At 67.3% G+C, this 40,722-nt stretch carries 29 protein-coding genes, 1 tRNA gene and 1 pseudogene; 14 read left to right on the top strand and 17 right to left on the bottom strand.

Annotated features, from left to right (window positions below; genetic code table 11):
- From KUTG_RS61760 to KUTG_RS28830, 9 genes and pseudogenes are all read right to left on the bottom strand, one after another.
- A pseudogene (locus KUTG_RS61760) lies at positions 1–209 on the bottom strand (hypothetical protein); the annotation flags it as partial.
- Positions 210–270: 61 nt separating this feature from the next.
- Positions 271–3,414: a S8 family peptidase gene (locus KUTG_RS28865; protein ID WP_052395533.1), complete on the bottom strand. Its 3,144-nt coding sequence runs from the start codon at positions 3,412–3,414 to the stop codon at positions 271–273.
- Between the two features lie 219 nt (positions 3,415–3,633).
- A complete protein-coding gene (locus KUTG_RS28860; protein ID WP_157494839.1) occupies positions 3,634–4,854 on the bottom strand; it encodes an MFS transporter in 1,221 nt (406 codons plus the stop codon).
- Between the two features lie 42 nt (positions 4,855–4,896).
- Positions 4,897–6,408: an LCP family protein gene (locus tag KUTG_RS28855; protein WP_052395532.1), complete on the bottom strand. Its 1,512-nt coding sequence runs from the start codon at positions 6,406–6,408 to the stop codon at positions 4,897–4,899.
- 164 nt (positions 6,409–6,572) lie between these two features.
- A complete protein-coding gene (locus KUTG_RS28850; RefSeq protein WP_043721197.1) occupies positions 6,573–7,487 on the bottom strand; it encodes a hypothetical protein in 915 nt (304 codons plus the stop codon).
- Positions 7,488–7,517: 30 nt separating this feature from the next.
- Positions 7,518–8,228 carry a polysaccharide deacetylase family protein gene (locus KUTG_RS28845; RefSeq protein ID WP_043721194.1) on the bottom strand — a complete coding sequence of 237 codons (711 nt, stop codon included), beginning with the start codon at positions 8,226–8,228 and terminating at the stop codon, positions 7,518–7,520.
- The gene (locus tag KUTG_RS64025; protein WP_063753576.1) at positions 8,225–9,913 is read right to left on the bottom strand and encodes an MGDG synthase family glycosyltransferase; all 1,689 of its coding nucleotides are present in this window, start codon (positions 9,911–9,913) and stop codon (positions 8,225–8,227) included. Before KUTG_RS64025 ends, KUTG_RS28845 begins: the two co-directional genes overlap by 4 nt.
- A 90-nt stretch (positions 9,914–10,003) precedes the next feature.
- Positions 10,004–10,858, bottom strand: coding sequence for an alpha/beta fold hydrolase (locus KUTG_RS28835; protein ID WP_043721193.1), 855 nt, complete (start codon positions 10,856–10,858; stop codon positions 10,004–10,006).
- Between the two features lie 59 nt (positions 10,859–10,917).
- Entirely contained in the window at positions 10,918–13,578 is a 2,661-nt protein-coding gene (locus KUTG_RS28830) for an ATP-binding protein (protein ID WP_043721192.1), read from the bottom strand.
- Between the two features lie 280 nt (positions 13,579–13,858).
- On the opposite strand from KUTG_RS28830, the gene KUTG_RS28825 reads away from it, so the two are divergent.
- Positions 13,859–13,931: transfer RNA gene (locus tag KUTG_RS28825), tRNA-Lys, on the top strand.
- Between the two features lie 219 nt (positions 13,932–14,150).
- Here the strand turns inward: KUTG_RS28825 and KUTG_RS28820 are convergent.
- Entirely contained in the window at positions 14,151–15,512 is a 1,362-nt protein-coding gene (locus KUTG_RS28820) for an IS4 family transposase (RefSeq protein ID WP_043719583.1), read from the bottom strand.
- Between the two features lie 928 nt (positions 15,513–16,440).
- On the opposite strand from KUTG_RS28820, the gene KUTG_RS28815 reads away from it, so the two are divergent.
- Genes KUTG_RS28815 through KUTG_RS28790 form a run of 5 tightly spaced genes read left to right on the top strand, consistent with a single transcriptional unit; the run spans position 16,441 to position 25,106 of the window.
- Positions 16,441–17,109, top strand: a complete 669-nt coding sequence (locus tag KUTG_RS28815; protein ID WP_043721190.1) for a hypothetical protein — start codon at positions 16,441–16,443, stop codon at positions 17,107–17,109.
- 24 nt (positions 17,110–17,133) lie between these two features.
- On the top strand, positions 17,134–19,170 hold the full coding sequence (locus KUTG_RS28810) for an N-6 DNA methylase (protein ID WP_043721189.1): 2,037 nt from the start codon (positions 17,134–17,136) through the stop codon (positions 19,168–19,170).
- A 10-nt stretch (positions 19,171–19,180) separates the two neighbouring features.
- Positions 19,181–20,788: a class I SAM-dependent DNA methyltransferase gene (locus KUTG_RS28805; protein ID WP_043721186.1), complete on the top strand. Its 1,608-nt coding sequence runs from the start codon at positions 19,181–19,183 to the stop codon at positions 20,786–20,788.
- The gene (locus KUTG_RS61755; RefSeq protein ID WP_084579907.1) at positions 20,781–21,953 is read left to right on the top strand and encodes a restriction endonuclease subunit S; all 1,173 of its coding nucleotides are present in this window, start codon (positions 20,781–20,783) and stop codon (positions 21,951–21,953) included. The genes KUTG_RS28805 and KUTG_RS61755 overlap by 8 nt, the downstream gene beginning before the upstream one ends.
- A gap of 12 nt (positions 21,954–21,965) precedes the next feature.
- Positions 21,966–25,106, top strand: coding sequence for a type I restriction endonuclease subunit R (locus KUTG_RS28790; RefSeq protein ID WP_198047344.1), 3,141 nt, complete (start codon positions 21,966–21,968; stop codon positions 25,104–25,106).
- 455 nt (positions 25,107–25,561) lie between these two features.
- Here KUTG_RS28790 and KUTG_RS56725 read toward each other — a convergent pair whose 3' ends face one another.
- Positions 25,562–26,674, bottom strand: coding sequence for a restriction system modified-DNA reader domain-containing protein (locus KUTG_RS56725; RefSeq protein ID WP_084579905.1), 1,113 nt, complete (start codon positions 26,672–26,674; stop codon positions 25,562–25,564).
- 402 nt (positions 26,675–27,076) lie between these two features.
- The gene (locus tag KUTG_RS56720) at positions 27,077–28,246 is read right to left on the bottom strand and encodes a HigA family addiction module antitoxin (RefSeq protein WP_084579903.1); all 1,170 of its coding nucleotides are present in this window, start codon (positions 28,244–28,246) and stop codon (positions 27,077–27,079) included.
- 190 nt (positions 28,247–28,436) lie between these two features.
- Here KUTG_RS56720 and KUTG_RS28780 point away from each other — a divergent pair, with 190 nt between their 5' ends.
- The 4 genes from KUTG_RS28780 to KUTG_RS28760 all read left to right on the top strand — a co-directional run bounded on the left by KUTG_RS28780 (position 28,437) and on the right by KUTG_RS28760 (position 31,375).
- Positions 28,437–28,670 carry a hypothetical protein gene (locus tag KUTG_RS28780; protein ID WP_043721174.1) on the top strand — a complete coding sequence of 78 codons (234 nt, stop codon included), beginning with the start codon at positions 28,437–28,439 and terminating at the stop codon, positions 28,668–28,670.
- Between the two features lie 408 nt (positions 28,671–29,078).
- Entirely contained in the window at positions 29,079–29,381 is a 303-nt protein-coding gene (locus tag KUTG_RS28770; protein WP_084579901.1) for a multiubiquitin domain-containing protein, read from the top strand.
- A gap of 15 nt (positions 29,382–29,396) precedes the next feature.
- A complete protein-coding gene (locus tag KUTG_RS28765) occupies positions 29,397–29,777 on the top strand; it encodes a hypothetical protein (protein WP_043721169.1) in 381 nt (126 codons plus the stop codon).
- A gap of 32 nt (positions 29,778–29,809) precedes the next feature.
- Positions 29,810–31,375 (top strand): ThiF family adenylyltransferase, encoded by a 1,566-nt coding sequence (locus tag KUTG_RS28760; protein ID WP_084581361.1) that lies wholly within the window; start codon positions 29,810–29,812, stop codon positions 31,373–31,375.
- 291 nt (positions 31,376–31,666) lie between these two features.
- On the opposite strand, the gene KUTG_RS28755 is transcribed toward KUTG_RS28760, so the two are convergent.
- From KUTG_RS28755 to KUTG_RS54005, 5 genes are all read right to left on the bottom strand, one after another.
- Positions 31,667–32,215, bottom strand: coding sequence for a hypothetical protein (locus KUTG_RS28755; RefSeq protein WP_043721167.1), 549 nt, complete (start codon positions 32,213–32,215; stop codon positions 31,667–31,669).
- A 78-nt stretch (positions 32,216–32,293) separates the two neighbouring features.
- Positions 32,294–33,745, bottom strand: coding sequence for a tyrosine-type recombinase/integrase (locus KUTG_RS28750; protein WP_043721165.1), 1,452 nt, complete (start codon positions 33,743–33,745; stop codon positions 32,294–32,296).
- A 6-nt stretch (positions 33,746–33,751) separates the two neighbouring features.
- Entirely contained in the window at positions 33,752–34,051 is a 300-nt protein-coding gene (locus KUTG_RS56715) for a hypothetical protein (RefSeq protein WP_198047343.1), read from the bottom strand.
- Positions 34,048–35,010: a TRM11 family SAM-dependent methyltransferase gene (locus tag KUTG_RS28745; protein ID WP_084579899.1), complete on the bottom strand. Its 963-nt coding sequence runs from the start codon at positions 35,008–35,010 to the stop codon at positions 34,048–34,050. The genes KUTG_RS56715 and KUTG_RS28745 overlap by 4 nt, the downstream gene beginning before the upstream one ends.
- Positions 35,007–35,768: a hypothetical protein gene (locus KUTG_RS54005; RefSeq protein ID WP_157494838.1), complete on the bottom strand. Its 762-nt coding sequence runs from the start codon at positions 35,766–35,768 to the stop codon at positions 35,007–35,009. Before KUTG_RS54005 ends, KUTG_RS28745 begins: the two co-directional genes overlap by 4 nt.
- Before the next feature lie 814 nt (positions 35,769–36,582).
- Here KUTG_RS54005 and KUTG_RS28735 point away from each other — a divergent pair.
- The 4 genes from KUTG_RS28735 to KUTG_RS61750 form a co-directional block, all read left to right on the top strand.
- A complete protein-coding gene (locus KUTG_RS28735) occupies positions 36,583–37,506 on the top strand; it encodes a hypothetical protein (RefSeq protein WP_063753575.1) in 924 nt (307 codons plus the stop codon).
- A gap of 191 nt (positions 37,507–37,697) precedes the next feature.
- A complete protein-coding gene (locus KUTG_RS28730; RefSeq protein WP_043721164.1) occupies positions 37,698–38,057 on the top strand; it encodes a pilin in 360 nt (119 codons plus the stop codon).
- A gap of 428 nt (positions 38,058–38,485) precedes the next feature.
- On the top strand, positions 38,486–40,306 hold the full coding sequence (locus KUTG_RS28725) for a hypothetical protein (protein WP_043721163.1): 1,821 nt from the start codon (positions 38,486–38,488) through the stop codon (positions 40,304–40,306).
- 3 nt (positions 40,307–40,309) lie between these two features.
- Positions 40,310–40,722, top strand: a 413-nt coding sequence (locus KUTG_RS61750; RefSeq protein WP_043730960.1) for a PrgI family protein, incomplete at its 3' end; no start/stop codon positions are given.

The raw sequence follows: 40,722 nt of genomic DNA, 5'->3' as shown, positions 1-40,722 counted from the left end.
TACGAGCGGTTGTACGTGGCCCCGGCCAACAGGATCTGCACCGTCGCCGAGGGCTTGTCCCCGGCCCAGCACAGGGAGCCGGCGACGGTCTGCCGGCCGGCCACCGGCATCGTCACGGGCACGGCCACATCCCGGCAGGTCTGGGGAGCCGGGACGGGGGCGAGGGTCGCCGCGGACAGGAGGGCCACCAGGGCGACGCCGTTGAGCACGGGCCGGAGTTTAGGGTCGCCGCCGCACCGGTTCGGCCGGTGCGGCGGCGACTTCACCCCATCAGCTGACGGTGTAGCCGTACGGGATGCCGATCAGCTCGGCCCCCTCGCCGACGAGCGGGTTGTAGGTGTCCACGTACACGGTGCCGTGCACGCTCGCGCCGGCCGCGGCGGTCGGCGTGATGGTGATCTTGATGGTGCGGGTCGCCCCAGCCGGCACGAACACCGGCTTGGCGGCGGGACCGCCGACCCCCTGCTGCCAGAAGTCACCGGTGTCCGACGAGAAGGCCGGGTCGAACGGCGCGGTGACGATGCTGGCCGTGATCGTGCCGGTGCCGGACGGCGCGCCGTTGGGGAACGGCCCCACGGCGTCGATGTCCGAGGCCCACTTGCCGGTCGCCACCTGGTCGGCCGACGCGCTGACCGAGACGGCGTGGTCGGGCCGGTTGGTGGCCAGGGCCAGCCGTTCCGGCGCGCCCTTGGTGTTGAACAGGTCGAGGTCCACCGGCTGCGAGGCGGTCGCCGACTGGGTCACCTTGGCCGTGTGCGGCGGGATGAGCCAGGTCGGCGGCTTGGAGCCGGTGGCGTTGTCCGGCAGCGCCACCACAGAGCCGCCGGCGACCGGCTTCAGGTCCGCAGTGGACTGACCGGCCAGCCGCGGGTCGAGGAAGAACCACTGGCCGGTCGACCCGGTGTTGGTCACGTCGACCGACGCCGTCACGCTCTGGCCGGCCTTGACCGTGGCGGGCAGGCCACTGGCCTTCGCGACAGCGGTGTCGAACCGAACCTTGCCGGTCACCTGCTCGCTGAACTCCTTGCCGCTGACCTGAAGGCTCAGGATCACCAGCAGCTGCCAGCGCCCGGCCTTCGGCTGGTTCACGGTCAGCGTGCCGCCGCCGGTGGCCTTGCTCGAACCGTCGTCGTTCCACACCGACTCGGCGGCGTTCTCGTCGCCGGACAGGATCTGGCCGTCCGGGCTGACCAGGTAGAACTCCATCGGCGTGCCGGGGTCCGGCGCGGCCAGGTCGACGCTCAGGCTCTGGTGGCCGCCCGGCACGTCGAGGTAGAAGCCCTTCTCGCCGCCGACGTCACGGCCGACGCCGCCGATCACGGTGACGTCGAACTTGTTGTCCTGCCCCGGATTCGCGGGGATCAGGGCGCGACGGTTGACCGGAACGCTCAGGTGCTGGCCGGCGGTGTCGAACTGGATGGACGACGGCACGTCACCGGCCTTGGCCGGCAACGGAACCGTGAAGTCGAACGTCGCCGAGCCGCCGGCCGGGACGACCTTGACCGGCGTGCCGGTGATGCCGGCCGAGGTGAACTTCTTGCCCACGAACTGAATGGAGGCGTTGCCCCGGAAGGAACCCGGCGTCAGCGGCGGCTCCTGGAGGTGCGAACGGCCGTTGCTCCACACCACGCTGGCGGTCCACTTGCCCGGCACCGGGTCGTGCACGCTGACGAACTGGTTGTCCGAGAAGCCGAAGTCGTAGGACTGCTGCACGAAGCGGCCTCTCGGGTCGCTCAGGATCACCGACAGCTGGCCGGAGTCCTGGGTGCCCGGCCAGACCATCGTCATGTCCAGCAACGGGGTTCCCGGCGGGACGGTGAAGGTGACCGGCGCGGCGGCCGCGGCGCCCTGCGGCGGCAGCTTGTCCGAAGAGGACGGTGCCGTGATGGCGATGCTTCGGGTGTCGTTGAACGTGGTGCCACCGACCGTCCGCGAGCTGTCGGTGACGACCTGCGGCCTGGAGCCGGTGTTGGTCAACGTGATCGACGTGTGCTGGCTGCTGCCGGCCTTGCCGGCCAGGTCGATCTGGTCCACCGACGGCACGAGACCGCCCTGCCCGAGCGCGGCCCTGACCGCGGCGTCGCTGTCGACCAGGCCCGCGCCCTGCTGGTCGGAAGGCACGTTGAGGTCGGTGGCGGTGCCGGTCAGGATGCGCTTGACCAGGTCGGGCGACGGCTTGGCGCCGTAGTGAGCCCGCTCGTAGGCCTGCATCACCAGCGCGGCCGAGCCGGCCACGAACGGGGCGGACTGGCTGGTGCCGCCGAAGGGCTCGGTGGCGCTGGTGCAGTCGTCCCAGCGCGGATCCACCGTGCACGCGGCCATGCCGCCGTCGCCGGGGGCGACGAGGTCGGGCACCTTGCCGTTGAAGGTGGGGCCGCCGGAGGAGAGACCGGCGATGTTGTTGCTGGTCCAGCCGGGGAAGCCGTAGGCCTGGGCGTTGAGCCGCTCGGCCGTGGTGCCGCCGACCGAGATGATCTGCGAGCCGCTGGACGGCGAGCCGACGGTGCCGGAGATGCCGGAGTCACCGCTGGAGGCCACCACGGTCACGCCCGCGGCCACGGCGGCGTCGTCGGCCAGCGTGATCGGGTCGGTGGTCGGGTCCGGGAACGGGTTGCCGCCGAAGGACTCGCTGAGGATGTCCACCTTGTCGTGGTTCACGGCGTAGTCGATGCCGCGCAGGATGGCCGAGGTCGAGGTGCCGTTCTCGCCGAACACCTTGATGCCGACCAGTTCCGCGTCCGGCGCGAAGCCCTTGATCCGGATGTCGCAGCCCTTGGGCAGGCTGGAGAACGGCAGCTCGGTCGACAGGTCGTAGGTGCGGGAGCCCTGCGCCGCAAGGGAACTGGCGTCGCCGAAGGCCTCACCGCCGCCGCTGGAGTCGTTCACGCCGTCACCGGAGAAGTCCTGGTAGTCGGTGATGACGTGGCTGCCGTCGGCCCGGATGAACTCCGGGTTGTCCACGTCGATGCCGTCGGCCAGGAACGCGACCTTCACGCCCTTGCCGGTGACCGTCTTCTGGGCCTGCGTGGTGTGCGTGAGGTCAAGGGCTTCCGGCTCCAGCAAGGGCTTTCCGGGGTCGGGCGGGCAGATCTGCTGGCTGGGCTTGAAGTCCGCGGTGGTGCGCGGCCGGTTGATCGTCAGATCCGGCACGACCGCGGCGACGCTCGGGTTGGCGCGCAGGCGATCCGCCTCGGCCGGCTTGACCTTGGCCGAGACGGCGCTGACCGTGCTGAACTGCTTGACGTCGGTGGCGCCGTGCGCGGACAGGTCCTGCACCACGGGCTTCTGGTCGCCGGTCACCGCCGCCGACCGCTGGTCGGACTGCACCTTGGGCTTGAGATCCGGATGCTGGTCGCGCATCACCACGATGACGTTCTGCGCGGTGGCCTGTGCGTCGGCGGCCGCGGAGACCACAACATAAATGCAGTACCCCGGACCGATTCTATAATGAGTGTCAACGTGGCCCCACATCTACGTCTGAGACCGTGCCGATCCTCGGCCGCCGCCTGACCACGCGTCTACCCCCGATCGACTACGGCGCGACCGGGTGCTGCCCGTTCGACCGAAACCCGCCCTATCGGACTGTCCGTAATGGCCTGTTTGCCGTCGGTTGAGCGGAAATCAGCCGACTTCCTACCCGTTGGGTCGCAAACGATCGTCGTAGCGGATGAACCCGCGCAGCCCGACCGAGCCCATCACGGCCACCACGCAGGCCAGGCCGCCGGTCCAGATCGCCGGTCGGGCGCCGATCAGGCTGGCCATGCCGCCGGCGCGGATCTGCGACAGCTGCGGGCCCGCGGTGTAGCTGAGCAGCTCGATGCCGGCCAGCCGGCCGCGCAGGTGGTCGGGGATCGTCTGATTCCACATGGTGCTGCGGAAAAGCCCGCTGACGCAGTCGGCCGCACCGGCGATCACCAGGCAGAACAGAACGAGCCAGACCGGTTGCGCCCAGCCGGCGCCGGCCATCGCCAACCCCCACACGCCGGCGGCCAGCACGACCATCAGGCCGTGCCGGTGCACCTTCGACGTCCACCCGCTCGTCACGGTCACCGCCAGCGCGCCGACCGACGTGGCCGCGTACATCAGGCCCAGCGCCCACTGCGCGCCCAGCTCGTCGGCCAGGAACGGAAACAGCGCGTTGGGCATGGCCAGGATCATGGCGGCCAGGTCCACGAGATACGTGCCCAGCAGATCGGGCCGGCTTCCCGCGTAGCGCAGGCCTTCCAGGATGCCACGCAGCGACGGTTTGTCCGCATCGGACAGTGGCGGCACCGCTTTCAGCTGCGCCAGCAGGACAAGCGCGATACCGAAGGACACCAGGTCGCAGCCGTACGCGATGGAGACGCCGAAGGTCGCGGCGATCAGCCCGCCGATCGCCGGGCCGACGATCGCGCCGACGCTGAACCTCATCGAGCTGAGCGCGATCGCGGCCGTCAGCTGATCACGCGGCACGATGCGGGGCAGCAGGGCGTCCAGCGACGGCCGTTGCAGTCCGTCGAGCGCGGCGGCCAGCGCCACCACCACGTAGATCAACCACAGCATCGGGTGCGGCAGCAGGGAATTGGCCAGCAGCACCAACGACACCGCACCGAGGCCGGCCTCGGACAGCAGCACGATCCTGCTGCGGTCCATGGCATCGGCCAGCGCCCCGCCGTACAGCCCGAACACGATCATCGGCACCAGCTCGACCAGGCCCATGGCTCCGACCGCCAGGTACGAGCCGGTGAGCTCCTTGATCTGCAACGGCACCGTGACGTAGGTGATGAAGCTGCCCAGCACCGAGATCGCACCCGACGACCACAGCAGGCGGTAGTCGCGCGAGGTCCGCCAAGGGCGCAGGTCGAGAACGGTCACGAAGCGTCATAGTGACCGCCGAGAGCGCGGCCGCGCCACCGATTAAGGGATGCAGGTGACGCCGCTGGCGTCGATCTGCGGCCGGTCCGGCGTCACCGTCGTGGTGGCGGTGCTGCCCGGCGCCATCTTGAACTGCGGGCTGCCGGCGACGCCTTCGGCCGCACCGGAAGCCGGCCCGTGGTAGGCGTTGCCCAGCAGCACCAGCACGTGCCCGGGGCTCACCGAGGAGCTGACGGCCATCGGCAGGTCGCCGAGCGCGGTCGCCACCTTCTGCGCGGCGGCCTTGTCGCCCGACGCGTACTCGACCAGCGAGGTCGCCCGCTTCGCGTTGGCGGTGAGCACATCGCCCTTGCCGTAGCCCTGGCCGACCATGAAGGTCGACACCCGGCCGGCCAGGCCGCCCATGGTGCTGGCGTTGCTCACGTCGACGGTGATCGACGCGTTGGCGCCGGGCGCGGTGGTGGTCGAGGTCGTGGCCGGCGCGGTGCTGGTCGCCTGCTTGCCGACCTTGCTGAACAGGACCTTCACCCAGGCCTGCACGTCGCTCGGCGTCACGATCACGACGTCGGCCCCGCCGGCCTTGCCGTCGACATTGGTCACCGGCATGGTGTTGAAGGTGATGCTGCCGCCGGACAGGCCCTGCATCTCGCCGGCGAACTCCAGCAGCTGCCAGCCGGAGTCGACGACGACGGCGTTCTGCACGGCCTGGATGATGGTGTTGAGCCGGCTCGGGTTGGTCAGCACGCCGGTGGACAGCATCTGGTGGGCCAGCGAGGCCAGGAACGCCTGCTGGCGGTGCTCGCGGTCGAGCTCGTTGATCAGGCCGTGGCGCTGCCGCACGAACTGCAGCGCGGCCACGCCCTGCACGGTCTGCTGGCCGGCCTTGAACCGGGCGCCGGTCATGTCGTCGTAGGTGTCCTTCTGCAGGCACACCGGCACGCCGCCAATGGCGTCGCTGATCTGCGCGAAGCCGAACAGGTTGACCTCGGCGTAGTGGTCGATGGTCACGCCGGTGAGCTGCTCGACGGTCTGCCGCGTCTTCTTCCGGCCGCCGTCCATCGAGCCGAGGGTGAGCTGCTTCTTGTCGGTCACGCCCCGCTTGCGCAGATCGGCCTCGGCCTCCTGGTAGCCGTAGCCGAAGGCGGCGTTGATCTTGTCCTTGCCCTGCTCGCCGACGATGTTGACGTAGGAGTCGCGCGGGATGGAGAACGCCGACGCGGCGGTGCCGTCGCCCGGCACGTGCACGACGATCAGCGTGTCCGTCTGGATCTCGCCCTCGTCGGGGCCGGCGTGCAGCGAGTCGAGCAGGTTCTGGGGCAGCGGGTCGCCGTGCGCGTCGGTCCGGCTGTCCATGCCGACCAGCAGGATGTTCATGTCCTGACCCGGCGTCTTCGGCGGGGTCTTGGTGTCGATCACGTCCGCGTGCTGGATGCCCGCCTCGGCGTTGGAGATCGTCGACCAGCCGTAGTACGTGGTGCCCAGCACGAGCACCGACACCGCGGCCAGCACGCTCTTGCCGCCGATGAGGGCTATCCGCGCGCCTGTGCCCACCATGCGACCAACCCACCCCTTCGTCGAACCCACGCCCGCACCACCGGAACTCTTCCGGTCCCCGAATGCTGTTCAGACGCCGTCCGGACCAGGCTGGTTGCAATGCGCCAGGCTACATGTCGGGCAGGACGCCCCCTGCCCGTCGTGAGGACGGAGTGAACTGACTCTCACCGCGAGGGTACAGAAGTGTGAACCACCGCCGCCGTGGCGAGGTCGGCAATGGCCGTGCCGACCGACTTGAACAGCGTGACCTCGCCCTGGTCCAGCCGCCCGGCGACGGCGCCGGAGCACAGGTCGAACAGGGTGCCGCGGACCTTGGGCGAGATGCCGGCGGCGGCCGGCTGGGCCAGGTCGCCGGATTCGGTCAGGGCCGTGGATGTGTCGAGGAAAACCGACGCGTCGGCGATGAGGGCATCGTCGCCTTCCCTTGTGTACGGCGTGAAGCTCCCCGCGAGATGCACGAAGGTGCCGGGTTTCACCCACGCGCCGGGCAGCACCGGTGTCGAGGTCGCGACTGTGGCGCAGACCACTGCGTCGGCGGCGTCCAGGGCCGCCTCCAGATCTGTGACGGCCGCCACCATCACGCCGTCGCAGACGAAACCGGCACTCTCGCCCAGCACCAGCAGTCGTTCGAGGTCGAACACCGCCTGGTACGCCTGCGCGGCGGCCCGGGCGTAGCGGTCCTCGCCGATCACCAGCAGCGTTTTCGTGTCCGGCCGGGCAAGGTAACTGGCCGCGAGGGCGGAGACACCGGCCGTGGCACGCCGGGTGAGCTCGCCGCCGTCCAGCACAGCCAGCGGATGCCCCGTCCGGCCGTGTGACAGCAGATACGTCGAGGAGTACGACTCCAGGTCGGCGACCACGTTGCGCGGAAAGACGGTGCTCACCCTGACGCCGAGGTAGTTGCGCGTCCACGAGGCGCCGATCAGCATGGTGGCGTCGAGCTCGTTGTCCACCCGGTGCCGGTGCCGCTGCGGCGCGACGGTGGCCCGCTGCCCGTGGGCGAACGCGGTGCGCAGGGTCGGCACGAGCACGTCGAACGACAGCAGCTCGCCGATCCTTGCCGCGTCAACGGTCAGCACCGCTCGGTGACCCCCCGGTTTCGGGCGTCCTCAGCTCACCTGGTGTGACCGCAGCGGCCCGACCTTCAGGCCCCGATGGTCGCACTCGGCGAGGATGCGCGGCAACGCGCCCAGGGTCGCCGCCCACGAACCCGGCACGGAAGTGCAGTCGGAGTCGTGCAGCAGGACGGTTCCGCCGCCGCGCAGGCTCTTGGCCACGGTGGCGTAGACGGAGTCGGGGTTGGCGCTTTTCTCCCAGTCCCGGCCCCAGGACGTCCACAGCACCGGCGTCAGGCCCAGTTTGCGGGCGGTCAGCGCGGCGGTGGTGGACAGCACCCCGTACGGCGGCCGGTACCAGCGCGGGACCACACCCGTGACCTCGCCGATGTACTCGTAGGCGCGGGTGATGTCGTCGCGGGTGCCCAACGGCCCGCGCAGCACCAACATCCGATGTTCCCACCCGTGCACGGCGATCTCGTGCCCGGCGGCGACGATCTCCTTGCCCAGCGTCGGGTTGCGCACCAGCTCCTGGCCGAGCAGGAAAAACGTGGCGTGCACGTTCTGCCGGGCCAACACGTCAAGAAACCGTGGCGTGGCAACGGGATGCGGGCCGTCGTCGATGGTGAGAGCCACCCGTGTCTGCTCACCGACACCGCTGAGCCGCGGCGCGATCCGTTGCCGCAACGGAGCGGACGCCAGGGCTGAGGGCAGCGCGTGCGCCAGGAGCGCGGCGGTCGCGCCGGCCAGCACGGGACGGATCATGCCGACAGCTCCTCGATCGACGCCTGCCGCACCGAATGCCGGTGTGCCAAGGCGGCCAGCGCGTCCAGGGTGGCTCCGAGGTCGCAGTCGCCGGTCGACTCGACCAGGATCACCCCCCGCATGCCGTGCCCCATCGCCGCCCCGCAGTGCACCGTCGCGGCCGGCACGATGATGCGTTCCCGGTGCATGGCAACGATTCCCAGGTCGACGGCGTCCAGCTCGCCGTTGCTGACCATCAGCCGCGGCGACCGCCCGGTGACCGCGGCGATGCCCGTGGCCACCTGCCCGATCGAGCCGCGGCCGGTGAAGACGCCGGTCTCGTAAGGGGCTCCGTCGGCCGCGTTGACGATCGTCACGCCGGCCTTGGCCAATGCCCGCACGGTTTCCGGCTGGGTGCGCAGCACGGTCGTGCTCACGGCCGCTGCGCCGTGGGCGACGGCCAGCTTGTGAATGGTCTGCTTCGACATCGGTTTTGTGCTGTCCACGGCGACCAGGACATAGACCGCGCCGCCGCGGCGGCTGGCCGGCCCGATCGACTGGAAGCCGCCGGCCACGGCCAGGCTGACGCCCACCGTGGCCAGCCACAGCACCGCCACCGTGGACGCGGCGGCCAGCGCGAGCCGCCGGCGCCGGCGGCGGGCCGGCTCCCGGTGGCCCATCTCCGCGTCCAGCACCACGCTCGGGCAGGTCGCCGACAACGCCGCCTCGGTCGGCCTGGTGGTCAGCGCCCGCGCGAGGTCGTTCTCGTCACGGATCCAGCGCACCAGGCCGGCTTCGTCCAGCGCAGCGGCATTGGTGCGGCCGTGGCCGGCCAGGCAGCGGTAGGTGATCACCGGCAGCCCGGTGGCCAGCGCCTCCAGGGAGCTGAGGCCGCCGGCATTCTGCACCACGATGTCGCAGGCACGCATCAGCGTCGGCATGTCGTCGATCCAGCCCAGCGCGATGCCGTCGGCCAGCTCGCGGCGCAGCGACTCGTTCTGACCGCACAGCACCACCGGCGTCGCGGCCCCGGTCGCGGCGATTTCCCTTGCCGTGTCGGCAATGTCGCCCACACCCCAGGACCCGGCGGCGACCAGCGCCAGCCGACCCTCGGCCGGCAGCCCGAACTTCTGCCGTGCCCGCAGGCGTTCCGCGTTGCTCGCGGCCGGCCGGAACGCGGGGCCGACCGCCGGGCCCGTGACGACGATGCGCTTGGCGCCCAGCTGGCGGGCCTGCTCGGCGGCGACCTCGTGCAACGCGATGTGCAGATCCACGTGCGGAGCCACCCAGAGGCGGTGCACGGACATGTCGGTCAGGTACGTCACGACCGGAACGGTCACGCGACCCTTGTACCGCAAACGGCTCAACGTCTGGCTGGGCAAGGGATGCGTGGACACCACGAGATCGGCCCCGGCCACCACTCGGCGTAGCGGCCGGCTGGTCACGCTGAACAGCAGGCAGATCAGCTTGGCGAACAGGCGTGACCGTTGCAGAACCTTGAGCAGGACGTCCCAGCTGCGCGGCACGGCCAGCAGCTGGCGCAGGTAGGCCGCGCCCAACGCTCGTCCCATCGAGCCCGGCAACAGGTCCAGATAGTCGTGGATGTCCACCCTGTGGCCGTGTTCGGCCAACCGGCGCGCGAGTTCCCGCGCCGCGCCGTCATGGCCGGCGCCGACGCTGGCGGACACGATGACGACCCGGTTCACCTATCTCCAGCCTCGCAAGGGATCCCGGCCACGACTGACCGGACGCGAGGAGACTAGCGAATTCCCGATCTTCGGTTGAGCTGGCCTCGCCTACCCGGCGGCGGCGTGGCTGTGGTCCTCGGTGCTCCACCACGTGTCCAGATGCCGCCGGAGCACCCCGTTGAACAGGCCCGTGCAGCGCTGCACCACGTGACCGGCCGGCTCGATCGGCACCAGCCAGCCGTCCGCCGCCTCCACCAGCGCTTCCGCCGTCTTCCACAGCGCGCCGCCGAACACCGTGCGCTCGCCCGGGTCGTGCTCGGGCCCCTCCCGGCCGCCGACCACCACCGTCATCATCGTCTGCAGCGCGGCGATCGCCTCCAGGTCCAGCGGGGCCTGGCAGGCCGGCGTCTCCTTGCGGGCCGCCTCGGCGCAGCGCTCCGGCACGTCCCAGGGCGGCGGCTCCAGATATCCCAGCGTCAACTGGTACTCCCGCAGGAACTCCGCGCCCGCCAACAGGCAGCCCTGGTCGTACAACTCGACGAACTTGCCGGCCAGGTCCTCGACCAGCGAGCTCCCTTCGACCAGTTGGAACAAGGGCGGCTCCACCAGGACGATCGAGGACACCAGCGTCGGCGCCAGCTGCGCCGCCAGCAGCGCGCCGGCGGCCGAGCAGCCGTGCGCGACCAGATGCGCGGGGCCGTTGTCGTCGAGGAGGTCCAGCAGCATGCGGGCGTCCGCCGTCCAGCCGGCGTTCGAGGCCCGGTCGGTGATGGCGTAGCCGGGGCGGTCCACGATGCCGAGGCACATGTCGTCGGCCAGCTGCAGCTGGCCGAGCCAGCTGGTCGAGCCGGTCATCGCCATGTCGTGCAGCAGCAGCACGCGGGGTTGGTCCGGTGAGCCCAGCCAGAGCACGGCTCCCGGGTCGTCGGCCAGCGAGCCGGGATCGGGATCTGCGTTGCGCACCGCCCACCTCCTTCTCGCCTCGTTCCTGCCGGTAGATACCGCTGAGCGAGGCCAGGAGTTCAATCCTCGTTCTGGCTGGCCAGCACCCGGGCCACGCCAGCCCGGTTGGTGACGCCGAGCTTGGCGAAGATGTGCGTCAGGTGCGTCTCCACCGTCCGCACGCTGAGCACGAGCTTCTCGGCGATCTGCTGGTTGGTGCTGCCGGCGCAGACCAGCTCCGCGACATCCAGTTCCCGGGGCGACAGGGTGTTGGCGAGCGCGCCCGTGTGCGGGACGCGGACGCCGAGCCTGCGCTGTTCCCGCACCGCCGTGGCGTGCAGCTCCGACGCCTCGCAGACGTTGAACATGGCCGCTGCCGCCTGCAGTTCTCTGAGCGCCTCGTCGCGGCGGCCGTCACGGGCCAGGCATGTGCCGGCGTGCAGGCGGGCCGTGGCCTCCCACAGCGGCATGCCGATCCGCTCCGCCGCCGCGGCGGCGTTGAGGGCCTTGTCGGCGTCGTTGTCGGCGTACGCCGCCGCCATGTCGCGGAAGACGACGTCCACGTCGAGGCGGCCGTCGGCCAGGCGGTCGGCCTCCTCGGCCCAGTGCTTGGCGTGGGCCGTGTCGGCCTTGGCCAGCAGGCAGCAGCTGGCCAGCCGGGTGTACGGGTCGATCTTCGGCAGGTGCTCGCGGATCTCCTCGACCGCCTTGGCGTGGTTGCCGGCGTGCACCTGGGCCAGCAGCAGCTGGTTGCGGGCCAGCGAGGCCAGCGGCGGATGGGCGTCGCCGATCGCCGCGATCGCCCGCCTGCCGGCGCGGACCGCCGTCGCGTGCTGGCCGCGCCAGCTCTGCAGCTGGCACCACACCCCGAGCAGCGCGCCCCGGATCCCGGCCTGCGGGTGCATCGACTCCAGCGCCTCCTCCACCGCGGCGAGGCCGTCCGCGGTGCGGCCGGCGACGACGTAGGCGAAGGACAGGCCGTGCAGCAGCTGCGGCAGGAAGTAGAGGTGGCCGTTGTCCCGGGCCAGGTCCACCGCCTTCGTGAAGTGGCGCAGCGCCAGCCGGTGCTGACCGATCAGCACCTCCGCCCAGGACAGCATGTGGATCGCCGGCAGCCAGGTCAGGAACTCGTCATCGTCACTGGCGTCCACCATGCGCGCCGCGTCGTTGACCGCCTTGACCGCGTCGAAACGGTTGCCCTCCACCGTTTTCACGTACGCGTTCAGCGCCGCGAAGGGCACCGTCCAGCGGTTGCGGTCGTCGTCCGGCGCCGCGTCCAGGAACGGCTTCGCCGTGCGGGCCTCGCCCTTCATCGCCGCGTCCAGCACCAGTTGCAGCCGCAGCGGCGGCGCCTCCGGCTGGCGGTTCAGCTCCGAGGTCAGCAGCAGCCGGGCCCAGTCGTGCTCGCCGCGCAGGTGCGCCAGCAGCGCCGCGAAGGCCGCCGCCGGGGCCCGGCTCTCGTGGTCCTCCGGCATCGTCTTCAGCGCGGCCCCGAACATCTCCAGCGCCGGCATGATCCGGCCGCTCACGCCGTGACAGAAGGCCAGCTCCGTGCGGATGTCCACGTCGTCCTCGGTCGCCAGCTGCCTCGCCGCCTCGTACCAGCTGGCCGCCTTCGCCGGCTGGTTCGTGGCGATCGCCCTCGCCGCCGTGACGAGCGTGTCCTTCGCCTCCACGTCGCCGTACTTCGCCGAGCGGACAACGTGTTCCGCCCTCCGTGTGGCCGGCGCCCCCACCTTCGCCAGATACGCCGCGATGCGCGTGTGGGCCCCGTGCCGCCAGCCCGCCGCCGCCCCGTCGTAGGCCACCTGGCGGAGTACTCCGTGCCGGAACCTGAACCGCCCCGAGCCCTCCACCTCTCGCAGCACGTCCCGGGCCACCAGGTCGTCGAACGCTTGCAGCACAGCCTGTTCCGACACCTCAGCCACGTGCGCGATCACCGACGGCTCGAAGCTCTCGCCCGCCACCGCCGCCGCCTTCGCCACCAGCGCCTCGGTCGTGCCCAGGCCCGCCAGCTCCCCCGCCAGCGTCGCCCTCGCCGACTCCGGCAGCTCCCGGGCCAGGGTGTCCAGGTAGAACGGGTTCCCGCCGCTCTCCTCGTACAGGCGATTCCTCGCGTGCGGGCTCACCGTCGGCCCCAGCAGCTGGTCCACGTCCGCCTTCGACAGCGGGCCCAGCTCGATCTTCACCGCCTGGTCGGCCAGCGCCCTCGACAGCCGGAACGACACCTGGTGCGGCCGGTAGGCCAGCACCAGCAGCATCGGCGCCGGCAGCGGGTGGCGCACCAGGTAGTCCACCAGCTCGATCGTCGCCTCGTCCGCCCAGTGCACGTCGTCCAGCACCACCGTCGCCGGCGCCAGCTCCCTCAGCAGCGACCTCATCGCCCGGTACAGGCGGGGCTTCACCACCGCCTCCTGCGCCGTTCCCTCCAGCACCGGAAACGCCGACGCCAGCAGCTGCGTCTCCGCCTCGCTCAGCCTGCTCGCCAGCCCCGCGTCCACCCGGTCCACCAGGGCATCCACCAGCGGCGCGAACGGCGCCTCCCGCTCCTGCTCCACCGCCCGGCCCTTCAGCACCAGGCGCTTGCTCGTGAACTCCCCCAGCAGCCTCGTCTTGCCCGTGCCCGGCTCCCCCACCACTTCCACCAGCCGGAACGCCGTCTTCGCCTGCGCCGCCACCTCCTCCAGCCGCGCCAGCTCCGCCGCCCTCCCCACCAGCGGGCGCCTCTCGAGGTGGTCCACCGCCAACCTCCGTCCGCGCCGGTCCGTTCCCCCTCAGCCAGTCAAGAGCCCTCCCCCGCCGGCTGGATACCCGGCCGCCCATGACCGTGCATATGCACGCAGGTCCAGGATGATCCGCCCGGGCCAGAAGGACAACGCACACACCCTCCGCTATCGATTGACTACCCAACGTAGCATCCCTCGCCATCGCCGCTGATCACCCGCCTGTGACGCACTGTGTCCAGCCCGACAGCCCAATGCGGCGGCGAGCCCCGGCCGGAGGCGCTATCGTGTGGCCCACGGGCCGTTAGCTCAATTGGTAGAGCTGCGGACTTTTAATCCGTAGGTTCTGGGTTCGAGCCCCAGGCGGCCCACAACTGACCTGCATGTTTCCACCAACCAAGATCACCTACGTCGAAGTTGATCTTGACATGTGATCGCCGCGTGATCTGCTGCGGAGGACCGCTACCGCCCGGACAGTGACACCCTGCGCGCCACCGAAGTCGCTCGGCGAGCGCTGCCTCTTCAGCACGTATGGCATGCCGCTCAGGGTCTAGACCCAAGGCCGTGTAGTTAGGCGGTTGTGGTGATCGTCAAGCGTCTGCCGGTGTCAGGATGTCGATGCTCAGGGTGGCCTTATAGCTGGTCCGGTCGATATTGGGTCCTCTGGCCTGGTGTTTGGAGATGGCGCGTTTGACGATGCGGGGGCAGACCCGGAGCCGTCGGACCGGCATGAGGTGGGCCAGGACGTGCCGGCCGATCGTGCCGACCAGGTCGATGACGGTGCCGGCGATGACGTTCGCGGCCTGGATCACCTGGTCGCGGGAGGTCTGATAGGCGATGGTGAAGCTGGCCCGGTCCGGATCGGTATCCGGTCGGGTGCTGGTCGCGTCGGCCATGGCGGTGCGGAGCAGGTGGTAGGTGACGAGCAGGGCGTAGATCTCCTGCTCGATGCCGACCGGGGTGCGGGCGCGGAGCACCCGGCCACCCAGGATGGTGGATTTCAGCTCCAGGTAAGCGGTTTCGATCTCCCATCGCTGGTGGTAGAGCCGGATCAACTCGGCCGCCGGGTAGTCGTGGGGGTCGAGCAGGGTGGTGGTCAGCCGGTAGATCCCGGTGTGCCGGCCGGCGGTGGTGGCGATGGTGATCTCGCACTCGATGACGCGCACTCGCAGGCCGCCCAGGATTGAGAGGTAGGAGCCGTCTCGGTAGCGGGTCAGGATCGGCATCGTGCGGCCGTTTTTCAGGCGTACCAGCAGATCGGCGCCGGTGGTGGCGATCTGGGCGAGCAGGCCGGCGGCGCCGAAGTTGCGGTCGCCCAACAGGATCATGCCGGCGTGCAGGCTGCGCAGCAGCTGTGGTGTGTAGGTGGTCTCGCCGATGGTGGTCGGGCCGAACACCGCGTCGATCACGCTGCGGGTGCCACACGCGAGCAACGCGACCAGCCGGATCTGGGGGTAGCCGGCGCCGCCGTGGTTGCCCCGCTGCTTGGTGAACCGGGTGAGCATGCGGGGGTTGTCGGGCACGGTCAGGGTGGTGCCGTCGATCGCGCAGACCAGCAGTCCGCGCCAGCGGGTTCCGGGAGCTCGGCCGGTGGTGGCGGGGCCACGGAGCAGGTCGAACAGCCACCGCAGGGGTGCGGCACCGACCCTCTGGCGGGCGGTGGCCAGTCCGCTGGCGGTGGGGGTGGCGGTGGGCAGGCCGTCCAGGGCGGCGGTCAGCTTGCGCCAAACACCGGAGTATCCGACCTCGGGGAACAGGCAGGCGGCCAGGAGCAGGTAGACCACCACCCGGGAGGGCAGGTCCCGCAGGCGGTGTTGGGTGGTGCGGGTGGCGGTCAGGGCCTCGTCGATCATCTCGAACGGGAGGTGTTGGGTGAGTTCACCGAGGTGGCCGGGCGCGTATCGGCCCCCGGCCACGGTGATCGCGCGGGTGATGGAAGACTGGGTGTCCAACGGAGTTTCTGCTGTCTGGTGATCTTGGTCGACACCGTTCTAGCAGGAACTCCGTTGCCCTTTTCAGCGGGCTGGACATCCGCGCCCAACCCTTAACTTCACGGCCTTGGGTCTAGACCTGCGCACCAACCAACACTTCACCCTCAAGCAGAACCCTCTTCGTCGTCAGAATCTGGACGACTTCGTCGAGTGCTACGCGCCCGGACGGCTACACTCAAAGCGGGCGAGTCTGAACCGTTCAAGTCGTCCATCTAGGACGAACCCGTCGCGCGGGACAAGGGGCAACCTGAACACCTGATCCCGGGAGCCGCCACAGGGGCCTGACCAGCGGAAACACTGATTGGGCCACTCCACCAGGCCGTCCGGGCGCAAAATCACGACCCGCCATCACTCCGCTGACGGGCCACCGCGCGTCTTGCGCCGCAAGAGTCAGAAACTTGACCATCATCGCACTGAACAGCGGAAACGGGTCTACTTACGCCCCTCCCGACACACTCACCAAGACTACGGTCAGTGACGGACGCCGTTGATGCGCCGGCATCGCGTGCGCACAAGTAGGACAACTGCATGAACCGAGCGTCGCGACACCCCTGTAGATAACCGTGTGACAGTCGAGCCAACACAGTGAGAGCCAAGCCTCCAGGGCCCCAGTCTACGGCTAGACATTCCAGCCGGCCTCGCCCGCAGCCAACCACGTCGTCATACCTCTATGCAGCCGGTTGCTGAGAAGTGCCCTTATCAGCATACCTTGACGGGTGATGCCCCGGCAGATACTCTGGCGACAGAGCAAAGTGGCGTAGGTCGGGACTCGTCCCCTGACGCTGAGCCGCACCAAAAAGCGGCGCCCCGGGCAGCATGCTGAGCAGAGGCTGACACCGGGGCTTACGCAGCCACTGTACACCATCGCGTCTGGAAGCTGGGGGTCTACATGGACGGGGAGTTCGAGGACCTCCTGGCAGCGTTCTCAGCAGCGCGGATGGAGCCGTACCTCAAGCATTGCAACGGGGACGTCGCCAAAGCTTTTCGGCTGTACGCATGGAACCTCGAGGTGTCGGCCGCGCTCAGCGGCCCGCTGGGCTGCCTTGAAGTTGCACTGCGGAACGCGTTGCACGAGCAGCTCGTCACGTTGGTTGGGCGATCCGACTGGTGGCGTGATCGTCGGGTCGATTTGCATGACGTCGCTAAGGGGCTACTCGCAGAGGCTGCCGCGAACTTGGCGAAGCGCGGCAAACCGGCCGTGCCTGACGCGATGGTCGCCGAGCTGCACTTCGGGTTCTGGGTCGCGTTGCTCGGCAAAGGCCGCAACTACGAGACTACGCTGTGGCGTCCGGCGTTGCGGCACGCGTTCCCGAACTACTCGGGCGGACGTCTCCCCCTGCATAAGCAACTGGACTCGATGAGGTATTTGCGCAACCGGATAGCGCACGCCGAGCCGATCCACCGGCGCCACCTCAAGGCCGACCACGGGACGATCCTGGACTTGATCGGGCGCATCTCGCCGCCGGCCGTGGAGTTTGTACGGCGGCATGATCGGGTGGAGCAAGTGTTGCGGCGCCGCCGCGCCGTATGCGATGGCGACGCCGATCCCCAGTTCTGACCTGGTCGACGTAGCTAGGAGGTGATGACCGTGACGGACCGAACCGTGGTGACGATGACGGACATCGCCGAGCTGGCACGGGTCCGTCGTCCAACCGTGAGCAACTGGCGCAGGCGGCACGATGACTTCCCCAAACCGGCCAAGGACAACGGATCCACGCCGCTGTTCGATGCCGAGGAGATCGCCCTCTGGTTGGATCGCCGGCCCATTGACGACGACCGTACCTATGGCCAGGTCTTCCGTGACAGCCTCCGCATGCGCGCCATCGTCCGGTTCGGTGGAGCGATTGGCGGCGATGACGTCCTCCGACTCTCGGTCGCGTTGGTGTCGCTTCGGGCACACGCGGGTACGCCACTGCCAGCTACCCCTGAGGCAATCGCCACGCTCGCCGGGCGGGTCGAACGGGAGCGTCCAGAACTGGCCGGATTGTTCACCCGCGACCTGATGACACCCTCGGCGTTCGTCGGCCACATCGCCAGGACAGTCGACGAGCTGACGTGCTCGGTCGGGCCGGAAGCGGCGATCGACGAGTTCATTTTCTCGGCCGACCGGGTGGACTCGGCTCTGCGGTCGACGATGACTCCAAAGCCCATCGCCGACCTGATCGCCGCACTCGTCGGCGATGTCACCGGCCGCACCGTCTGTGATCCCGCAGCCGGCGTGGGCAGCCTGCTGTTGCGAGTGCTTGACGGCCGCACTGCCGATCAAGTGACAACGGTGGAGTCGCATTCGACGTGGTGCCGGATCCTGCGACACCGCCTGCTCGCACACGGCGTCGACGCGGAAATCAACCAGAGCGATAGCACCACCGGCTGGCCGGAGAGGCAGGTCGATCTGGTGGTGCTCGACCCCCCGTACATATCCGGCGAGTTCACCGACCGGAAGGCGACGGAGCGGGATTTCGGCCCGTTGGACTGGGTGATGCTCTCGGCGCGGCATCTCGCCCCGGGTGGCCGCGCTTACGTTGTCGTGCCGACCTGGACACTGACCCGCAAGCCCGCTGCCCGCCAACGGCTGCTCGACGCCAAGATCCTGGCTTCGGTGATCCAACTGCCCCGCCGAGCACATCCGTTCCTCACCGGCACTGAATTGGCCGTGCTCGAACTCACTCCGCTTGGCGAAGCAAGCGAGGACGTCGTGTTGTGCAACGCCGATCGGATAGCTGAGGCCGACGAAGGGTGGCCCGCGACGGCTGCCAGATTGGTTCGCGCGCGCACCGTGGAACGCCCGGAGGTATGTCGCAGAATGCGGCTCACGATGCCCGGCGGCAGCTTGCTCCCCGCGCACCGCCTGACGACAGAAAGAACGTCAGTCGACCATGTCGCAAGTGCAATCGCTTCCGTCCAACTTGTCCGGGACCAGTTCCCCGATCAGGTGACGGCGCGCTGGCCTGGCGTCGCCCAGGCGCGTGAGCAGGCACTACTCGTGCCGCTCGCGGCGATCGCGACGGTTCGTGGCGGTCATCGCATCTCGCGGGAAGACATCGCCGACGTCGATCTCGGTACCGGCGGCACAGCGGTGATCGGCCTGGAGGAGCTACGCGGTGGACTGGCCGTGCGTAGCCGATGGATCGACAATCTCGCGCTCGCCAAGTACGAGTCCGCGCAACTAACCGAACCAGGCGACGTCATCGTGCTCGCCGAGGGAGGGCTGTCGGCCACCGTTGACCGAACTGGCGGCCAGCTCGTGCTGGCCCCCGCTCAGGTTGTACGCCTACGACCAGAACGTCCCGACCGTCCTTCGCCACCGATGCGACCGACGCTGCTCGCCAAGCTGCTGACCTCCCCGCGCAACGCCGGCAGGGAAAGCGGATCACTGGTTCGTCGGGTCGACCTGGGAGTGCTGGAGCTACCCGTCCTGACTGAGGCGGAGGTCCTCGCCCTGGATGACTACTTCGTCGACCTGGAGCGGCGCCGGTCGGAGCTGGCCGTCAAGATGAACGCACTGGCACGACTGGACGGTGCGTTGTCGGCGGGTATCGCCGATGGTGTGCTGGCAGTCGCGACAGTGCCGGACGTGCCGCGCACGAGGGTCGGCGAATTCGAGGACGAGCAGGACTGAGGAGCACTAGGTGGCTAAACGATCCGCCCCAACCACATCGGCGGACATGAAGGAGATCCTGTGGAAGGCAGCGGACAAGCTGCGTGGCAGCATGGATGCCGCCGACTACAAGCATTTCGTGCTCGGCCTGGTGTTCCTGAAGTACGTCTCGGACTCCTTCGACGAACGGCGCGAGCAGATAACCGAGGAGCTGGCTGCTGACGGTATTACCGGCGAGCGGGCGGCCCGGCTGATCGAGGACCGCGACGAGTACCTCGGTCATGGGGTGTTCTGGGTTCCGCAGGTGGCCCGCTGGGAGGCCATCGCCGAGGGCGCGAAGGCCGCTTCGGGTGGCAAGTCTGTAGGCGAGCTGATCGACACCGCGATGGACGCGGTGGAGAAGGAGAACCCCGAACTGCGCGGCGTGCTGCCGAAGCTGTTCAACCGCAGCAACGTCGACCTGCGCAGGCTGGGCGAACTCGTCGACCTGATCGGTCGGATCGGCTTCCACGGACAATTGGACCTTGACGGTGGGACCAAGAAGGCCCGCGATGTGCTCGGCGAGGTGTACGAGTACTTCCTCGGCAAGTTCGCCCTCGCCGAGGGCCGGCGGGGCGGTGAATACTTCACCCCGTCGAGTGTGGTGAAGCTGCTCGTCGAGACGCTGGAACCGGCCAAGGGCGAGCGCGTGTACGACCCTTGCTGTGGCTCCGGCGGCATGTTCGTGCAGGCCGAGCGGTTCGTGGAGAGTCACGGCGGGCGAACCATCGACATCGCGGTGTACGGCCAGGAGTTGAACGAGAACACCTGGCGGCTGGCCAAGATGAACCTGGCCATCCACGGCATCAGCGCCGACCTGAGCGACCGGTGGGGTGACACCTTCCACGACGACCAGCACCCGGACCTACGTGCTGATGTGGTCCTGGCCAATCCGCCGTTCAACATCTCCGATTGGGGCGGCGACCGGCTTACCGCCGACCAGCGCTGGACCTACGGCGTGCCACCGAAGGGAAACGCGAACTTCGCGTGGTTGCAGCACATGGCGTTCAAGCTGCGCCCCAAGGGGCGTGCCGGGATCGTGCTGGCGAATGGGTCAATGTCGTCGAAGCAGTCCGGCGAGGGCGACATCCGTCGGACGATGGTGGAGCGTGATCTGGTGGCCTGCATGGTGGCGCTACCGCCGCAGTTGTTCCGGTCCACCCAGATCCCCGCGTGCCTGTGGTTCCTGACCAGAGACAAGACCCCACAGGGGGCCAAGCGGCTGGCCGACCGACGCGGCGAGGTCCTGTTCATCGACGCGCGTGGCCTCGGTGAGTTGGTCAACCGGACCGAGCGCGAACTGTCGGCTGCCGACATCGAGAGGGTGGCTGGAACCTACCACCGCTGGCGCGGCACCGACCGCGACGCCGAGTACGCTGACGAGCCCGGCTTCTGCTACTCAGCCAATCTGGACGAGATCAAGCAGAACGACTTCGTGCTCACCCCCGGCCGCTATGTCGGCAGTGCGGCTGTAGCGGAAGACGACGAACCGATTGGCGACAAGATCGCCCGACTCACCGAGCAGCTTTACGCCCAGTTCGCCGAGTCGACCTGCCTTGAGCAGGAAGTCCGCACTCAGCTGGGGAGGCTCGATGTCTGAGTTGCCAGCTTGGCCTGTGATGGAATTTCAGTCACTAGCCTCGCTCGACCCAGCAAGCTTCTCGATTGGTCCCTTCGGTTCGAGAATCACTAAGGACAACTACACCAAGACTGGCGTGCCAGTTGTACGAGGTGTTAATCTTTCGCGCGGAACCTTCCTTGACGAACAGTTCGTTTACGTTAGCAATCAAAAGGCCGACGAGCTTTCGTCATGCATCCTCCTGCCCGGGGATCTCGTATTTACACATCGAGGAACAATCGGACAGGTTTCGATGATACCGCGAAATTCGAAATTTGAACGATATATACTTTCATCGAGCCAAGTAAAAGCCCGCCTTAACACGCAGGTTGCACTGCCCGAGTTCTACTACTATTGGTTCACTTCCCCCAAGGGGCAACAAGCACTGCTCGCGAACGCCTCGACGGTAGGCGTGCCAGGTATCGCCAGTCCACTGGCCACTATAAAAGCGCTGCGCGTACCAATTCCTTCGATCTACGAACAGCGTGCTACGGCCACCATCCTTGGAGCACTGGATGACAAGATCGCGGTCAACGACCGGATCGCCGCGACCACAAATCAGTTGCTTGATACTTATTTTTCCCGCTTGATAGCCAATACGCAACGGACCATCCAGCTTGGCGAAATAGTTGAGTTTTGCTACGGAAAGGCCCTCAAAGAGGAGAATCGAACCATTGGCACGGTGCCGGTTTTTGGAGGAAACGGAATATCCGGGTGGCATGATAAGCCACTAGTGAACGGCCCTGGCGTAATCATCGGCAGAAAGGGGGCGAACGCCGGTTCGATCTCATGGTCTCAGTGCGACTTCTGGCCGATCGATACATCATTCTTCATTCGAACACGGACAGGCCTTCCCATAGAGTTCATCTACTTCCTACTCAAGGGAGCCAATCTGAGACGATTGGTCGGAGACTCGGCAATACCAGGATTGAGTCGGGACATTGCCTTGCGCTGCGAAGTTGCTATTCCCAACACAGAAGCTATCCATAATTTTACTCCCTTGGCCCGAACAATGCTTGAGCTTGTCGACAAGAAGGGCGACGAGAGCCGCGCGTTGGTCGAACTTCGGGACATGCTGCTGCCGAAGTTGATGTCGGGCGAGTTGCGAATCAAGGATGCGGAGCGACAAGTAACCGAGGTGGTCTGAGAGGGGGCGGCGATGGCGGGCATGTCGGAAGCCGACTGGGAAGCGCACGCGCTGGACGGGTTGGCTGAGTGGTCCTGGCAGCACCTGGAGGGCTCCGCTGTCGCCCCGCGCACGGGGGAACGTCCCGGCTGGGACGAGCTGGTCCTCACCAGGCGGTTGCGGGCCGCTCTACGCAGGATCAATCCGGACCTTCCGGCATCGGCGCTGGATGCCGCGCTCGCCGAACTGCTCGACCGCCGCTCACAGGACGCCCTGCACGAGAACCATCGGATGCACGGCCTGCTCACCCGTGGCATCCGCATCTCGTACACCGATGAGGCCGGCACCGAACGCCATCCCACGGTGTGGGCGATCGACTTCAACGACCCGTACGCCAACGAATTCCTGGCCGTCAACCAGGTCCGACTCGCTGATCGCAAGCACACTCGCCGATTCGACATCGTCTGCTACGTCAACGGCCTGCCCTTGGCCGTGTTCGAGCTGAAAAGGGCGGACACCGAGGACAACAGCGAGACGGCCTATCGGCAACTACAGACCTACCGCCGCGAGTTCGGAGTCACCGGGTTCGCCGTGCCGATCGTCGCGATCGTCTCCGACGGCATCACCGCACGCGCCGGCACGCCGTTCAGTCCATGGGAGCACATGGCGCCGTGGAACGTCGACGAGCAGGGCAAGCGAGTAGACGTCCGCGCGGGCAACGCACTTGAGGTCCTGATCAACGGGATGTTCGCACCGGAACGCTTTCTCGACCTGATCGCCAACTTCGTCTCGTTCTCCGCGGACAACGGCGGTGCGGTGGACATTGTGCGGCTGGCCAAGGCGCACCAGTTCCACGCGGTCAACCAGGCGGTCGCGGCGACCGTGCAGGCCGTGGCGACCGACGGCCGGGCCGGTGTCGTCTGGCATACCCAGGGCTCGGGCAAGAGCAAGGAGATGGAGTTCTATGCCGCGAAGGTGGCCCGGCATCCAGCATTGGCGAACCCCACGGTGCTGATGCTCACCGACCGGATCGACCTGGACAGCCAGCTGTATGAGACGTTCTCGGCAAGCACTCTCCTGCCGGAGCGGCCCAAGCAGGCCCTCACTCGCGCCGAGTTGCACACCGAGCTCGATCGGCCCAGCGGCGGCATCATCTTCTCCACACTACAGAAGTTCAGCCTCACCAAAGTCGAAAAGGAAGCCGGCCGTAGGCATCCGGTGCTTTCGTCGCGCCGCAACCTGATCGTGGTGGTGGACGAGGCGCACCGCAGTCACTACGACTTCATCGATGGCCTGGCCCGCGCCCTGCACGACGCTCTGCCCCACGCGAGTTTCATCGCGTTCACCGGCACCCCGATCACCCGCGCCGAGGCGAACACTCGAGGCGTATTCGGTGACTATATCGATATCTACGACCTGACCCGTGCGGTGGACGATGGCGCGACCGTGCCGGTGTTCTACGAGAACCGGCACATCCCGGTGCACCTGCCCGAAGGCGTTAAGGTCACCGATCTCGACGAACGGGTCGAGGACCTAACCGCCGACCTGGACTCCGACGAGGCCCGTGAGATCGCCAGGGGAACCAGGATCTACGAGGACGTGGTCGGTGCCCCGGAGCGGCTGCGGAAACTGGCCGAGGACATCGTGGAGCACTGGGAGGCCCGCCGGGAGCAGATGATCAAGCTGACCGGAGTTGCTGGCAAGGGGATGATCGTCGGCTACACCCGGCGGATCTGCGCGCTGCTCTATGACGAGATCATCAAACTCCGACCGAAATGGGCGTCGGCAGACGACGGCAAGGGGATCATCAAAGTCGCCTACACGGGCACACCTGGCGAGAAGCCGCCGGTTGGCACGCACGTCCGAACCCCGGCCAAACTCAAGGCGATCAAGAAGCGGGTCACCGATGCCAAAAATGACCTGGAACTGGTGATCGTCCAGTCGTTGTGGCTGACCGGATTCGATGCCCCGCCGCTGCACACGCTCTATCTGGACAAGCCGATGCGCGGCGCATCGCTGATGCAGGCGCTGGCCAGGGTGAACCGCCGGTTCGGCGAGAAGCCGTCCGGTCTGGTGGTGGACTACCTCGGTATCGCGGATGACCTGACCCGCGCGCTGGCCGAGTACACGGTGGCCGACCGCGACCACAAGCCGATCGGCCGGGATACGAACGAAATTCTGGATCTTGTACGCGAACTGCACGGCGTGCTGGTCGCACAACTGGCCGGCATCGACTGGCGCAGGGTGCGGGATTCCGGACGGCCGAAGGCTTTCCATGATGCGGCCGTGGACGTGGCGAACTACCTCAAGCGGCCCGAACCCGACCGGCCGGAGAACCAGCCGACCGCCCAGCAGCGGTTCACCAAGACCGCACATGACCTGCTGCGCGCGTTCGCATTGCGCCCCAAAGCACGCGAGCTGGCGGACCTCGTCGACGACATAGCGTTCTTCGAGACGGTTCGGATCTACCTCGCCAAGTGGGATGCCGAGGAACGCGCCGAGCGGGGCATCTCCGGCCGGGCCGAGGTCGAGTTCCTGGTCCGCCAGCTCACCGCCGGGGCCGTCGCGGTGGACGAGGTGGTGGATATCTACGCAGCCGCCGGGCTGGAGAAGCCAGACCTGTCACACCTCGATGAGGCGTTCGTGGCCCGGCTGCGCGAGAGCAAGCGCCCGCAGCTGGCGTTGGAGGCGCTACGACGCGCCATCGAGCGGGAGATCCGTGCGGTGCACCCGCACAATCTAATCCGGCAACGCACGTTCTCTGACAAATTGCTGGAGACCATGCGTCGTTACACCAATGGCGCCCTGGCCTCGGCCGAGATCATCGCGGCACTTGTGGATCTAGCCAAGGAGGTGTCCGCGGACCGGGGCCGGGCTAAGGATCTCGGTCTAACCGAGGATGAGTTGGCGTTCTACGACGCGGTCGCAAGCAACGAGTCCGCCGTGCGGGAGATGACCACCGGCGCCCTTGCCGAGATCGCACGGGATCTGGTAAGTGCGGTCCGGGCCGACAGGGCGGTGGACTGGTCGGTACGTGAGCAGGTACAGGCGCGGTTGCGTAGCAAGATCAAGCGGTTGCTAGCTCGGCATGGATATCCCCCGGATGCAGAAGCCCGCGCTGTGGAGCTGGTGCTGCGGCAAGCCGAAACCTTCGCCGAAGATGACGCCGCCTGACCAGCAGTGCCCGAATGAGGTCACACTGCGTCACAACCGCCGTTTCCGGATTGTGGACGACCCAGGCCGTCTACAATCCGTCATACATCGAAGAACAACCACCAACTGCGACTAACAACAACCACGAACCACCAGGTCAGCGGCGAAGTTTATGGTAAAGATGCAGGTCAGCGACGGGTGTGAGCAATTCTACGACATGCGATCCAGGTACCTGCACAGTTCTGCGACGAACCCCGCCGGGGGCACCACACCGAAACCGTACGCTACCGGCCAGCGGGGTCACTGTTCGTTGCTCGTTCAGCCCTTGCCCGAGTATGTCAAACACGGGTTCCCGCAGCATGTAGGAACGCGGACGCCCGAGAACGACAGGTGGCCTGCGGAAACGGAGTTACTCAGCGGTGGGGCGTCCCAAACCCGAGGAATACGTCACAGCCAGATCCTACAGCAGTCCGGTATCAGGACTGATCGGCAAGCCTCCGGCGCAGCTCCTTGAGCCGTTCCGGTTCTCCAGAAGTCGGGTCGGGCGCGGTCCAGAATTCCCAGCCATCAGTCGCGCGCGTGGATTCTTTGAGGTCCAGCCCCGCAATATCCATCTTGACTGCCTCACCAGCCGAACTCAAAGACTTATAGTTCTGCCCGTTGAATCGCAGTGATCCGTCCGAGAGAAGTTCAGCTTGGCGTTGCTCTCGACGCCATTCCGCAGTCAATGGCCGTCGCGTTGACAGGAGTCCCGCATCGATCAGGTCGGCAACGGTCAGAGCTCGCTCCGCAGCGCTCACCTTTGTTCGTGCGCTGGGGGCCTTGGGTGATCGCGACCCAGTCAAGTCACTCGGTCCGGATCGACCTGACCGAACAGCCTGGCCTGCGTTGAGAGGCGAGTTACTGGTCACGAGCGGCGCAGTTGCAGGAAAGTCAAAGGTGGCACGAGCACGCATGAGACTTGCCCTCACCTCGGCTCGACTGAGGTTCGGTACCTGTTTGACGATCAAACTAACAAGCTCGCGCGGAGGCTCTTGACCACCAAACAAATCGGCAAGCGCACCACGCACTTGCCGATCGACGAAGTATCCTTTCCACAAGTCTTGGATGCGGTTGTCCCGCATATCGTTCTTGCTGAGCAATGCGAGAACATCGACTGCTTCGTCGACATCTTCCACAAGACGAACCGAACGGAACAGCTTCTGTTCGACAGGCACCGGGGCATGGGCGTTATAAATACGCCACTCTGCCCCGTCGGTAAGGGCGACCCATTCCACGCCGGCAACAGCTGCGTAGCTGATCGTCTGGTTCGCCCAGCGGGGATCATCGAGGTTTTCGCCGAGACCCTTCGCCTCGATGAACAACCGTGGCGTCCTCATGATCAGCAAGGCATAGTCGACGGGGTTGTCGGTCGTCCTCCTCCGATACTCCCGGTGCACCTCATCCGGGTCGAGGATGTCCCATTCAAGAGCGCTGATCACCGGCTCGATGAGGCTCGCCTTCGTGTTCTGCTCGCCGATCCGGTGCGCCTGACGTCCATGGCGTTCCAGCCACTCGACGCACTGCTTGAGGGTGTCATACAGCGTCACCGATGTCTCCCCGCCATCGCCAGCGGCTACTCGGAGTGAGAGCCTCGGACAAGTATATGGGCACCCGTGGCCGACAGGCCCGTCATCAACACCTGGTGAGGGTAACCGGGGTTCGCTGGCGGCATCCGGCGCGGAGATACCCGGCCGCTCGAACTCACCGTTGTGGTGGAGGACGAAACCCTGCCGCGACCTCACGTCACGGCAAGGCAGACTCGGCAGAGCTACCAGGTCTCGACGGGATACGGTGGCGCTTCGGTGTCCAGCACCAGCCGGCGAGGAACGACATGACTGACGATCTGTCGGCCGCGTCCGCGGCGGGACGCAACTTCAGCCCAAACTCCGGAATCGCTGCGACCGCCAGTTTAGCGGCCCGCCGGGACTGCTGACGAAATGCAAATCTTGTCAATCGCTTAGCTCGTACTTCTCAAATAGGTCCTTTCCGAGTCGGTATTCTTTGCGATCGTGCTGCAGTCGGCCGGCAACTATGCCTGGCGCTACCCCCAACTGAGCCGCGAAAGCTCGGATTTGACCGGGGGCCCAGTGATTGATTTTGGCGAGATCGTCATTATACATGGATGGTACGAGCAGTTCTGCGGCAAAATTGTTTGCCTCTTCTTCTTCCCGTGGTGGCCCGGTACCTTGCTTCGCAATATCCTCCGCCTCAATGAAGACGCTGCGTTTGCCATGTAGGAGTACGTGTGCAAGCTCGTGAAAGAATGCGAACCAAAGCTTGTCGTTGCGCTTGCCGCGAAGGCTTAGCTGTACCACCGCTTTTGTTGGTGAAAGCCATCGTGTGGCACCGCTTGCACGGCATCCGGTAATCTCATTAACAAAGACGACCGCGACTCCAGCGCTGGCACACAGTTGCCTCATACGCGGTTCAAACTCTGTCGGAGTTAGAACGGTCAACTGTCGCAGTTCGGGCAGAATCGCTTTGAGCCTCACGCGATCAAAGGGCTCACATGAGACCTTTGCTGCTTCAAGCTCGCCCAGGCGAAGCCAGGCCGCCATTGCGCCGGTTTCAACTTTGAATGCGGCCGATTTAAGGTACTTAGCGGCGGGGTTTTCCCACACCTCCTCCCATGCCTCGACGCCGGCCACGCCAAAAAAATCTAGAGCTTGCTGTAGCACTCGCGGTTCGTCGTTGCGGTCTGCGGTGATTTTGCCGAGCTTTCGAAGTGCAGCTATCGGCATCCGCTTTAGCCAAGTCACGTGCGCAGCTAGATTCTTTCGTTCTTGCGCACGAGACAGATGGTCGCGATATCGAGACTCTAGTTCGTTCCAGAAGCGAGCCGGTACACCGGTAGCACGCTCCAAAGAAATGGCAGTCTCGTGCGTGAGAACAGCCTGCCCCTGGATGATCTGATTAACATGCTTGGCGGACAAGCCTGTACGGGCAGCCAGCTGGGTCTGGCTCATGTCCAGGGCGTCGAGGGTTTCACGCAGAGTCTCGCCTGGCGGCAGGACCTCGGTGGGCTCGTAGCGATGGCGCTCACGAGAGCTGGGGTGCGCTGTCGTCATCGATGTCACCTCCTCGTTCTGGTTGTTGAAGCGGTTGCTTGCGTCGCGCACTGGCGCGGCTCTTGACTGGTAGACCCGCCGCCGCCAGCGAAGCTAGCCACGAGCGCGCCTGGCCCGTGCAGTTCCGCCCATGTGCTGGCTCTAGCTCTTCGGTTCGTTCCTCTTCCTTCCCTGTCCAACGTCCCCCCTTGCGCTTGGTGGTCTTGACCATCTTGACCGCTCCACCGTTCAGCCCTGGTCAATGCGTGTCATCGATCTCAAGAACGAGCAGGCGGGTCACTCGTTCGAGGTCGATGCCGCCATCGTCTCGACGGAGCATTGGGTCGTCGTCGACCGCCACGAGCAGGCGGTAGGGACCGTCAAGATCCAGCGAGAACTGTTCATCCCGGTCCGCTCCGAGCTGATGGCATCGAGCCTGAGGCAGTGTCATGAGCTCGGCAAGCGTGGATGCCGCCATCATCTGGTCGAGCCGTAGTTGGACCTTCTTGGCTCGTTCACGGCCCCACCTGCGCCGCATCTGTGCAGGCGAGCGGCATGTCCTGGCCATCTGCCCCGAGGCGAAGCTGACCTCCATCACCGTCCCCAACGTCGCGGAGCTGTTTACCTGCCAGGTACATCATCTGATACTCTTCACCTACCAGGTATAGAATATACCGCGCCAGGATGGTCGGTGCCAGGTCTGTCACCCGATCGCCGAGCGCGGCGTGGGAAGGCGGCTGACCTGGGTCTTTACAGCAGAAGCTCGACGATGGATGGACGTCCGCCAACCGGCGAGCAGACACCACGTCCCTCGAAACAACGGAGACCCTCGCCGGCCAGGGCAAGGGTCTCCAGTGGGCCAACCGAACCTGTCAGAACAGTCAGCACGGAAAGAGTGCCAGAGATGCCCGACGCGACGCACTACCCCAGCCCTTCGGAAGCACCAGCGGGACAGGACGAGAACCCGACCGTCCGCCACACCGTGGAGATCCGCGTCAACAAGAAGCCGGTCGACATCAAGGGGCCACGGGTCACCGGCTTGGAGATCAAGCAGGCCGCCATCGCCCAGGGCGTCCAGATCGAGCTGGACTTCGTGCTCTCCGAGGAGCTGCCGTCCGGCGAGAGCAAGGTCATCGGCGACGCGGACGTGGTGACGGTGACCAAGCACTCCACGTTCACCGCCGTCGCCGATGACGACAACTCGTAGCCAGGTGACCGTCAGATGACCCCCGAAGTTGGTCAAGCCATCGAGGAGATCCGAGCCGGATTCCCGCAGGCCGAGGTTCAGGTCACTGAGGAGGCTGACGGAGGCGCGGTCGTCTTCGTCAGCCCGGTCGACCCAGGCCCTCCATATACGCAGGGTGAGACCTGGATCGGCTTCCGTATCACCTTTCAGTACCCCTACGCGGACGTGTACCCGCACTTCGTGCGAGGTGACCTCGCCCGTACCGATGGTGCCGTTCTGGGGGAGGGAATGTCGGTGACGACGTTTGCCGAGCGCTCGGCCGTTCAGATCTCTCGGGCATCGCGCCGGCTCAACCCAGTAACCGATACCGCGCTGATCAAGTTGCAGAAGGTGCTGACGTGGCTGCGCTCCCGCTAGCTCGCCGGTGGACTCTGCATCTGCCAGCCCCGATGACGGAGCAGCTGACGGGCCACCTCTTTCCCGGGGACGGCGACGAGCACGGTGCCGTCATCGGGGCCGGCGTGGTCGAGACGGGTCGCGGAACCCGCCTGTTGGGTCGACGTCTCTACCTCGCCCGCGACGGCGTCGACTACGTGCCCGGCCGACGGGGGTACCGCATGCTCGCCGCGACCTTCGTGCGGGATCGCGTCCTGGACTGTGACCACGAGGGCCTGGCCTACCTGGCCGTGCACTGCCACGGCGGTGCGAGCTATGTCGCCTTCTCTGGTGACGATCTTGCATCTCATGAGCGTGGCTACCCGGCGCTGCTCGACATCCTGGAGCATCAGCCCGTCGGTGGCCTTGTGCTCGCCCGAGACTCCTTGGCGGGGGACATCTGGCTCCAGGAGGGCAACCGGGTCGAGCTCACGTCAGCGGTCGTGCATGGTGAGCCGACTCGTGTACTTCATCCGTCTCCTCCGCCGGCGCCGCTAGCAGATCTGACCTATGACCGGCAGAGCCGACTTTTCGGCGACCGCGGTCAGGCGATCCTTGCTGGTCAAAAGGTTGGCATCATCGGGGTCGGCGGCGCCGGCTCGCTGATCAATGAGTACCTGGCCCGCGTGGGCGTCGGGCACATCGTCAGCATCGACCCCGACCTGATCGAGACGTCCAACCTGCCGCGCGTCGTCGGGAGCAGGCGACGCGATGCGCGGCCCTGGCTGACTGACCCTACACGACCGGCTTTCATCCGCCGGATCGGGCAGCAGCTGGCTACGCCCAAGGTCAAGGTCGCCCGGCGAGTCGCCCGCCAAGCCAACCCGCAGATCAGGTTCGACGCCGTTGAGGGCGACGTCACCCACGACGATGTCGCCCGCAGCCTCATCGACTGCGACTACCTGTTCCTGGCCGCCGACTCGATGCAGGCGCGCTTGGTGGTCAATGCGGTCGTCCACCAGTACATAATTCCGGCAGTTCAGGTTGGGGCCAAGGTTCAGCTCGATCGGGATGGGAACGTAACCGACGTCTTCAGCGTGGTTCGCCCCTTGACGCCCGGGCTGAGCTGCCTGTGGTGCAACGAGCTGATCAAGCCAGACAAGCTGCAAGAGGAAGCTCTCACACCGGAGCAGCATCGCCAGCAGCGTTACGTTGACGACGCCGACATCCATGCCCCCAGCGTCATCACGCTCAACGCGGTGGCCGCCGCTCATGCCGTGGACGACTACCTCATGTCGACAGTCGGACTCCTCTCGGCGCCTCACAGTGAGCGCTGGACGAGATTTCACCCCACTGCTTCCGAGACAACCGGTCGAGTTATCCGCGAAATTCCGCGCTCCGACAATGATTGTCCGGAATGTGGTACTAACGGCCGACTAGGACTGGGCGCGGGCCAGCGACTTCCCGTCAGAATTGCCAGTAAGGTACGACAGTCGCAGAGGAATGGTCGGCGATGGAAAGAAAGCTTACATCCGGGCGTGGCGGTTCGAAGCAAGCGGATCGGGCGTCGGATGCCTTGGTGGTTCTTCAGGAGCTCATTCGTCGACCGCCGTCCGCCGATTCTGGTCTGTCAGCGATGACGAGAGGTCTGCCTGTTGGTATTCCTCGGATTGCTGGTAGGCAACGTTGTCACGCGGCTCTAGGTAACACTGTTCCAGTAGCCGCGATGGCTACACGTGCCATTCCAGCGGAGTCGACGACGACATCGGCCAGGTCGGACCGATATAGCAGGACCCCAAGGTCGGCGGGTGCGTGGGAGTACTTCATCGGCCGCCGTGCGCCGCCGCTTCCCTGTCCGATCTGTGAGGACATCCGAGTAACCTCGTGCTCGGCGGCCGAGCCGGCGCGGCCAGCGCAGAGGATTCCGGGTCTCACCGGATCGACTTGGGCACCCGCTTGAGCACCTGCTCGATGGTGTCGATCAGCTCGGTCTCCGCCTGGTCCGCGCGTTTCTGGGCTGCCTTGGCCTCGGACTGCTTGGCACGGATCTCCTCGCTCATGTCCTGGTGAGCGGGCAGTTCACCGGTGTTGACTTGGTGCTGCGTCGCGTAGAGCTCGTTCAGTGCGGCGTGGATGCCGGCCCAGGTCCAATGAGCGTCGGCGTAGCGCTCGAACGCGTCCCGAACCTCCTGGTGGCCGAACATCCGAAGCCTGATCCGGGTCCGCCGACGCTCGACCTCATCAAGCGCCGCGATCGCGGATCCGCCATCGGCCGGTAGGCTGTGCATCGCCTTGGCGCGGTCCGCCGTCCAGGCCGCCGCCTCCAGCAGAACCCGTTCGTAGACCTCGACTTGACGCTCCCATCGCCGCTGGTGGTGGTCCTTGCGGCGGGTCGCGGCGAAGACGAGCCAGGTGACCGTCGCGGTGATGATCGCGCCCAGCGTGACGCCGATCCAGGTCGGCAAGGCGGTGAGGTCCATCTGTCCATGATGGACCTCAAGCCTGACAACGCGTCGACTTGCTCGGGTGGCCACGCTTGGGTTTCAGATTGCCTCTGGTCACGCCGGTGCCGCACGCGGGATGAGGTTGGCAGCCTTCTCGGCGGCCGTACGGGCGTAGTCGGGAAGGACGCTCGTGTAGGTGTTGGCCGTCAGGGTGTAGGAGGCGTGACCGAGAAGCTCCTGGACGGTCTTCATGTCCGCCCCACCGGCCAGGGCAAGTGTCGCGGCGCCGTGTCGGAGATCGTGCAGCCGGACCGGTGGTAGGCCGGCGTTGGCGGTGAGTGCCTGGAACCGGTCGGTGACAACGGCTGGATGCCAGGGGCTGCCATCTGCATGGGTGAACACCAGGCCGGTGTCCTGCCAGTCGCGTCCGGCCGCGAGCCGGTCCTGGTGTTGCCTCGCGCGATGGGCACGCAGTACGGCGACGGTGCCGGTGTCCAAGGGGATGATCCGGTTGGACGCGGCGGATTTGGGGTCGCTGAACTCGGTGTCCCAGCCGACCTGGACGATCTGGGTGTCCACAGTGATCGCGGCGTTGTCCAGGTCCACGTTGGTCCAGGGCAGCCCGCACGCCTCGCCCCGGCGCAGGCCCCGGGTGGCCACCAGGTGGTACAGCGCGTACAGCTCGTCGCCGACTGCATGGTCGAGGAACGCGCCGGTCAGCTCCGGTGTCCACACCATGACACTGCTCGGGACCTGCCCGGTGTGCCGCCACCGCTTGACCCGTTCAGGGGTCCAGATGACCGGCTTGGGTGGCGTGCCGGAGGGCAACTCCAGCAGGACCGCTGGGTTGGTGGTGATCAGGCCTTCGCGGATGGCGTCGTTGAGGGCTTTGCGGAGGGTGGCGCGGATGCGGTGCATCGTGGCCGGCCCGGTGATCCGCTGGCCCTTGACCGTGGCCCGCACCGTGGGGTCGGTGGAGGCGCGGGCGGTGCGGATGGTGTCGTTGCGTTCCTCGATCCAGTCGAACATCGACACGATGTGGGCGCGGCGGATCCGGTCGATGCGCAGGGTGCCGAGGTGGGGCTTGTAGTACAGCCGGATGTGGCTGGCGTAGGCGCGCCGTGTGGTCTTGGCCAGCCTTTTGCGTCCCGCGATCCATTGGTCGAGGTAGTCGGCCAGGGTGGGGAGTTGGTCGGTGGGGATGCCGGTGTGCAGGTGGCGGCGGATCTCGGCGACGGTGGGCCAGGCGCGTTTGGCGCGGTGGGCGTCGTCGATGGCGTCCGCGATCGTGGTGAGCGTGGTGGGATCGCTCGGGTCGGCCAGGGCCAGCAGGGTGTGGATCGTGGCGAGGGTGTTCTCGGCGTCGCGTTGGGTGGCATGGCCACCCCGGCGGAGTGGGCGGCGTGTCCCGTCGGCGCGGGGCGGCAGCTCGATCTGGGCGTGCCAGATGCCGTGGTCGGAGCTCCAGGCTCCGTTGCGGCGCCGCAGCCGTGGGCACTTCGCGCCGAGGGCGCGTCCGGTGTGGGGGTCGCGGCAGCCGCACCGTTTGTAGGTCGTACCGTTCATCGCCGATCACTCCTGGGCACAATCCGCTGGCGTGGTCGGGTCGATCGACGCTCGACTCCCCGGAGAGGGCCAGTCCTCCGATCCGGTCGTTGCCGGGCTGGCAGTGATGCCAAGGATGTGGAGCAGGCCGGCGATGGGGACGCGGTAGCGGTGGCCGTGCCGCAGCAGCGGGACGGGGAAGCGGCCGGCGCGGGCCAGTTCGTGGCTTTTGGTGCGGCCCATGCCGAGGATCTGTCCGGCGGTGACGAGGTCGGTGCTTGAGCCGAGGGCTCGGATCTGGTCTGGTGTCCACACGCGACGGTTCATCGTGAGCACCTCCTGGAGGCGGCCGCCTCGGACTTGGTGGTCCGTGGGCCTGCCGTCGCGTGGATGTTCGGCGATCGCCTCAGGATCAACACGTCCTCGTGCGCGATCACCCATGCCGGGACGCCGCGGTCGCGGAGTTTGCGGATGTAGTCCAGTTGGAAAAACGAGCTGCGTGGTACGAGGCGTCCGTCGCGGATGCCGGCCAGCAGCGCCACGCACCGCTGCACCGGCTCCAAGCCGGCGGCGACCGCCGCGTCCAGGGTGAGCGAGGGGAAGTCGATGAGTTGCCCGTCGTGGCGGAACGGGCGGGTGGTGATGGCCACGACCCCGCCCGGGCGCAGCAGCGGGATCGTGCCGCGCAGGATCTCGGTGAACCCCTCCAGCAGAGCCGGGATCCGGTGGTGGGCGAGGTTGCCGCGGTCGTGACCGTAGACGTCGTTGACCTTGTGCACGCCATTAGCGCGGTCGCTGGTGACGTGGCCGTGCACGCTGGGCCCATACGGTGGAGAGGTCAACACCAGCGCCACCCGCCCGGCGTAGGTCTCCCCCAAGTCGGCGATGGCGCGGCGGGCATCACCGTGCACAACCCGCCCGGCACCGGGGGCACCAAGCGACCCGGCGAGGTCGAGATTGGCTTGTGCCACGCGGACCCAGCGGTGCTCGTACTCGACGCCGACGGCGTCGCGGCCGGCGTGCACCGCCTCGACCAGGGTGGTGCCGATCCCGCACATCGGGTCACCGACCAGGTCCCCGGGCGCGGTGAAGGTGGCGATGGCGTGCCGGGCGATCGCGGGCATCATCTTCGCCGGGTGTGCGTGCGAATCGGGCACATAGCGGCCGGCACGCTGGGTCTTGGCGATCTGCTGCGCGGTCGGCCACACCGTGACCGGCAGCTCGCCCAACAGGTCACTTCCGCGCTGGCCATGGGAGGAGCGGGACGGGGTGTGCTGGGGGCTCACCGCAGACCTCCCTCAGCCTTGGTGAAGATCACCAAGTCGATGTGGGCCGGCACGTGCACGTACTCGGCGGTTCCCGGCTCGGGCTGGGTGTGGTCGGTGCTGGTGGGGACCAGGAGGCGTTCGCCGTGGACGTGGGCGTGCACGGCGACGATGTGCTGCAGGTAGCCCAGGCCGGCGTCCTCGGCGGCGGCCACGACCATGCCGGTGTGGTTGGCGAACCGGCCCGGCCCGGCGGGGTTGGCGGTGATCACCGCCAGCACGCCGCCCGGGCGCAGCAAGCCGGCCCAGTCACGGTAGGGCTGGCCGGTCGGCGTGATCCACGGGACGGGCAGTTCGACCGCGAGCACCAGTCCCGCTGAGCGGGGTGCCACCGGGGCCGCCAGCGCACCGCCAGCGGTCCGGGCCGGCGCGTCGAGGTGGTGGTCGCCGTTCGTGGTGCGGTCACCCAGGGTGGTTGCCGGGCGGGGCCAGGTGGTGGCGCGGCGCTGGCCGGAGGCGGCCGCGACCGCGGCGATCCGTCCGCTGTCCACGCCGGTCACGACCACGATGTCGTCGGGGCGGGAGAATTCCTCGACGATTCGTGTAATCAGCGAGCGGGAAACGCCGTCGACCAGCAGTGGCAGGCCGCCTTGTTCGGCGGGAGTGGGCGCGCACAGCCAGATCGCCAACGGAACCGTGGGGGCACGCAACGAATGATGCCGGGCCGGTGGTAGTTCCGGCGGAACGGGTGTGATGAGGGGCGGGTGGACGGTGGGCATGGCGTTCTCCTCACCCGGCTGGCTCTTCGGTGTTCTGACTCCCTTCTAAAGCGCGCTGGCACCCCGAAAGTGCCAAAACTCGTCACGATGATTTCTCTGGCCCACCCGGTCGGTGAATCAGCCGACCGGCGCGGGCGAGGGGAATCGGGGCGCCGGCCGGGACACGATCGTTGCAGAGTGATCGCACCGGCCCCAGAGGGCTCGCCGCCCTGGGTTGGGCAGAGTCAGAAGCCGCCCAGCCGCCAGCGGACAGCAGTATCGGTGATCACGCCAGCGCGAGCGTCGGCATCGGACGGAGATCTCCGTGTGCCAGGGCAGGACGGTGCCGGCATCGCAGGGCACCGGCGGATCCGAGTTGTCCAGGACCTGCGTATCGCCGCCGCCCAGTCGACGAGATCGCACAGAATCCAAACCCAGGTGTTCCACCGCCGATCAGTGTTTTCCACCAACTGTCGACCCACGACGGCTTACACACAACGGGGAATACCTTACACAAAGCGCACCAACACCGAAGCCATGAGGCACCTGACCGCACTCGCCAAGAGGCAGGCAAGATCCCTGCGAATATTTCTCCACCGACTCCTCAATCAGCACGACCCCCGCCCTTACAGCTCGAGTAGCCACCTATCGCCGCAGCTCACGGCACACTCGCGCAGTGTCACACGACCCGTCGGGGATACCTTCCACCTTTCTTACGCTGCCTTACACAACGCGGAGTGTGAGAAAACTGAAAGACCGTTCGGTCTCAATGACTGGCATCCACAGCACACCCGGACCGCCGCGACGGGCCGAGCAATGGGGAAGGACGCCAGTCATGGCTGAATACAACGAACAGCGGTGGGACACCGAGCGCGAGGTGTGGGACAACACCGATTCCGCGCCGGTCGAGACCGAATCGCCGGAGGGTGCAGCCGCGCAGGCTGTGGACAACTCCGATGCCCCCGTCGGCGGTGACGAGCGGGAGGTCGCGCCGTGCGCGTGGGGCCACAGCTCGGTGCTGGGCGCGGTGGAGACCGCGTTTCGGCTGCTGACCACCGGCCCGGAGCCGCTGGCCGTCGATGGGGCTCGGCTCGGTCATGGCCTGCCCGCCCGGTCCATTCCGCTGGACGAGTTGCGTGACCTCCTGCTGGAGGCGGCCACGACCCGTGCCGCGCGGGAGGCGGCCTGGGTACGGCTGGTGCGCTCGGCGCAGACCGACGGGGCGGCGTGGGTGGTGGGCGCGGCCGGGGTCGCGCTGCCCGGGCTGCGCAACGTCGCCGGCGAGCTGGCCCGCGGCTACACCGGGGACGTCGCGGATATGGACGCCGAGGTGTTGGACGGGTTCTGTAAGCGGTTGACCACCATCGACCCGGACGCCGGGATGCTGGCCGCACGCCTGGTGTGGGCGGCCGGGCGAGCCGGCGCCAAACTGCGGGCCGCCGAGTGGAAAGGCAGCTGCTGGCATCGGCCGGTGCGGGAGTCGATGGCCCCGGCGCGACCGACCGGGCACCAGGACCTAGTGCTGGCCGACGCCGTCGCCCAGGGCGTGCTCTCCCACCTGGAAGCCTCGGTACTCGGGGCCATTCACGTCGACGGTGCGCATTTGACGGAGGTGGCCCGTCAGCTGGGTTGGACCTACCGGCGGGCCCGGTATCTGCGGGACCAAGCCGAATACCGGTTGGTGTTCTACCTGACCGGGCACCGCCCCCACGAAATCTCGACCGATTTTTGTCACTTTCGGCCCTCGGCCGCGCTTTAGACAGATGCGGGATACCACGGCCACGGTCCGATGACATCACCGGCCGACCCCAGTGTTCTGACAACACCGACGCGATAGCCGCCTCTCTTGGGTGGCATTCGCGCCTGGCTCGGGTGTCCCGCACCAGCACATCACGATGACCGGTTTCCGCTGCGCTGTCGCGCGCCATGTGTTGAAAGGGGGACGCGGCCATGCCCGAGATCACCACCACCGCTGCCGCGCGCCGCCGCACCACCCACCGTCTACTACGCTGCGTCACCTTCTGTGGGGTCGTCCTGCTACTCGCCGTCGGCGACGCGGCACCGGCGTTGGCCGCCGACGCGCCCACGCTGGGCGGGGTCATCGACAAACTGCGCGGTGTCGTGCTCGGTTTGCTGGTCGGGCTGGCCACCCTGTTTCTCACCATCGGCGCGGTGCGGTACCTGGCCGCCGATGGTGACCCCGGCGAGGTCGAGCGGGCGAAGAAGTCACTGCGGAACGCCCTGATCGGCTACGGGGTGGCGATGCTGGCGCCGGCGATCCTGGCGCTGCTGCAGACGGTGGTGGGCTGACCATGTTCCCCACCGGCTCGTGGCGCGAGGGGCATCGATGGCCTGACTGCGGGCGGCTGGTGTATTAGTCAGAGCCCATGGTGAACAGTTGTGTTCTGCCACAGAACTCATGGATCCATACGTATATGCTACCTAAGCTTCTGAGTCCGAAAGTCCGTCTGCAAATCTTTACAGGAAAAGCAGCACTGATGCACGATCGCGCGTGCTCGTTATACGATTGGCGTCCGCGAGGTCTAGTGGTGGCTCGCACTGTCCTGCGTACGGGTCTTTTGGCGCAACCCGCAGTATACACGGAGTCACCCTAACTGGTACTCTGGGGGGCATGGGGAGCAAGAGGACCTGCATATTTCGCACCGCGCAGCGTTGCCTCGGCGCAGCAGTGGGGTGCCGGCCCGCCCCCGACCAGCACGGTCCCGGCCGGACCGTCGGTGCCGCCGATCCAGATCGTGCCGACCACGCCCGCCACACCGGCAACCACGGCGCCGACCACCACCAGCCCTGGCGCTGATCCGGGGGCGGATCCGGCGTGGTGGGACCTGGGCGGCCAGGTCCGCCAGGCCATCAACGACTGGTTCCGCGACCTCGTGCGAACCGGGCTGGAGTCCACTCTGGACTTGTTGGCCAACTCGATCCTGTCCACCCCGGACCTGACCACGCTGCCCGCGATCGCCAGCACCTGGGCGAGCGTGCAGGTGATCGCGAACACGGTGTTCGTGTTGTTCATCCTGGCCGGCGGGATCATCGTGATGAGCCACGAGAGTCTGCAGTCCCGGTTCGCGCTCAAGGAGATCCTGCCGCGCATCGTGGTCGGCTTTGCCGCCGCGAACGTCAGCCTCAGCCTGGTCAGCCAAGGCATCCAGTTCGCCAACGCCCTGTCGGCAGGGCTAGTGAACGGTGCGGCCAGCACCCAGGACGTCATCACCGCCCTGAAAGCGGTCGTGTTGGCGCATATCGCCACCGACGGGATCTTCACGCTGCTGCTGGAACTGATCCTGGACGTGCTGATCATCGTGCTGCTGGTGGTGTGGATCGGCCGCATGATCGCCACCGCCGTGCTCACCACCGCGGCGCCGATACTGCTGGCCTGTCACGCCACCCCCTACACCGACGGCCTGGCCCGATGGTGGTGGCGCGCGGTAATCGGTCTGCTGGCCATGCAGGCCGCCCAGGCACTCACGCTCGTGGTGGCGATGAAGGCGTTCTTCCAGGCCGCCAACTCCACCCAAAGCGGCGGCGGGTGGCTCGCGGCGGGCAGCGGGATCATGGCGCTGCTGGTGTTCCTGGTCCTGATCTACATCGAGATCAAGATTCCGTTCTGGGTGTTCCGCATGGTGTGGGGCACCAGCGGCGGCTCCATGCTCGGCTCGCTGGTCAAGGTCGCCGTGATGGGCAAGGTCCTCGGGATGCTGGGTCTTGGCCGCGGCAGCCACCGCGCCGCGGCCGGTGCTCGGGCCGCGTCGGGTTCTCGCCGCTCGGTCACGCCGGAGGTGGCGCATCGGGCGGCGGTCGGCAAGGCCAGCAGGCTGCGGTGGGGGCCGATTCCCGAGTCCGCGTGGCGGATGCCCGCCGACCCACCCGACCTCGAACCGGCCCCGCTCGCCGTGACTCCGCCGCGAGCGCAACAGCGCCTGGATCGTGCCCTCGCCCACGTGCAGGCCAAGGGAGACCGGGCGCGGGAACGCGCGATCCGCGCCTACACCGCACCCACCGCATCCTCCGAGCGGGTCTCGGCCAGCACCACACCGGTGTCGCAGCCGGCTCATCGGCTCGGAGCCACTCCTGGGGTCACTGCGTCCGCCCCGGTGCCGGTCAGTCGCACATCGGTCCGGACCAGCACCCCGCCGGCGCGGATCTCCGCCACTCCTGCCGAGACGCGGACACCGGCCCCGGGCGCCGTCACCCCGCCGCGGATGTCCGCACCCCCACCGGCGACCGCGCCGGCGCCACCCGTCCGCCCGGCACGCCGACCAGCGGTCGCCGACCCGGCCGCCGCCACCCCGGCCCGGATCTCGGCGACACCGACGCGACTGTCCACCCCGACACCACCCACGACGCCCACGGCGTCGACGGCAGTCACCCCGCAGCGCATCTCCAGCCCACCACCGCGAATCGCAGCCGAGCCTCCACGGATCTCCACATCCCAGCCCACGGCCCGCGTCCAGCCCGCCACCCCAGCCGACGAACCGCCCCGGCCACGACGCCGGAGACGGCGCCGTGGCAACCCGCCCACGCCCAGCACGGAGGAGTAAGCGATGTCCCGCCGCGATGAGGAAATCCCGATGGCCGTCCGCGTACCGGCCAATGTGGACAAGCCCGACACGATCGCGTTCGGTCTCACCGGCCGCCACCTCAGCCTGGTCACTCTGGTCGGGTTGGGACTGTGGCTGCTGTTCGAGGCCACCCGCCCTCTGCTGCCGTTCCTGGTGTTCGCCGCCGTCGCGGTGCCGGTCGCCGGCATGACCGCCGCGGTGGTCCTGATCCGCCGGCACGGACTCGGGTTGGACGAACTGCTGATGGCCGCGCTCAAACAGCGCCACGCACCCCGCCGCCTGGTTCCCGCCACCGACGGTGCGGGAATACCGGGCGTACCCACCTGGGTCACCGCTGCGCCCGAAGCGTTGCCGGCTCCGCTGCAGCTGCCCGCGCACTCCATCAGCCTCGAAGG

Origin of the sequence: Kutzneria sp. 744 (genome assembly GCF_000568255.1) — a bacterium.
Lineage (GTDB): Bacteria > Actinomycetota > Actinomycetes > Mycobacteriales > Pseudonocardiaceae > Kutzneria.
This window is presented reverse-complemented; position numbering and strand designations above follow the sequence as displayed.

Excerpts from the sequence above, each read along its gene's own strand:
- KUTG_RS28855 (WP_052395532.1), bottom strand. The coding sequence starts at position 6,408 with ATGGTGGGCACAGGCGCGCGGATAGCCCTCATCGGCGGCAAGAGCGTG.
- KUTG_RS28845 (WP_043721194.1), bottom strand. The coding sequence starts at position 8,228 with ATGATCCGTCCCGTGCTGGCCGGCGCGACCGCCGCGCTCCTGGCGCAC.
- KUTG_RS28815 (WP_043721190.1), top strand. The coding sequence starts at position 16,441 with ATGGACGGGGAGTTCGAGGACCTCCTGGCAGCGTTCTCAGCAGCGCGG.
- KUTG_RS28810 (WP_043721189.1), top strand. The coding sequence starts at position 17,134 with ATGACCGTGACGGACCGAACCGTGGTGACGATGACGGACATCGCCGAG.
- KUTG_RS61755 (WP_084579907.1), top strand. The coding sequence starts at position 20,781 with ATGTCTGAGTTGCCAGCTTGGCCTGTGATGGAATTTCAGTCACTAGCC.
- KUTG_RS28790 (WP_198047344.1), top strand. The coding sequence starts at position 21,966 with ATGGCGGGCATGTCGGAAGCCGACTGGGAAGCGCACGCGCTGGACGGG.
- KUTG_RS28780 (WP_043721174.1), top strand. The coding sequence starts at position 28,437 with ATGCGTGTCATCGATCTCAAGAACGAGCAGGCGGGTCACTCGTTCGAG.
- KUTG_RS28770 (WP_084579901.1), top strand. The coding sequence starts at position 29,079 with ATGCCCGACGCGACGCACTACCCCAGCCCTTCGGAAGCACCAGCGGGA.
- KUTG_RS28765 (WP_043721169.1), top strand. The coding sequence starts at position 29,397 with ATGACCCCCGAAGTTGGTCAAGCCATCGAGGAGATCCGAGCCGGATTC.
- KUTG_RS28760 (WP_084581361.1), top strand. The coding sequence starts at position 29,810 with ATGACGGAGCAGCTGACGGGCCACCTCTTTCCCGGGGACGGCGACGAG.
- KUTG_RS28755 (WP_043721167.1), bottom strand. The coding sequence starts at position 32,215 with ATGGACCTCACCGCCTTGCCGACCTGGATCGGCGTCACGCTGGGCGCG.
- KUTG_RS28750 (WP_043721165.1), bottom strand. The coding sequence starts at position 33,745 with ATGAACGGTACGACCTACAAACGGTGCGGCTGCCGCGACCCCCACACC.
- KUTG_RS56715 (WP_198047343.1), bottom strand. The coding sequence starts at position 34,051 with ATGAACCGTCGCGTGTGGACACCAGACCAGATCCGAGCCCTCGGCTCA.
- KUTG_RS54005 (WP_157494838.1), bottom strand. The coding sequence starts at position 35,768 with ATGCCCACCGTCCACCCGCCCCTCATCACACCCGTTCCGCCGGAACTA.
- KUTG_RS28735 (WP_063753575.1), top strand. The coding sequence starts at position 36,583 with ATGGCTGAATACAACGAACAGCGGTGGGACACCGAGCGCGAGGTGTGG.
- KUTG_RS28730 (WP_043721164.1), top strand. The coding sequence starts at position 37,698 with ATGCCCGAGATCACCACCACCGCTGCCGCGCGCCGCCGCACCACCCAC.